The sequence below is a fragment of the Paenibacillus tianjinensis genome, from assembly GCF_017086365.1.
GTDB lineage: Bacteria > Bacillota > Bacilli > Paenibacillales > Paenibacillaceae > Paenibacillus_AQ > Paenibacillus_AQ tianjinensis.
The window spans coordinates 1,497,458-1,555,128 of sequence record NZ_CP070969.1 but is presented as its reverse complement, the minus strand read 5'-3'; the positions used below and the strand labels follow the sequence as shown (position 1 = coordinate 1,555,128).

Genomic DNA, 57,671 nt, shown 5'->3' with positions numbered 1-57,671 from the left:
CCTGCCCGTTTCATCATAAGCAGCCCCTTCTACGAATGGGTTAGATGTTCCTGTCATATTTATATTCGAGGAGCACGGGAAGCTCTTGGACCCGCTGATAAACGAAGGGGCAGGCCCAGGATAACTGGATACTTAGAACCAAAGAAGGCTTGAGTCTTTTTTCACTTGTTCCACAAACATCCATTATTTACAATATAAATAACAATGTTCCATACGAAAAAGAAAGAAGGCTGCTGTATGCGCATCAACAAATGGATACCGCGAATACTGTTCCCCGCCATGGTTATATCAGTGATGGCCGGATGCGGAAACAACGCCCCTAATCATGAGGCAGAAGGAATAAACGAACCCTCCCCCACTGCCGGCGCACATCAGGCGCACTGGTCTTATGAAGGTGACACATCTCCGGAGCACTGGGCTGAGCTGGATCAGCTGTTCACAACCTGCAGTACCGGTACCGCTCAATCCCCGGTAAATATCCTTCATGAGCAAGTAAAGGACGACAAGAGCCTCTCCCTGATCAAGGTGGAGTATTCGCCTTCCCCGGTAGCTATCATTAACAACGGCCATACGATCCAGGTGAACCTTAAGAATCAGGACAACCGGCTTGAGATTGAAGGAAAGACCTATACACTGCAGCAGTTCCATTTCCACCTGCCCAGCGAGCATGAGGTGGACGGCAAACATGCTGAAATGGAGCTGCATCTGGTTCATAAAAGTGAGGACGGGTCGCTTGCCGTGCTGAGTGTTCTGATTCATAAAGGCAGCGAAAATACCGGATTGAACCAGCTATGGTCCGTGCTTCCGCCCGAAGAGAGTGAACAGGAAACTCCGGTTGCGGGTGACTTCAATCTGGATGGGCTGCTGCCTACAGATCTTCATTCGTTCCGCTACCAGGGATCGCTCACCACACCGCCGTGTACCGAAGGGGTGCAGTGGATCATCCTGGAGAATCCGGTTCAATGGTCCGGCGAGCAGATCGGCAAATTTGCTGCTATTTTCCCGCATGACAACCGTCCGGTACAAACACTTGGAAACCGGGAAATTGACAGCGATGAATAGGCTGCTGACAAATACCGGATTTTGGGCGTAATCATCATTTAAGGGCTTCAATCTCCATAGCGGGATTGAAGCCCTTATTGTCATATTTCATTATTAGGTTACTCCTAATCACTGATTCCCCTGCACAGAGGGATGGACGGGAGCACCGTTGGCTGAAACGCCTACGCCATCTGTATACACCATTTTGCCGCCATAATAACCGGTTCCCAGCACAAGGCCGCAGGAGACAAGCGAAACGGCCAAGTACAGCACCAGTGGAACTTTTACAAAAGCTCGTTTCCCCTTCCAGTACATCAGCAATCTCCAGACAACGATCAGAGAAACTATCCAAGCGGTTAAGGTGGCGAGCATCTCGTGGGGCTCAATGAATGAAGTCACACCCCGGGCATCATCATCCGGTCCGGTCGCAATAGCGACCCAGGCTCCAACTGCAGCAAGCATCCACATCCATAACCCGCCGGCAGGATTCAAAGAGCGTTTTTTTAGGGCCAACACCAAATCATACCCGAATCCGATGATGATCAGAGCTATAGGGAAATGTACAACAATGGGATGAATATGGTTAAAGACTTCAGTAAACATCGTAAAACCTCCTTATATTTCTCGCAGAAACAGATACCGCCTTTTACCGAATGCGCAGGCCGTTTCTACTTGAATGGTTGCCTATAGGTTCATTTAGTTCCAGGAAGGATGACCATAAAAGTGCTTCCCTGATGGAGAGTGCTGGTTACGACGATCCGGCCATCGTGCCTGCTGACGATCTCATAGGCGATAGCCAGCCCCAATCCGGTGCCGCCATGTTCCCTTGTACGGGCTTGATCTACCCGGTAGAAACGTTCGAACAGATGGGGCAGATCCTCCTCGGGAATTCCGCAGCCCGTATCTTGAATAATTACATTCACAGTGCCGTTATCATTCCGGGTAATTCCCAGTGTCACTGTGCCTCCCTCTGCAGAGTATTTAATGGCATTATCCAAAAGGATATACAGGACTTGGTCTATCTGCTCGCTGTCGCCAATACAGGTTAGGCTCTCTTCCTCAATGCCTGTGTGGAGCTTTAGCTTCACATTTTTCTCCAGAGCCATTAGCTGCATTCTCACGGCTGCAAAAGAAAGTCTGTCCTGCAAGTCGAATGCCTCCCGCCTCATGCGCTGCAGAGGGGAATCATTTCTGGCGAGTGTAAGCAATTGCCCGGTTAAACGTGTCATACGCTCTATTTCTTCTTTCATATCCTGAAGCACCGTCTGATGGACAGGCGATAGCTTGTGCTGTTCCTCCTCCAGAATGTCCACCGACAGCTGAAGCACGCTCAGAGGTGTCCTTAGCTCATGGGAGGCGTAAGAGGTGAATTTTTGCTGCCGGATAAACGCTTGGTTGAGAGGGAGTATAGCCCGGCCGGCCAGTATATAACCTATGATCGTGGTCACCGCCAGGAGGAGAAGAGTGATCCCGAAGAGGAGCAGCCTCATCTCTTTTAACAGATGTTCCTGTTTGCTCACCTCTTCCCCGATCCAGAGAACAGGATGTGATTCGTCACCTGTCATTAATCGCAGAATTGCAAAATCTGCCTGGTTCTTACCCGGAAAATAGCTTAAATGAACGTAGCTTTTACTCCCTTGAGCATCCAGCTGCTGTTGGAAGGAAGGCTTAAGCAGCAGGTTATTTCTCTCTGGCGAATGAACAAAGACCGTCCATGATGAATCTGCTATGACAGCAAACTGGTCACTCTGCAGATACTCCCATTCCATTCTGCGGGCACCTGCCTGCCGCTGTTCACGGATCTCCTCTGCATCCTCTGCCAGCACGGGTTTATTTAACCATTCATCCAAAGCTTTCAGCCCGGCAGATTCCAAATTATGCCTTTCATCCCTGTGCATCACATCCGTCAGTACCCCGTAAAAGGAAACCGCCATGATGAGCAGAATTAATCCAATCATCGTGCTGTAAAAGATGGTTAATTGCCTGCGGGTATTAGGTATCATCATGGTCAACCCCATTATCTGCTAAACGATAGCCTCTTCCGTGTACACTCCGGATCAGCTTCACAGGGAAGGGATCATCAACTTTTTTCCGCAACAGCTTGATGACGGCATCGACAGCATTCAGAGTCACATTAGCTTCACTGCCCCATACAGAATTGAGAATACGCTCTCTGGAGAGCACGACATTCGGATGACGGGCAAAAAACTCCAGCAGCTGGAACTCACGTTTGGTCAATGTTAAGGGCACACCTTCACGTTCTGCCTCCTGTGTGTCCGGACTCAGCCGGAGGCCGCTGACCGCATACTTTAGGGTATATCCCCGGGTTTGCTTTCTGCGGTCCAGGGAGGTAATCCGGGCTAATAATTCTTCGAAAGCAAAGGGCTTGATCATATAATCGTCTGCCCCTGTAAGAAGTCCGCTGACGCGATCCTCAATCTCGCCGCGTGCAGTCAGCATCAGAATGGCCGTATTGTCATTCAGGACCCGCCGCTGCCGGCATAGCTCCAGACCGGTTTTGCCGGGAAGCATCCAGTCCAGAATATACAGATCAAATTCCGCAGTGGAAAAAAATTGTTCCGCCTCTTCCGAATTGCGGGCCCATTCCGTCCGATGTCCTGCCGATATGAGCTTATACTGAATCATATAGCCAAGCTTGGCGTCGTCTTCTACTACTAAAATGTGCATGACATCCTGCTTTCTAATTCCAAAAATGGTAGTTCATGTGGCGCTTGCCTCTGCCATCATTGAAGTCCGGCTTTATTAAAATCCTTAAGACATATTATAGCTATAAAAAATGAAAAAATAATGAAATACTAACTTATGCACTTCAGGCAAAAGAAAGAGACCTGCCGGCTTATAGGCCTGACAAGTCTCCGCTGAAACGGTTCCTTAGATATAACTATAACTTACTTATGAAATAAAGCATCTTGCACCACTATACCTTTAACCTCTTCCTTACTCTACTGCTTCTCCGCCTGCTTCCCGCGTTGTGTAGCTGTGGTTTGTGGTGGCTTCAACAATGTCATAGAAGGCCCAATAGCTATTGGACACATCCGACCAGCCGGAAGACTGGATGCCGAATAAAGGCCCGCGGTTCAATACTCTGTTGAAAATAGTTACCGCTTCTGCCCGGGTTAAGTACTTATCCGGCCCGAAGCTTCCGTCCGGCATTCCTTTCATATAACCGGCCTGTTGAACCAGTGCAATGTTGTGAACCGACCAGTGATCTGCAGTATCGGTGAACGACGACGCAGGTTCACCGCTCAGCTGCATCCAGCGTACGACAACCGCAGCCATTTCGGCTCTGGTTATATTCAGGTCCGGTCCAAAGTTGCCGTCTGGATAGCCTGTCATTAGTCCTCCGGAAGTCACTTTAAGAATATCGTCCGCAGCCCACTGGAAATCATTCTGATCTTTGTAAGCTGCCGGCTGGGCATTTGAAGCCGTAGGGGCTCCAATGCGGGACAGAACCGCCGCCAGCTCAGCTCTGGTCATGGCTTGCTCCGGTTTGAATGTCCCGTCAGGGTAGCCTTGCATATACGCTTCATGTGATTTCTTCTGGGATGCAGGCCAGTTATCCATGTCTAGCACAGTGAAGGTGCTGAACTTGTTCACACTGATTTTCAGCCCCAGCTTATCGGCAGAATATTGTACCACTTGAGGCTGAACCAGCACTTTCTCCCCGTCACTATGTTCAACATAGAACACCAGATGAGACAGGAAGGCCTCTCTCGCAGCTGCATCCGTTGGCAGCACATTACCTGGCAGCGGGAGGATCAGGTCTACCGGCTGATTTTTCACACCTGTCTCAATATTGACCGGACGGCCTACAACATGAACCTCACCTGAGCCCGCAGCTGCTTGAACGATCTGCTCCCGTTTCGCCCGTTCTTCCACAGCCTTGATTGCCTGTTCACTCTTAACCGGGGTGAATTTGAACTGATAATCCCCGTCCAGCTGAGCCAGAGTTTGCTGTGGCAGAATCAGTCTGGCATTCACTGTAGACATCTCCAGATTGACCTTGCCGGATGCTAATGTCTTCAGGGTATCCTTGGACAAGCCAATTTCCTGCTCAGCGACTTTATCTTCTGTATCCGGAAGGACTAACCGTACCGTATCAAGGCCGGCTGCAACAACCTTGTTTACAGCCTCAAGCGCTTTTGCAGCACTGTAGTCCACTTTGTCTTTCTTCGTTCCGTCCACCAGGGTCGTACGGTTAATGAACAGACTGCCGCCGTCTCCATTGACTGCAATGAACTCGGTCTGCGGCTGGGTTACTCCAGTAGACGGCTGGGTCACAGGCGTTTCTGTTCCTGGAGCCTCAGTACCTGGTGTCTCTGTTCCTGGTGTCTCCGTTCCCGGCGTTTCCGTTCCCGGCGTTTCCGTTCCCGGCGTTTCGGTTCCTGGTGTCTCCGTTCCCGGATCCGGCTCCTGCTCTCCGGTTCCCTTCACAAAGCTCAAATAGAAGTCGTCCAGCGTTCCCCATGCCCCGCCGTCTGCTTTAACGCGCGCACCAATTGTCAGCTTTCCGTCCGTTACGAGAATATTCTCGAGTTGCGGGTTATTCCACTGCGTCCACCCGTTCACTCCGGTGTCCGCTTTCACTTCTGCTCCGCCTGTTACCGCGAAGAGATTCATCTCCGGATTAACAGCGTCTCCGCCCTGGATAAACATGGACAGATTGTAGTAACCGGGTGTCAGCCCGTATACCGTCTGCGTTACACTAAAGTTAACTCCACTGGCAGAGTAGAAGTGTAACGAATAGTTTCCGCTTTTGGCATCCGTCACTTTATTCTGATAATCGGTATGCGGGCTGCTTCCTGCACCATAGGTGATCTCCCACATGCTCCGGTCGTTATTCTCAAAGCCTGCGTTCACGATAAAGTTCTGTTTTTTTATCTCCAGATAAGCTTTCACCGTCAAGCCGCCTTCAGCCGTTCCTCCGATCACATAGCTGCCGGCACCCTTGCTTACGGCTTGTTCAAATGCGGTCTGATCCCAGACAACAGGTATAGTCCCTGTACATCCATCGTTATAAGTAACACTTGTGACCGTCGGCAGCTGGATAGGTTCCCCTGCAATGGCCGTCACCGTGACATCCTTGATCTCATCGACGGCGAGTGGAGCAACCGCACCTGTATTCACATACTTGAACACATTCAGCGAAGCCAGCGGGTGCCCGCTGAAATCAAACAAGGCCTGGTTGTCAACAGCACTTCCGCCATACCATACCCCTGCATCCTTAGGGTCATATTCCTTCGCATAGCTGGAAGCCCAGCCTGAGCCATATTGCTCCCAGAGGAGCTTGTTCTGCTCGAGCTTATCCTTCGGACCTACCGGAAGCCACGCCGGCTCCCAGTAGAACACGCCAATCCCCGCAGCACCCACATTGGCGACCGCTTCGATTACGTTTCTGACCGAGTTGGCCTGCCCTTGAACGCTGATCGGGTAGTCCAGAACTTGCCCCGAGCTCTGAGGCGCAGTATTGCCATGCCCGTCCCCGTCCTCAGCGGTATACGTATAAGAGGTTTCGGCTACCATCACTTTTTTACCGTACGTGTCGGCAACCTGCTTCAGTACAGAGGTCAAATTGCTTAAAGTGCCGTGCCAGAACGGATAATAAGAGCTTGCAAATACATCATAGTCTACTTTATTATCCTGCAGGGTTTTGGCATAAGAAGCATATCTGCCCGCCGATTCCGGATTCGTAAAATGCAGTGCGATCTGAATGCCCGGGTCGATCTCCCGGATCGCTTTACTGCCTGCACTGAACAATGCACTCATCTTTGTCCAGTCGGATTCCCCGGCGAATTGTCCATTGGTTTCATTGCCTACCTGAACCATGCCGATGTCAATTTTTTGATCAAGCATAGCCTGCAGACTTTCTTTGGTATAGTTATAAAGTGCCGTCTTCTTCGCTTCAAAACTTAAATCGGCCCAGGCCTTAGGCGTATGCTGCTTGGCCGGATCCGCCCAAAAGTCGGAATAATGGAAGTCCACCAGCAGCTTCATGCCGTTTGCGGTCGCTCTTTTGCCGATTTCGATTGCGGTTGCCAGATCATTATTGCCCCCGCCGTAACCGTTTCCAGCTGAATCAAAAGGATCATTCCATACGCGTACCCGGATATAATTCACCCCGGCCTCATGTACGGTCTTAAAGATATCCTGTACCTCTCCAGCTTCGTTATAAAACTTGACTCCGCTGTTCTCTAACGAAATTATGCTGGAAATATCCACGCCCTTAATGAAGTCAGACGGAAGTCCCTCCACTTTCTTCACAAAAATATCCGCAGCCACCGGCGGAACCGCCTCGGTGCTTGTCTGCTTCAGCGCAAAGCTGTCCGCATATCCCCAAGCGCCAGGACCACCGCTGATGTTCGCTCCAAGTACAAGATTTGCGGTATCCTGCGTCAGAACAAATTTCAGGCTGACCGTTCCCCAGGCATTATAGCCGGTGGTTGCAGCAGCTGCCGACTTCTCGGTTCCGGCAAACAATTCAACATTCCCCGCCTGCTTATCAGCACCCCCCATAGACTTGACTGTGAGCTCGTAGCTTCCCGCAGGGAGTGAAGGGATGCTCTGCTTCACCGTAAATGCAGTGGTTCCAGCAGCCGTATCCTTGATCCAATATTTGAAGGCGTGTGCTCCTTCATCCGGTGTGAGCCATTTATCGGAAGTGTAAGCAAACTGCTGAATATCTACCTGATCCCAGGTTTCTGTTTCCACACTCCATGACTTATCGGCCCAAAAATCCGACTCAAATCCGCCGTTCACAATATACGGACTATTCCGCTCTGCAGCCGCAGCAGTCCCCATGCTGAAAGAAAATGAACTTATCAATAATAATACAGCCAAAAATACAGAGGTTACCTGTTGTCTAATCCTCAATTCTGATCACCCTTTCTATGTAAGCCCTTACAACTCAATATATCAAAAATTCGGAATCATTGAGAACGTAACAATTTTAATATTTTGTATGCTTTAGCAAGATGTTTGATTTTTCGTGCTTCGTTTGCGGAAACCAAAAAGCCACCGGGACAAATCCCGGTGGCTTACTAATGATTGAGTGTGGATTAGAAGGAAATTATTCCTGACGTATGGAGCAGCACCAGGAACACCAGCACCGGCGCAACGTACCGGAGCATGAACAGCCAGATGCGGAACCAGCGCGACGTAAGCCCGGCGGCTTCCGCTGCCCCTTTCCAGAAATATCCGGCAAAAACAGTAATCAGCAGACCGCCAAGCGGCAGCATAATATTAGAGGTAATGAAATCCATCCAGTCAAACAGGGCTTTGCCTCCGAACGTAAGCTCAGGGAACATTCCGAGCGACAACGCTGAAGGAATACCCAGCAGGAAGCAGACCAGTGACAGAATCCAGACCGAACGTTGACGGCTCCAGTTCCAGCGCTCCATCGCGAAGGATACTGGAACCTCAAGCAGGGATACTGCCGAAGTCAGGGCTGCAATCGCCAGCAGGATGAAGAACAAACCGCCGAAGAATCCGCCAAAAGGCATGGCCGAGAAAGCGGCCGGCAACGCGATAAAGATCAGCGAAGGCCCTTGATCGGGGGCAATACCAAACGAGAACGTTGTCGGGAAAATAATCAGTCCTGCGATTAATGCATAGAGTAAATCTCCTCCACCGATGGCAAACGCAGCCGTTCCCAATGACTGCCTTTTATCCACATAAGAACCGTAAGTTAGCAAAATCCCCATTCCGAGCGACAAAGAGAAAAAGGCATGTCCCAAAGCGACCAATGCCGATTCCGCAGTCAGAACTGAGAAGTCCGGTTTAAGGAAGAACGATACACCTTCGGAGGCGCCCGGCAAAGTAACCGCACGGATCATGAGCACAATAAGCAGAACGACCAGACCGGGAATCAGTACTTTGTTGAATTTCTCAATCCCGCCGGATACCCCGAGGATAACTACACCCGCCGTAATTAGCATGGCTACACCTTGCCAGACAATCGGCGCATATCCGGAAATAAAGGAGCCGAATTCACCTGCATAGTCACTGTTATTGAACAGCTGCCCATTGAAGGAAATCAGTGCGTAGTTCAGTGTCCAGCCGGCAACGATAATATAGAAAGAGAGAATTAGAAACGGAGCTAATACCTGCAGAATTCCGGCAGCCTTCCAGCCTTTACCGCCTCCGGCCCGGGTAAACGAAGTCGCTGCGCTTCCGCGTCCGCTGCGTCCGATGGCAAGCTCAGCGAGCAGCACCGGCAAGCCGACCAGCACCAGACAGACAATGAAGAGCAGGAAGAACGCTGCACCGCCATTTTCCCCTGTAATGTAAGGGAATTTCCACATATTCCCCAGACCCACTGAGCTGCCGATGGCTGCAAAAATAAAGCCGCTGGAAGAAAAACGCTCCTTCTTCTCTGAGAGCAGACTTTGTTCACCTTTAATCTTATTCATGTATCGACGCCCCATTTTCTTTTTTAGACCTCATTATAGCTTATCTAACGAAGTGTGTCATATACAATTTATAACTTTCTCTTAACAACTTAACCGCTTGGGATTCCCCAATCGAGTAGGAGGGGGCGGCGAGCCCCCGTCCTCTCACACCACCGTACATGCGGGTCCGCATACGGCGGTTCCAAAAGGTTAACAAAGCTCCAAATAACGTGAAAGCAAACTTTTCAGCCCTTTCCCTTCCCAGTAGGAAGTGGGAAGGGCATTATTTGTGTTCCGGGACATTTCCCATGCGCCTCGCCGTGAGTTTGCCATCGTGAAACAGGCCCACTCAGGCACCCCAAGCGCCCGGAGTTCGCGGATCCGTGTGCGCACTCGTTTCCATTGTTTCCACAGGCACATTCGCAGCCTTCTCCGAATCCACTGGTCCAGCGTTTGGAGGTGTTTCTTCGCCGACGCCAGATGGAAATAGCCAAGCCATCCCATCACATACCGGTTCACTTGGCGAATTCGCTCTTCCATGGAAATAGACCACGTTCGATTCGTTAGTTCACGTATTCTTTCCTTGAATCGCGAGATTGTTTTTGGAGCTAATCGAATCGTCGCCTGTTTCTGGCTCAGGAAACTGAATCCTAAGAACTTTCGGTGCCACGGCCTTGCTACCGCACTTTTATCCCGGTTCACTTTCAGTTTCAGCTTTCCTTCTACAAATCGGCTAACCGATTCCATGACCCGTTCGCCCGCTCGTTTGCTCGCCACAAAGATATTACAGTCGTCTGCATAGCGTACAAAACGCAGCCCGCGTCCGGTCAATTCCTTATCCAGATCATCCAGTAGAATGTTTGCCAAAAGCGGACTGAGCGGACCGCCTTGGGGCGTTCCTTCCCGGCTACGTTCCAGCTTTCCGTTCACCATAACTCCGGCGTTCAGATATGCACGAATCAGGATCAGTACTCTTTTGTCTGTCACTTTCCGCGCCACTCTTGCCATCAGCATGTCGTGGTTTATCCGGTCAAAGAATTTCTCCAGATCGAGGTCTATGACCCACCGGAGGCCACTTTGGATATATCTTTGCGCTTGTTTCACGGCGTCATGTGCACTTTTCCCCGGTCGAAAGCCATAGCTATACCAGGAGAACTCTGCGTCAAAGATCGGGTTCATGACTTGTAGAAGCGCCTGCTGGAGAAAACGGTCCATAACGGTTGGGATGCCTAGTAGCCTTACACCGCCTCCGGGTTTGGGGATTTCCACCCGTTTGACTGACGCAGGTCTGTAAGCCCCCGCTAGAAGTTCGGCTTTCACCGATTCCCAATGTGTTTTCAAATAAGCTTGTAGATTCGCTACCGTTACATTGTCCACACCGGGCGCTCCTCCGTTTTGTACCACTCGTTTATACGCGAGCCGAAGGTTGTCTCCTTCGAGCATTCGCTCCAGCAAGTTGCTCTCTGCTTCGCGAGAGGAAGGGGCGATTTGTGCCGACGAAGAACTCGGCGCTCCGGCATACCCTGGCGGCTTCACCGCTTCTCTTTGCCGTAAGCTCTCTTGCGAGATATTCTGCTGTCTTTGCACTTCATGCGAACGCATCGGTTTCCTCTCTCCTTTCGGTTCAGCCCTTCCGTAAACGCTGCAGCAGTTTACGTACTATGGCCTCTGCTGACTCCTGCCGGTTCAGCGCAGCCTCTCGGCTACGGTTACAAGTTTTTTTTTTCCTTGCCCCTCCGGCAGGCCTCCCCAGATAAGAACGTCATCTTTCCGCCCGCACCTGCCCAAGTTTACGGCTGCAGCCCTTGGCAGCTCTGGATTTTGTCATGTATAGGTGACTCATCCGGCTGCAACCGCCTCAAATTGGATTCGTGTACCTCAGGTCGTGCTTTTGCCTCCGGCTTCCTTCAGATTCCGCCTCACGGTGGACACCCTTGCCCTTGGCTAACGGTAGGCGCTTGCCAGCCCCCGCTCGGGACTTTCACCCTAGAGATGACGCCCATGCTGGGCGTACTATGAAAAAAGCGGCTTATCCGCAGATAAGCCGCTTTCTCCATTCATTCAGCACCCTGATCATGAAGGGGCAGATAAGATACCGCCACTGTGTATAAAAAGTTGTACTGCATGACCGACTCCAGATTCATAGTTGCACACATCCTTCAGAATCTTCTTATCCAATGACATCCATGATGTGGAGGTCATTCGTTTTACTAAGATCAATGAATTCGTTATCCTCTACAGCAATAAGAGGTTTTGTGGGATAATTCACGTTTGTAAGCAGAATCTTCCCCGTACGTCCGTCTGATAAATGAACCTCGCATCCGACTTGATTCGCAAGCAGCGAATCCAGAAATGTCATGCCTATCGTAGAGTCAAACCGGTTATGTATAATTCCTTTATGAATTTCATTAATGACTTCGAAAAATGTAAACGCGGGTCTGTGCGGCCGGTCTGAGATCATCGCCATATATATATCTGCCAAGGTAACAATTTTACTCAGCCGGTCGATTTGATCGCCTTTTATTCCATGCGGGTACCCGCTGCCGTCTTCCCTTTCATGGTGCTGTAAGGCGACCAAGGCCACACGCGGATCCACTTCCGAGCCTGTCAGCAGTTCGTAACCAAGTAAAGTATGCTGCTTCATGATTTCCTGTTCGTGCTTTTCAAACCTTCCCGGTTTATTCATTAAGGAGGACGGCAGCTTAACCGTGCCAATATCATACACACAGGCCGCTATGGTCAGAAGACTCAGTTCCTCTTCATCCAGCTTGAGCCACTTGCCAAGCGATGTGGCAATGACAGCAACTCCGATGCTTTGCTTGTAGCGGTAATCACCCTGGTCTTTAAGTTCGGAGAATACCTGGAATAAGTTATATCTCTTCGCAGTGTCTTTAATAAAGGGGAGTATTTTTTCTTCAACCTCCTCCATAGGCACGGTGCCGTTGTTTCGTACAAGCTTGTCTATTTCTTGCAGATGCATTTCAGTCCGTTTCACTTTGGCGCGGGATTCCGCGGCGGCTGCAGAACGAGCCGATACGGGAACTTCAGGCCGGGCCGCTTCTTCCTCTACATAGCCTTCGACGGCTGCCTCTACACTGCCCAGCTGAATTTTGAAATTTGCCAACTTTTCGATGTGACTCTTTCGAAGAATCGTGTCCTTGGAAATTAACAATATTCCATTGTCCGCATAAATATGGGTTCCCAAACGTTTTCCAATAAAATTGTCGTATTCAATGATCGACATAATGGAGCCAACTCCTCTATCATCCCTTGGTTACAAAGTCCTTCTCGTTCGAGATAGTTATCCTTCTATGGAGAATATTCTATAGAGTATTTCGGCAGATTGGAAGAATTTATTATTTTTGCATTCTGAAAATGAATCTATAGTAACGGTCCTGTTAGCCGAAGGCTGGATTTACTTGGGCCATTCGATTTAGGGTTTCGTTCTTTGGCGGGAGAATTTTTTTGAATCTATTCTATGAAAAAAGCTTCCGCTTTTAAATAAAATGCTATATTATATTAATTCAAATGCATAATAAAAATATTTAATGTATATTAATTCGTTACACGGGATGTGAATATGACATGTTCATGGCAACATTACCATACGAACCTGAATGGAGGGATGCATAAACTTGCAGACGCTGTTGTCCGTAGTACCAACAAATCTATAAATAGAGAGAAACACTGGGAGGTAAATGATGTCCAAGAAATTATTATCCTTATTAATCGCATTAACTCTGACGTTCTCCGGAATCCTTCCGGCAGCCTATGCGGGTGAAGCTGTCACTGAAGTTCAGACTCAGGTTCTGACTGCACCGGCATCAACCGGTTCCGGCGCTTCGGCTACAGTCACCTCAGAAGTCTATCAAACGCCTGCATCTACCGTATCGGCAGATGTCTATCAGGCCTCAATGACTGAACCCAGAACTCTGCCGGTTACGCTAACCCTTCCCGAAGGTATCACAGCAAACCAGCTTACCTGGAAGTTCGGCAGAACAGCGGAAGAGATGAAGCCGCTGGCAGAGTGGAAAAAATGGAATAACGCTTCTAACGTTAGAGCATATACGGGAGAACCGTTCGTAAAAGTAACCTATGAGCCTGCCTCACCTACAACGGTGACCGCTCTGGTATACTTCGATATGCCTTTCGGCTCCAATCTGTCCCTAAGCGGCATCCGGGCCGAATATGTCAAGCTTGCCGGAGTATACAACCTGACAGCGACCGCTCCTGCCGGCGAGGTGCTGGCACAGCAGCAGGTGAAGCTGAACCCGTATGATACCTATCATACATATGATGAAATCAAACCGGCGATCGATAGAATTACGGCTGACAGCAACAATAAATACGGCCGTTATGTAGAATATCAGCAGATCGGTACGTCCACGCAGGGACGGGCGATCCACTTCTCTATCGTCGCTAAGGACAAGGCATCCGTCGACCAATATTTGACTGAAACACTGCCGCTGATGAACAATGACCCTGCTGCATTGCAGGAGATGATTAGAAACGGCCAGTTGAAGGATTATAAAGTGCCGATTTGGCTGAACAATATCCATGCGGATGAAGCCAATGGCGTAGATGTCATTATTAAGTTTTTGGATACCCTGATGACCCAGAAAATCGTCAACTATGATACGACTGATGCGAGCGGTAATGTGGTTCCGGTAGCACTGGACATCGATAAGGCGCTGGACAATGTGATTTTCCTGCTCGATTATGTGGAGAATCCGGATGGGCGCGCTTTGAATACACGTGCGACTTCAACGCTGCTGGACCCGAACCGCGACAACTCCTACCAGACACAGCCGGAGACACAGGCTGTCACAGCACAAATTGCCAAGTGGACACCACTGAGCTTCCTGGATATGCACGGTTTCGTGAGCGGCTTCCTGATCGAGCCTTGTACACCGCCGCATGATCCGAACATCGAATACGATCTGGTTATGGACAATATGCTTGAACAGGCTACAGCCATGGGTAATGCGGGGATCGCCAATACCAAATATGATGCTTACCACATTCCTTATCTGGAAGCCGAGAAATTAAAGAATGACCCGGCTTATGCTAACCCTTACGGCAATGCCACCGGATGGGATGATGCTTCCCCGGCTTACACCGCAGTCTATGCGATGCACCAGGGTGCCCTTGGACATACCATTGAGGTGCCTGAGCTGAATGAAGATTCCCTCGATGCCTTCTATTATGCAGCACTGGCTGCCACCAGCTATGTGCAGGACAATAAAAAAGAGCTCTTCCTGAACCAGCTCGAAATCTTTAAACGCGGCATCAATAATGAAGACCACAAAGAGGTTGATCCGTATTTGGTAAATGCCAAATATGAATCCATCGGCCGTGAGCGTGAGACGGCGGATACGAACTTCTTCCCTGAGTATTATGTACTTCCGGTAGCCAAAGATCTGCAAAAGAACAAGCTGGAAACGTACAAAATGGTGCAATACCTGCTTCGTAACGGAGTCAAGGTAGAGCAGACAACCACACCGGTAAGCGTGGATGGAGTCACCTATCAGGCCGGCACCTATGTGGTGAACATGCATCAGGCCAAACGCGGCTATGCCAACCTGGTTCTGTATGACGGCCTGAATGTTTCTGACTTTGATGCGATGTATTCCGACACCGTACAGAATTTTGCGGATATGCGCGGATTCGACCGCTACATCAGCCGGAGCGCCGGTGCCTTCACCGGCAAGACCCAGCAGGTTAGCAGCGTCGCCATTCCGGCAACTAACCTTGATCAGTATTCTTTTGCGCAAAATTACGTCATCCGCAACAGCAACAACGATGCAATCAAAGCAGTTAACGAATTGCTTGCGAACCACAAAGCGGTAACCCTGCTCTCCAATGATGGAGCCGGATATGAAAAAGGCAGCTTCCTGGTCTCCAGATCCAATCTGAGAACAGTAGCCTCCAAATACTTGCTTGACCTTGTGCCTTTCAGCACTGCGGGAGACAAGACCGGCAAGCTGCTCAAGCCGGCGAATGTAGGTATTGCCGGAGCATCTTCCTTCATCTTAGCGGATCTTGGATTCAAAGTGACTACCGATACGGTTGCCGCAGACGTGCTGGTCAATGCAGGCACGAGCCTGATTGCCAGCGGTAAACCCTTCATCGGATATGGACGCACAATGCTGGGCAGTATCAAATCTCTGAATATTTTACCGGGCCTGGACTATGCCAATCCGGTCAACCAAGCGAAAAAGGCTGCAGCACATGAAGGCTTGTTCCAAGCGAACGTCTCACAGGACAGCGTAATCACCGCTCCTTATGCAGACAATGAATACCTGTATACTGTTTCTGCTGCTTACATCACGGCTGTTCCGCAAGGCGCTGAAATACTGGCGGAATACGGAACAGGCGAGGATTTCTTCAAAGCCGGCTGGTGGCCGAATAGCGATGCTGCTAAAGGACAGGTACTGGCCCTGAATTATCAGACGAATAACATCCATGTGACCTTGTTCGCTAACGATCTGCTCAACAAATATCACCCGCAGAACCAGTTCCGGTTACTGGCCAATGCAATCTATGCCTCCGCTCCGGCAGCTACGGAAGCAGACGGCATGGATAACGGTGTGCTTGAGCCGGAACCGGCTGTTCCGGGTACAAGTATCCCTCTACCAACCGCAACACCGGCACCAACGGCAACACCTGCTCCGGCTGCACCTCAGCCGTCAGCTACGCCAGCTCCAGCGGTAAGCTTCACCGATCTTGGTAATGTAGCATGGGCCGCATCGGCTATTAAAGAACTAACCGCTAAAGGCATCCTTCAGGGTGTGGGCGGCAACTCGTTCGCACCACTTAAAGAAGTAACCCGTGCCGAATTCATCACCATGATCGTCCGTGCCTTTAACCTGCCGCTAGAGAATGCAGAGGCTAACTTCAGTGATGTGACAACCACTGACTGGGCCTACAGCTATGTTGCTGCCGGTGTCCAGAATGGTCTGGTGGGTGGTGTAGGCGGCGGCAAGTTCGAGCCCGGCCGCTCTATCACACGGGAAGAAATGGCGATTATCGCCGCGAATGCCCTGACGAAGTTCAAAGGCAAATCGGTTACCGATACGGATGCGATACTGGCGAACTTCAAGGACAAATCCAGCATTGCCTCCTACGGAAAAAACGCGGTAGCGCTGCTTACGCAGGAAGGAATTGTGAAAGGCATGACGAATGACACGTTTGCGCCAAAAGGAATTGCGAACCGTGCCCAAGCCGCTGTCATTATCAGTAACATCATCAGCTTGCCATAAACCGAAGGCATAATTGCAAGTAAATATGAACAGGGATGTCTCCAGCCACCAGCGGCTGAGGACATCCCTGTTTTTTTTATTTATTGCATACCCAGGGCAAAGTAACACTTACAGTGGTTCCCACCTGCACTTCTGAATCCACCTTAATTTGCCCTCCATACATTTCGATTAACTGTTTACAGATCGATAAGCCAATCCCTGTCCCTTTTGGCTTGGTAGTATAGAAAGGATCGAATATCCGCTTTAGTTTCTCGGGCAGAATCCCTTCCCCGTTATCTTTAAAGAGCAGGATAATTTCGTTTGTCTCAGCCGCGGTCGTAACCGTAATATTGATTCTCCCTTTGCATGCTGTGAAGGAATCTATACTATTTTTCAAGATATTCAGGAATACCTGCTCCAGTTGAGAAGCACTACCAAACGTTAGTACCCTTTCTGCGGAATAATCCACTGAAAGAACAATATCGTCACTAAGAATGAGTTGATTCACAATGTTATTGACTCTATGTATAACCTCTATAACATTAAAAACCACGCCACTATCCCTCTTACTATCCCCTTTTCGGGACAATAGCAGAAAGTCCGTTACTAGCCCGTTCAGCGTATCAATCTCTTTAATCGTTATGTCCATATATGTACGCAATTCATTGGCTTTGATCTCAGGTTCAGCCAGTCTGTTATTAACAAGCTGGGCAAATCCTTTAATTGAAGCCAGCGGATTACGTATTTCATGTGCCATGCCGGCTGCCATTTGCCCCATTACAGCAATTTTCTGTTCATGTAAACTGTCAATCAGTTGTTTCTTATTGGACAGATATCCCAGGGTAAAGCCACTAAAGCGGGTCCAATTGCTTTCCATTAAGCGATTATAGAAAAACAACCGGTTTGCGGAATCATCCACAGCCTCATCAATGATCGTAAACATAATATTCTGGGTAGTTAAGATTAAATCCTGGCTCATCTCAAGCAAGACATCATAATGATCACCGAATATTTCTGCCGTGTAATTCCCTTGTTCAACCCCCTCCTTTCTCTGTGTATCCAGGTACTGGCAATAATCCAAAGGGCCCAGGAACATTGCGTCGATCATACAGATTAAGGTCTTACTGAATGTTGAGTTTAACAGGTCCTTATTCGTTTCTACAAACCAGGCAAATTGCATGTTTTTCAGAGTAACAGAATGATAATGCCTGTCCAAAATGGTTGAAACAGCCAGGATTAATGACTTACGCAATTCCTTTTCACTATAGGCCATTGTTATCCTCCCTCTTTATTGTTTATATTCAATAAATGTGTATACTTTCCTCCTTCAGCTAAACCAACAAAACGCTATGTTTTATCCAACAATATTTTAGTTCAAATTTTAAATACAGACTCTAAATTAATGCAAGCAAGCACTTCTCCAAGAATGGTAGAAGTGCTGCTTTTTGGTGCAAAGTATAGGGTTACTTGTCCAGCCAAGTCCGCATCATGGATAACAGCTGCGTACTGTTGACCGGTTTGGTAATGTAATCCGAGCAACCGGCTTCTAGGCACAGCTCCCGGTCTCCCTTCATGGCTTTGGCCGTAAGTGCAAGAATAGGAAGGTTCTTGAACTCTGCCTTCTCCCGGATGGCCCGGGTCGTTTCGTAGCCATCCATTCCCGGCATCATGATATCCATTAGCACGATTTCGATGTCCGGTGTCTGTTTCAGGAGATCAATGGCATCCTGGCCGTTCTCGGCAGGAATGACCTTCATATGATGACGCTCCAAAATCGAGGTAAGCGCAAAGATGTTGCGGATATCATCATCCACTACAAGCACTTTCTTAGATTCGATCATTTCATCCGAACTATATAATTTGACCAGCTTATCCCTTAAGTCGGATGGCAGGTCCTCTGCTTTCAGGTGCAGGAAGAGGGTTGTCTCGTCAATCAATTGAGTATTCGACTTCACCTCTTTGATAACCGCCATCTTGACCAAATCATCCCACTCGTTCTCCTCAGCGGTTGTCAGTTTCTTGCTCAGGCGGGCTACGACGGGAACTTTTTTGTTTTTGGCATTCTTATGCATATCCCGGACAAACCGGATGAGATTCATATCGGGCAAGTTATTGTCCAGAACCACACAATCGAAATCTTTATTATTGATCTGATTTAAAGCCTTGCGGCCGGTGTCGACTACCGTGAGCTTGATGTCCTGGTTGCTCAGCTGGTCGATGATTTGCTTGCGCTCTTGTTCCTCATGAACAGCAATCAGGAGACTGCGGCCCTTCTTGTCGGTGAATTGATTCAAACGGTCAAGTGCATTCTCGAGCTCTTCGTTCGTCACCGGTTTCCGGAAGTAATCGTGAACCCCCTTCTGCAGCAGGAGCACCTCTTCCTCGTCCACGGTCATGACACAAATAGGAATATGCCGCACATAGATATCGCTCTTCAGCTGCTCCAGTACCATCCAGCCGTTGGTATCCCCGCCAAGATGCAGATCCAGCGTTATAGCAATTGGCTTATACTTATGAACGAGCTCCAGTGCATCATAGCCGCTGGACGAAATGACAGCTTTGATTCCTCTTTTGTGAAGAAGATCGAGAATGATTTCGTTGAACTTCTGGTCATCCTCAACAATCAGGAATACGCGGTCTCCCGGCTCAAGGTTATCCCGGTCGTCAAGCAAAGCTTCCTCCGCCGGTTTGACCAGACTGCTTCTGCGTTTAGGCGGAGTGATATCAATCACTTCCGGAACATGCACTTTTTTGATTTCCGGCTCTGTGAATTCAGCTTCAGTAGGAAGATACAGATTAAATACGCTTCCCTTGTTCACTTCACTGTACAGGATGATTTCTCCGCCCAGCATTTCAGCAATCTCACGGGAGATGGCAAGCCCCAAGCCTGTTCCGCCATATTCCCGGTTCGTGCTGCCGTCCGCTTGCTGGAAGGCTTCGAAAATAATCTGCTGTTTTTCATGCGGAATGCCGATCCCCGTGTCGCTTACGGAGAAGCAAATAACCGTTTTGGCCCGGTTCAGCGATTCATTCTCCGGATGCCAGCCCTCGCTCGCCTTCCGGATCTGGAGCATGATCTGTCCCTGTTCCGTGAACTTAAAGGCGTTTGAAAGCAGGTTTTTCAGAATCTGCTGAAGCCGCTTGAAGTCCGTTATTATCTTAGCCGGTAAGCCGGGATCAACTTTAATCCGGTACTCGAGCTTCTTAGCATCCACCATATGGCGGAAGGTACGGTCCAGCCCGTCGGTCAGCTCCGCCAAGGATACCTCGCTGTAATCCGGCGTAATCGTGCCCGATTCGATTTTTGACAGGTCAAGAATATCATTAATAAGGTTTAGCAATTCGAGTCCAGAGTCCTGAATGGTCTTTGCGAACTTCACCTGAATCTCATGAAGATTGTCATCCGGGTTCTCGGCCAGCTGTTCTGCCAGGAGCAGTAGAGAATTCAGCGGGGTACGTAGTTCGTGCGACATGTTGGCCAAAAACTCGGATTTGTACTTGGAGGTGAGGGCAAGCTGTTCCGCTTTTTCCTCCAGATATCGTTTGGCCACCTCGACCTCATGGTTCTTGCTCTCCACTTCAGCTTTCTGTAGGACGAGCAGCTTCGCCTTATCCTCGAGTTCGTCATTTGTATTCCGCAGCTCCATCTGCTGCTTTTGGAGCTCTTCGGTAAGGGACTGCGACTGGATCAGCAGCTCCTCTGTACGCTGGTTCGCCTGCATCGTGTTAATCACAATTCCGATCGATTCCGTAAGCTGATCCAGGAATGCAATATCGATATCGCTGTACGGGCGGAAGGTTGCAAGTTCCAGAATCGCAAGCACCTGATCCTCGAAAATAATCGGCAGCAAAATGATGTTGAGAGGTGTAGCTTCGCCCAAGGCGGACGAGATCACCACATAGTCACCCGGTACGTTGGTAAGCAGGATCCGCTGCTTCTCGATCAGGCACTGGCCGACCAGGCCTTGCCCGGCCCGGAATTCGTTCGCCAGATGTTTGCGGCTCTGGTAAGCATAGCTGGCAAACAACTTCAGCACCGGTTCACCGCCGGACGGTTCATTGATATAGAAGACACCGTGTTGCATCGACACGAGCGGTGCCAGCTCGGACAGGATCATGCGGCTGACCGCATACAAATCTCTTTGCCCTTGCAGCAGCCGTGAGAATTTGGCGAGATTGGTTTTGAGCCAGTCCTGCTCCGTATTAATACGGGTCGTTTCCTTCAGGTTACGGATCATTTCGTTGATGTTGTCTTTGAGCGTTGCGACTTCTCCGGATGCAGATACGTCGATAGCCCGTGACAGATCGCCATTCGTTACCGCAGTAGCTACGTTAGTGATGGCGCGTACCTGAGTGGTCAGCGTACTCGCCATGTAGTTAACGTTGTCGGTGAGGTCGCGCCAAGTACCGGCTGCGCCCGGAACGTTCGCTTGTCCGCCAAGCTTCCCTTCGGCGCCTACCTCCCGCGCCACGGTGGTTACCTGGTCCGCGAAGGTAGCCAGCGTCTCAATCATATTGTTGATGGTGTCCGTCAGCTCGGCGATTTCGCCTTTGGCTTCCACCGTCAGTTTTTGCTTCAGGTTACCGTTCGCTACCGCCGTCACGACCTTGGCGATACCGCGCACCTGATCCGTCAGATTGGTCGCCATAATATTAACGTTATCGGTAAGGTCTTTCCAGATCCCTCCGACGCCGCGTACCTGGGCTTGACCGCCCAGCTTACCGTCTGTACCGACCTCCCGGGCCACACGCGTAACCTCAGAGGCGAACGAATTCAGCTGATCCACCATGGTATTGATCGTGTTCTTCAGTTCCAATAATTCGCCTTTAACGTCAACAGTAATTTTCTTGGACAGGTCCCCGTTCGCTACCGCAGTTGTAACACCGGCAATGTTACGCATTTGAATGGTCAGGTTGCTGGCCATGTAGTTAACCGTATCGGTCAAATCTTTCCACGTACCGGAGACATCCTTTACTTCCGCTTGCGCGCCGAGTTTTCCATCCGTACCTACTTCGCGCGCTACGCGTGTAACCTCGGAGGCGAAGGTCGAGAGCTGATCCACCATCGTATTGATCGTATTCTTCAGTTCAAGGATTTCGCCTTTTACGTCAACGGTGATTTTCTTGGACAGGTCGCCCTTTGCTACCGCCGTCGTAACGTCTGCGATGTTCCGCACCTGGTCCGTAAGATTCCGGGCCATGTTATTAACGCCTTCGGTCAAGTCTTTCCAGGTTCCGCCGACCCCTTTAACCTGAGCCTGGCCGCCCAGTTTTCCTTCCGTACCGACCTCTCGCGCCACACGCGTAACCTCGGAGGAGAACATGGAGAGCTGGTCCACCATCGTGTTGATCGTATTTTTGAGCTCGAGGATTTCCCCTTGTACATCCGCCGTGATTTTCTTGGACAGATCCCCGTTCGCTACGGCCGTCGTTACAACGGCGATGTTACGCACTTGGTTGGTTAAGTTAGACGCCATGTAGTTTACGCTCTCGGTCAAATCGCGCCAGGTACCCGCAACGCCTTTAACTTGGGCTTGTCCGCCCAGCATCCCCTCCGTACCTACCTCCCGCGCTACACGCGTTACCTCGGAAGCGAAGGTCGAGAGCTGCTCTACCATCGTATTAATGGTATTCTTAAGCTCCAGAATTTCTCCTTTCGCATTCACCGTAATCTGCTTGGACAGATCGCCTTTCGCAACCGCAGTGGTTACCTCGGCGATGTTACGCACCTGATCGGTCAGTGTACCGGCCATAAAGTTAACGCTATCCGTCAAATCCTTCCATGTACCCGATACGCCTTTAACGTCAGCCTGACCGCCCAGAATCCCTTCCGTTGAAACCTCCCGCGCCACACGCGTAACCTCGGAAGCGAAGTTACTGAGCTGATCCACCATGATATTGATCGTGCTTTTCAGCTGGAGGATCTCGCCTTTGGCATCAACCGTAATCGTCTTCGACAGATCACCCTTAGCCACGGCGGTTGTCACTTCCGCAATGTTGCGCACCTGGTTGGTTAAGTTAGACGCCATGTAGTTTACGCTCTCGGTCAAATCACGCCATGTGCCGGAGACGCCTTTTACATCCGCCTGTCCGCCGAGTATCCCTTCCGTCCCGACCTCTCGCGCCATACGGGTAACCTCGGAAGCAAAGGTCGACAACTGATCCACCATCGTGTTAATCGTATTCTTAAGCTCCAGGATTTCACCCTGTACATCAGCTGTAATCTTCTTCGAAAGATCGCCGTTTGCCACCGCAGTGGTCACAACCGCAATGTTACGCACCTGGTTGGTCAGGTTGGAGGCCATGTAGTTTACACTTTCCGTTAAATCCCGCCAAGTACCGGATACATCTTTAACATCCGCCTGACCGCCAAGCTTACCTTCCGTGCCGACCTCACGTGCCACACGCGTGACCTCGGACGAGAACATGGAGAGCTGTTCCACCATGGTGTTGATCGTATTTTTGAGTTCAAGGATTTCTCCCCGGGCATTGACCGTGATTTGCTTCGACAGATCCCCGTTTGCTACAGCTGTTGTTACCGCCGCGATGTTACGCACTTGATCCGTGAGGTTCGTAGCCATATAATTCACGCTATCCGTCAGGTCTTTCCAGGTACCTGATACACCTTTGACGTCTGCCTGACCGCCCAGAATCCCTTCCGTACCGACCTCGCGCGCTACCCGGGTAACCTCGGAGGCAAAGGTGCTGAGCTGATTCACCATCATGTTAATATTGCTTGCCGTTCTCTGGAATTCTCCAGTAAGCGGTCTGCCTTCGATTTCCAGCTCCACCTTCTGGGACAGGTCCCCTTTAGCTACGGCGTTAATTACCCGCACCATTTCGCTCGTAGGTTGAATCAGGTCAATGACCAGACCATTCAATGAATCCGTGATGGTTTCCCATGATCCGCCCAAATTTTTCTGCACAAATCTTTTCGAAAGGTTGCCCTCTTTTCCGACAACCTTGGCTACAGTCTGGACTTCATGGACCAGACCTTCCTGAATATCCATAATTTCATTAAATGTGTCTGCTACCTTGCCGGCTACACCTGTGCGGTCATAAGGCATTCTGTAGGAGAAGTTGCCTTTCTTCATGGCCATTAAGGCGTTGAGCAGTTCGCCAGCATCAATTTGATCATCGTTTTTCTCGTTAGTTTGGTTTTGATCCTTCATCCTCAACCCTGCCCCTTTTGCATCAAATATTTGGAATGCTCTGATTGGTCATCTCTAACCGAATCGTTTGGCCGTAAACCTTGCCAAGAACCAGTCACATAAGAATCAGAGCCTAGTATCGTTGTTGATCGTAATATCCGTTCTCACGGGCTTCAGAGCCGGCTCGTCCGGAGTCTGAGTGAAGGAGTCCGGGCTCAAGTACGGTTTGGCATCAACCGTAAAAATGAACGTTGCACCGGGTTCATCCGACGGTTCTACCCTTATCGTGCCTCCCATTAATTCGATCAGGGATTTACTGATCGATAATCCAAGCCCCGTGCCTCCAAACTTACGGGTAGTTGAGGCATCAAGCTGGGAGAAGGGCTGAAATAGTTCAGGTATCTTATCCGGAGGGATACCGATTCCGGTATCCTTTATAATAAATTCAAGCGTAAGCGAATCCGACGTCTCGGCGAGCTTGTTAACCATTATGTATACACTGCCCTCAGGTGTAAACTTCACAGCGTTGCCCACAAGATTATTCAAAACCTGACGGAGGCGATTCATATCTCCAATTATCCTGGATGGCAATAAGGGATCGACCATTAATACCATTTCCAGGTTCCGTTCCCTGGTTTGGGCGGTAAACAAATCAATCGTTTCATTCAGGCAGTGCTGTAGAGAGAACGGCGCTTCTTCCAGTTCGATCTTTCCGGATTCGATTTTGGAAAAATCCAGGATGTGATTGATCACAGAGAGCAGTGCATTGCCGCTCTTGTGAATAATCCCCGCCATTTCAGCATATTCCTCAGGTAAATCGCAGGCCAGAAGCAAATCCGACATGCCGATAATTCCATTTAACGGTGTGCGGATTTCATGGCTCATCATGGCCAGAAACTCTGACTTTACACGAGAGGCAATTTCCGCCGCTTCCTTGGCCTTGCTGAGCGCCTGGTTCGTTTTCTCCATCTGCTTCGTTTGTTCTTTTAACATTTCGCTTTGGATCTGAAGGGTTTTGTTAGCTTCATACATGCTGACGTAACCCTCAATTTTGGATTTGAAAATTTGCGGAACGAGAGGTTTCGTCATGTAATCCACTGCACCAACCGAATAACCGGCAAAGATATTCTCCTGGGTATTCCTGGTTGCCGTCATGAAGATGATTGGCACGTATTTATTTTTCTCCCGGGTCCGGATGATACCGGCTGTCTCGAACCCGTCCATTTCCGGCATTTGCACGTCCATGACAATGACAGCAAACTCCTCTTCCAATAAACACCGCAAAGCTTCCATCCCGGAATAAGCACGAACCAGTCGATAGGGTTCTCCGCTCAGAATCGCTTCAATGGCAACCAGGTTTTCCGGGTGATCGTCTACGAGCAGGATGTTAACTGGAAAATTCATGACGTCCCTCACCTTCCAACTTATGGCTTGCTGGCTGTACGTTTATTATTTCAAAAACAAAGGTTATATACCCACTTCTGTAAACGCTGAAACTCATAATTCACATCTAACTGAATGAACTGGCAGATGCAAATTTAACCATTTGTCATAATTCTACATATCGAAGGCCGCAAGTGAATTTTTGTAAATTTTGCTACTCAAGTCTCAAGACCTATTCAACAAATCAATTTAAAATTGAATAGATATTTTTTCCTGATCACCATTGGAACGCACGTAAATTACTCAGTCGGAGGAATCACTATTTTGAGAACACTAAAATTCGTTATTGCAGTTATCCTGTTAGGTGTAATGTTGTCCGCCTGTTCTGCCACCTCATCCACCGTAAATCAAGGTCCTGCAGGCGTTACGTCCGGTGAGAGAAAAGAAATCGAAAAATACAATGCGTATGTAATGCTGAATAACCTGATGACCGGTCGAATCAATGAGGTTCTGGTTCATTATTTCGAAAAGTTCGGAGTGGATACACAGCCTGTAATCGAAAAAAACCTCAGCTTCATCATGCTTGACGTTGCTGAAACGGAGCGGGAGGTTATTGATAAAGCTAATAGCTATACCTCAAACCAGCCTGCTTTTGCAAACGCTGACCCCTTAGTGACCAAATTGACACCCGTCATCAAAGATTTGTTGTCCGTCCTCGACGATATGAAAGCCTACTATGATTCAAAAGGCTACGTGGATGATGATTTCGCAAAAGGAAAACAGCTGCATACCAGGCTGGTAAATGCCAATCTCGCTTACGAGACTATCGCCACCCAATACTTCACGGCTCTGCAAAAATTGGGTAACGAGCAGCGTCAGGCTGAACTGCAAAAACTGAAGGATGCAGACCAGCAGATCCGGTATAATGCCTTGAAGTTCATGATCGATGCCGAGGCTACGGCTATTGAAATGGATGAACAGAGAATCACCGCAGGCAATGTGCTGCAGCTTGATATGACGAAGTTTAAAGCGAAATACGACGTGATGACCGCAGACTTGAATGCGCTCATGACCATCTCCAAAGACAAGGAACGAATTCAAAAAGAAGGGGTTAACAGTTTCAGTATCGGGAATTACGTGGATGCAGCCACTGAGGCAAAAGCGGCCGCTTCCAAAATTATTGAACGTATCAATAAAAAGGAACCTGTATCTGATTCTGACCTGAACGGCCAGTTCCTGCACACTACGGACGGTACACCTGAGAATTTCAATTATCTGCTAAGCAAGGCTATCGAACGGTATAATGAAATGAATTAAATGGATTGTTCACACCAGAACTTCGGCGGCCGCCAAGATGGTCGGATGCCTTTTGGTTAAGCAAAGCGGCAGAAGAGTTTAGTGTAGGAACGGCAATCAGCCTATAAGGTTCGATTGCCGTTTCTTTGTGTTGCATTATTAAGTTAGACTGTATACAATACAACTATACAGTTCAACGATATATAGTTAGGCGGTATAAACGTTATTACCAGGGGGTAAGCATGGGAAGAGATAAAAATTTGCCGTTAACCGAAACCGTTTATTACATTCTGCTGGCTGTGATTGAACCGGCGCATGGTTATCTAATTATGCAAAAGGTGGAGGAGCTTAGCGCCGGGCAAGTTCGAATGGCTGCGGGTACCCTGTATGGCGCACTTGAGAATCTAGTGAAACTAAAGTTCATTCAGCCTGTGGCCAGTGAAGACAGCCGCCGCAAGGTTTATGCTATTACCCAAAAAGGAATGGATATTCTGCGCCTTGACTTTGAGCGAATGAAGCACATGGTTTCCGTGACGACAGATCGATTGCAATGAGAATGGAGGAATGGCGAATGAATAAATTCAAGTTTTTCACTAACTTCGAAGAAGAAGAAAACTGGTTGAATGACATGGCGATGCAGGGTTACCGATTCATAAAAAAGACGCCTTTCGGTTATAAATTCGAACCTGAGGGGTCTAAGAATGTAACGATAAAGATGGATTACCGCACCTTTAAGAAGCGGGAGGATTTCGAAGACTATTGCGCTTTATTTGAAGACAGCGGATGGGAACATATCTCGGGAACCAAAAGCTCCGGATATCAATATTTTAAGAAAGTTGGCCATCAGGGAAACGAAGAGATCTTTTCGGATGTCGATTCCAATATCAGCCGCTATAAGCGGTTGTCGGATATGTGGGCTACCTTAGCTATTTCCTTCATTCCGATACTGGCGGCACTCATTTCAACAGATGCGATCGATCCGGGAGTATTGCTTGATCCGAAATCGCTATATTTCACTCCAGGACTATGGGATTTAAATGGCTTGAAATTCTGGAGGGCCTTTTTCTTCGAAACCCCATTCGCCCTGTTTAGAGGCTTAACATGGATTATATTCCCTGCCCTGATCATGCTATATCTGTATTTTGCATATAAGGCAAATAAACAATACAAGAAAATTTAATTAAACCTTACACGACATTTATGGTGCCATGAAGCCGGCCTCTGCGCATAGTTCTCTAAGATGAAACGCACACTATCAGGGTAAAGCAGCCGAGATTATATACTTATGCCCTTTGGCAAAATCATTCGAGAATAAGATGAGGAGGCACAAGTAATGTCCAATAAAAAAAGTTACTATGCATTTGAGGAGCCGCTTGGCACCATCATTGAATTTCAAGCCACAAGCTTACAACAGGCTATGGTAATTAAAAAGAAGAAGGCTCAAGAAATGGGAATTCCTAAAGAGGCTTTTGAACTTACCAGCATACGCAAAAAACCAACCCAGAGTGCATGAACCTAATTCGAGTGGCTTCCTCATACACTGCATAAAGCCATTACGGTTTCATCGTAAATGCTATACTGCCGGGTATATCGGCATCTTCTGGGTAACGGTAAGCTCGGATTTCTTTTGTCCAAGCTTACCGCTGGTTTATCCGGCCAATCGATTGAAGGATGGATTGTCCGATTAATGATCACCGCTTAGATAGACACGGATTACAATGTCCTGGTCGTGATTGCCGAATCCGGAACCATACAGTGTTAATCCCCCTGCGTTCACTGCATGCTCATCAACCGCGAAGCGCAGCGTCCAGAAAGACTCCCCTAGCCTGATATCCGCGAGGGTTACCTCCGACATCCGCTCTTCATCCATAAATGTACCTGATGAGTCAATACGAATCGTCTTTAATAATCCGTATTGATTCACATTACGATGCCACCATTCGGGGGTCAGCTTCCCCCGTGCAGCTCTTCCGAAATCCGCCGGACTTGTCCAGGTGCCTAGAGAGAGCCCGTTGAAGACAAACTCAATATCCGATGGCCAATAGTCTCTTAATCCGGGAGCCTCCGAAGCGATCTCCACCGAAATTTCGATGGCCTCCGCCCTCTGATCGGCAAGCAGATAGTTAGGCATTTTGTATTCGATATAGCCCCATCCAAACCACAGAATTGCAGCATGAACCCGCTCGGGATCAAGAAAATAACGCGGGTCGTCCCAAACCCCGATCTCCTTCTCCCGTGTACCAAGCCCGCAGGTGGGGTGGACTTCAAAAGCGGTATAATGACCAACTGAAATACTTTGCTCCCTGCGCTTGGCGGATTGGCCAGCAGACGGCAGTTCAATCTCGACGGCTTTCTTTTTTAGAAAGCACATTTTGTGTGTCCCCCCGTACAGCCTTACCCTGTGACTTCCTACGAGTCCGGCCTGTTCGAGTTTCCGGATGTGCATAGTGACGATCGAAGGGCTGAGTTTTAGGCGGTCCGCAATATCCTTTACATTCATCTCATTATCAGCAATAAGACTCATGATCTCCCATCTGACTTCACTTGCCAGCGCTTCATATAACGGCATAAACTTCTGTTCACTGTTCGCTTTGATGATCATCAGAATCCCCCGGCTACATTATATTGAAATCACATATATATGAATTTAAAAGAATCAAGCTGAAGCTTCAAGTCTAATCCATTGCAAGAATTTAGACAATGGTGTTTAATTTCTTTAGCTGTTGATCCCTTTAGATTTATATAGGTGTGAATTTAGGAAGAGGTGGATAGATGAAATACAACAACCCGGTCATCAAAGGATTTTATCCTGACCCCAGTGTATGCAAGGTTGGAGAACGCTATTATCTGGTTTGCAGTTCTTTTCAGTACTTTCCCGGCGTTCCGGTTTTCGAGAGTAAAGACCTGATTAACTGGAAGCAAATTGGTCATTGTCTGACCAGGGAGAGTCAGATTCAGCTCGGCAATGTAAGCAGTTCAGGTGGTGTATTCGCCCCAACGATCCGGCACAACAACGGAAGATTCTACATGACCACAACCAACGAAACCGGGCATCAAAATTTTTATGTATGGACCGACGATATTTACGGTGAATGGTCTGAAGCAATCTTTGTGGATCAGGGCGGAATCGATCCCGATTTGTATTTTGAAGACGGAAAGGCCTTTTTTATGAGCAACGGGACAGATGATAACGGTATCGGCGGTATTGTCCAGTGTGAAATTGACATTGAAACCGGCGCCAAGCTGTCGCCAAGCCGTTCCATTTGGCAAGGGGCCGGCGGACGATATCTGGAAAGCCCTCATATGTATAAAATTGATGGCCTGTATTACCTGATGGCGGCTGAAGGCGGAACGGAATACGGCCATATGGTTATTTATGCGCGCGGAGAGTCAGTCTCCGGCCCGTTCGAAGCCTATCCGGGCAATCCCGTACTGACCAACCGCAATTTGGGCGGTTATGAGCTTCAGGGGGTTGGCCATGGCGATTTAATTCAAGATAATGATGGAAACTGGTGGATGCTGCATTTGGGCTTCCGGCAAACCGGCCGCTGGCTTACCTACCATCATCTTGGACGCGAAGTGTTCCTTACACCGGTTACATTTGGTGGGGACGGCTGGTTCACAGCGGGACATAACGGCACTACACTTACGAGCTTTGAGACCGACCGGATCTCCAGCCAGGTTATTCAGCAGGAAAAAACGTCTTTCACTTTCGAGAACACCGATTGGAAGCTGGACTGGTGTTATCTTCGTCATCCTGTGACCGGCAATTATCTGCTGGAACCGCATAAGGTGACATTAAAGGGAACCGCAGTGTCACTGGATATTCCGGAAACACCGACCTTTATCGGCCTTCGCCAAAGAGATTTTAACGCCGACATTTCATGCGAAGTCAGCCTTACCGACGGTGAAGCCGGCATCACGCTCTATATGGATGAGAATCATCATTACGATTTGGCTGTACGTAAAACTGCAACCGGTTATGAAGCTATCGAGCGGCTGAATATTGGTGATATTAAATCTGTTGAAGCGGAAGCAAGTCTCGGAGGCGATAACCATGCTACTCTGATAATCCGGGCAACTCCTGAGCGCTATAGCTTCCTTATTCACGAAAGCGGCAGAGAGACCCTCTTAGGTACGGCACAAACCCGGTACCTTTCCTCTGAAGTCGCAGGCGGATTTACAGGCGTGCTCATCGGCTTATATGCCTATGGGGAAGACGCAACCGCCGAGTTCACAAATTTCAAGTGCGAGTATCTATAAGATATCATTGAAAAAGACACAGGCGGTACGAAGCACAGGATTCTCCTGCTTCGTACCGCCTGTGTATGAATATCGCCGCTTATCCCAATTCTATTACTCACTAAATATGTATATGATTACTTAAAGCACTGGCAACGTAATCTCTACAATCGTTCCCGTCGGTGTGTTCGCCTTGAATAGAAGGGTACCCTTGTGATTGTGGATAATTTTCCTGCTGATCATTACCCCAAGCCCGTTGCCCTCTGATTTGGTCGTGAAGAAAGGAAGGCCAATCCGGTTCAGAATCTCGTTCGGTATGCCCGGCCCTGTATCGGCGATTCGAATAACTCCAGTATCCTCCTCACGGTACAGCTCTACGGTGATTTCCGCACCCCGCGGACTGGCTTCAATCGCATTTTTAAGAATATTAATGAAAACCTGCTTCAGCTTGTTATTCGCACACCTAAGCGGCAGATGGTCGAGTTCCGTACGCATGACAATTTCATTGTCGGTCATATGTGCCTGGGCATTCAACAATACGACTACTTGTCTTACCAGCTGGACCAAATTGCAGTCTGCCTGATCAGATGGGATTTCCTTGCCCAGCAGCAGCAGCTCGCCGATAATTGAATTGATTCGATCCACCTCCGACAAAATAATCTCATGGAACTCCCTGCCCATCTTAGACTGGGCAAACAGCAGCTGGACGAACCCCTTGATGCTGGTAAGCGGATTGCGGATTTCATGGGCGATGCCTGCGATAGCTCACCAATCATGGAAATATTTTCGCTGTACCGGAGATACTCTTCCGTTTTCTTTCGTTCAGTCATGTCTCGGGCAATGGAAATCACCAGTGTCCGGCCATTTAGCTTAAATGGCTTCGCGCTGATCTCCACCGGAATTTGTTTCCCGTCCTTCGCAACCTGAATCCATTCGACGAATATCCCATCTCCTCTAAGTATATTCTCGAATATATTGTCGATCTCGTCCACCAGCGATCCCGCTGATATTGAATACGGAGTTTTGTCCAGCATTTCCTGACGCGTATAACCCAGCATCCGGCATGCCGCTTCGTTCACGTCCAGAAATTTTGATGGCTTACCTTCCTTATCCTGCTCATAAATGAAGATGGGATCGTTCGCTTCATTAAATAATTTATAGTATTTCAGCTCTGAGAATTTCATCTCCGTTACATCTCTCAGAACACCTATGTAAGCCATAGTACATCCTTCCGGATCTTTAACAGGAGAAATGGTTATTTTGACGCTGATCAGCTCTCCATTTCGTTTCATTCGGAAGGTATCGAGGGCAAACAGACGCTGCCCCTGATCAATAAAAACAAACATTTGCGTAAGTTCTTCCCTTAATTCCGGAGGAACATGCGGAAAATCATTTTCGTTCAGCTCTTCCGTGGTCCAGCCGAATAGATCAACAAACACCGAATTGGCGTACATCACTTTTTTATCGGTGCCCAGAATGTAAATCGGATCCGGACTGTGCTCAGCAAAAGAATACAGCGAGTAATGCATCATGTGGTGAACAGAGAAACCGCTCATATAACCGCTCCCGCGACCAGTGTACTTCCCATCAATGGTAGCATTTTGCACGAAACAAATCTGTGATATAAAATAGGAAAAATGTCAAGAAGAAACTATTATTCACAGCCGCTGAGCTTGAAAATCTCCAGCCCTCGTGCCTTATCTCAACTACTTAGTGATACCGGCGATATTAAAATACATTGATTCTCAAAAGCGCTCTAATCTGATCAGTCAGTTGCTTGGCGGCTTTCCGGTGTGTGGCCTGGGACGGGTGGAAATCGGCGGCATAGCCGTCAGCTTCCAGCTGCACGTCAAACTTCATTGCGGAAATATTGCTGTCACCAGTTTCCCGGGTATAGTCCTTAACAGCTTGTTCAACATAAGGATACAATCGATCTCCCATAATTCCCAGCGTACACAGAATGGGGGTCTTCGGATTGTTACTTCTGACCATTTTAAGAAATTCAACATACGCCTTAGCATATTCCGCTTGTTTACCGGTATCCTCTTTCGTGTAGGAATCATCGTTTGTTCCGAGGTTAATGACGATCAGGTCAGGTATGAACTTGTTGAAATCCCAAGGAAGTTCCTGGGGCAGCAGCGTATCATCAAATCTCCCCTCAGACTTGCCTACTTTTTCATAGTAATCCGGAAGTAGATGGGTGGTTAGCTTTTGATCATTTTCCGTGTAGCCTGTAATAATGCCGTATCCGCTGTACGAAACCATGCTGTAGTCGGCCTGAAGCTGCTGGGCTGCCAAAAACGCATAGGTTTTGGTGACATCTTCTGTGGCTGTGGAAAAAGAATGCAGCTCATGCTCATCATCAACGCCATAGCCGCACGTAATCGAATCGCCGATGAATTCAACCGTATGTAATTTGGGCGGGGTTGGCTTAATCCCATCTGCTGCATCAACCGCGATTTCTTGAATCCCAACCGTTGACATCGCCGCCTCTGATAATTTAATAACCGTTACCGTGATTTCCTGCTCCGTATCGCTTTCGAATACCGTATACGATTTCAAAGGCTGATCCATTTGATCGTCAATGACCCGTTTTCCGTTTACACTAATGCCAATACGGGCCAGGTTATTCCCGGTTAAGGCAATAGCATCACCTTTTAAGGTAATCTCCGCTTTCTTTCCATAGAATGAAAATTCCACTCCGCCGCCTGAAAGCGCCAGCCACAGTACATCCTTATAATAGTGGGTCCGCCCGATGATTTTGACATGATCCTCTGTTGCTTTAAACACCCTGGTTGTTTCCGGCATCTTTAAACCTACCTTCCTATTCGACCTCTGTAGTTATTAAGCATTAATAGCAATGTACTCCCAAATCCGGCTAATTGGCAAGCTTAGGCAACAATAAATTCCTGTACCGGTCTTAAACGCTTGTCACCCCTAAGACTTCCATTAATCAAACTTCTTTGATTCAAAGGTGATAAATTTTGAAAAATAATTGTTGACTGATCGATCCGGAATTGGTATGATGAATTCATCAAGAACAGGAGGTGCTGAGTGGTCAAAAGGAACGATTATTTTTTTGATTATTTCAGACCGTTTGGTCAAATAAACTATTATTCAAATTGGAGGAAACAATGATGACAAACCAAACCGTAACGCAAGAAGCAGTACGTGAACGAGCACAAGAGGCCTTCCGCAATCATCTAAAGCATCTGTCCGGCGGCGACATTAAGGCATGGGTTGACCTGTGGGAAGAGAACGGCCTGCTTGAGTTCCCCTACGGACCCGCAGGGTTCCCGGATCAAAAGCAAGGCAAGGCCGAGCTGTATGACTACATGCAGAACTTCCCGAAACATTTTGAGGTTCAGTTCACTGATCTTGTCTTCCATCTGACACTTGATCCAGAGCTTGTTATTGCAGAGTTCAAGTCTACCGGAAAGCATCGGGAAACAGGCAATCCTTACAACCAGACATACATCAGTGTCGTGGAGACCAAAAACGGCCTAATCACACGTTATCGTGACTTCTGGAATCCGCTAGTGGCGATTGAGTCGGTTGGCAGTGTTAATGATGCTGTGCGCTTCTCGGAATAAATCGCGGTAGTGTGTCAGACCTTCTCTCCTACTGCCCTTTACTTCCTCATCTTGACTGAATATTCTAATATCGTTAGCATGGTAGAGGAGAAAGGGGTTTATCCATTTGGCAAGAAACAAAGAATTCGATACGAATCTCGTGCTGCATAAAGCGATGGAGGTGTTCGGGCATTATGGTTATGAAGGAACCTCCATGCAGCTTCTACTCGACGGCCTCGGCATTGCCCGTCAAAGTCTTTATGATACGTATGGCACGAAACGGGACCTTTTCCTAAGAGCGGTCAGCCATTACGTGAATGAAAAATCCTCTGCGGCTGTCGCCTATTTGGCGGAGACGGTGTCTGTAAAGAAAGCAATTACGGATATATTCGAGGTTATTGGTGAGACGCTCAGAGACGAGCTGCGCCGCAAGGAATGCTTCATTCTCTATAGCGCAATTGACCAGGTTCCGCATGACCCCGAAATCGCCATGCTGTTCAATGAGGATAAAAAACGGCTGGAGCAGGCACTTTACGATGCTTTGGTCCGGGGAGTGCAGCAGGGCGAGTTTAGCGCCAACCGGGATCTGCAGGCGCTGGCCCGTTACTTGTACCATGCTAGATACGGGCTGACGCAAGCGGCCAAATTGACGGATGATCCGCTCGTCATCGAGCAAATTACCAAGGTTACGTTATCTGTGCTAGACCAAGAATGAAGCGTCGTAAGGGGCTTCATTCCTTTTTACCCATTTCAGACCGAATGGTCAAATAAAAATTATTGCAGGCACTTTGGTCTGCGCGCGAAGGGGAATCGAACATGAACGGAACAAAATACAAAGGGTTGGCGCTGTTTATATTGGCGGTCTCGCAGCTGGTCATGGCACTGGATTATACAATTATTTTCGTGGCAATGCCGTCTTTGGGAAGTGAACTCGGATTTTCAGCGAATCATCTCCAGTGGGTGGTCAGTGCTTATTCCCTTGCTTTTGGGGGTTTCCTGCTCATCGGAGGGCGTTTATCTGATTTGATGGGGAGAAGACGCATGTTCATAATCGCGATGGCACTCTTCGGACTCGGCTCGCTCTTGGGCGGATTAGCGGAATCCCAGCTTATGTTAATAGCGGCTAGAGGACTGCAAGGACTAGGCGGGGCGCTGCTGTCGCCGGCCACCTTATCGCTTATTATGTCGAACTTCAACGAGGGGCCGGAACGTAACCGTGCGATGGGCATCTGGGCGTCAATGGGCGGGGTTGGCATGTCACTTGGCCTGCTGCTTGGAGGGGCTCTAACGAGCTACGTCGGATGGGAAGCGACCTTTCTGGTGAATGTGCCGATTGCACTTACAGCCGTTATTCTCGCGCCGTTTGTACTGACTGAAAGCAAGGTACCGTCAGGCGCCAAGCATTATGATGCGGCTGGAACAATATCGGTAACTGCAGGTCTGCTATCCGTTGTCTATTATCTGATTCAAGCACCGGTCGAAGGCTGGGTCAGCGCATCGGCACTTCCTTTCGCGTTGACCGGCATGCTGCTGCTGCTTGCTTTCATAGCCATTGAGATAAGAACAAAGGAGCCGCTGATATCCTTCCGCTTGTTCCGAGGCCGCAATCTTACGGGTGCTGCACTGACAGCATTTTTGTTCTCAGCTTCATTCGGCTCGCTGTATTACTTCCTGACGCTGTATACGCAAGACGTACTGCACTATTCGGCTATTCAATCGGGCTTTAGCTTCCTGCCGCTGACGCTTAGTGCCTTCGCCGGCGCCAAACTCATCAACAAAATGCTCGCAAAGGTCGGCGTGGCAGGTACGATCGCGTCAGGCATGGGGCTCGGAGCCGCCGGGTTCCTGATGCTGACGGGATTATCTGCGAGCGGATCAGCTTGGAGTATCATTCCCGGTACGGTGATCATCGGCATCGGTCAGGCTCTCGTCTTCACGACAATGTTCATTGCGGGCAGCGCTGGAATTGAGCCGAAAGAGCAGGGCGTCGCCTCCGCGCTGATCTCGACCGGTCAGCAAATCGGCGGAGCTATCGGCTTGGCGGTGATTATGGCAATTATTTCGGCAAGCCTGGGAACGGGTTCTACTCTCGAACACCTGCAGCCGGCAGATCTCAACTCCGCGATCCATACCGCGTTCCTGATCTCCGCTGTGACCACGCTGCTCGGTATTCTGGTAGCCTTTCTGGCCCTGAAGCAGCCAAAGCCGTCGAAGTTCGATGATATCAAGGTTACGGCAGCTCATTAAGGATATTATTGTAAAAGGCCCGGAAATTATTAAAGCAGCAAAGACCTTGAGTTCTCACCCTAAGTCTTTGCTGCTTTAATGGCTAATCAAAGAGATCAAAAGCGGCGCTTTGCTTAAGAAGCGTGCAGCCGCTGCTTATTTTTCAAGAAAACCGGTTGATGGATTCGTGATGAAGAAGCCCTCTTGCGGCACATAAAAATATTGTATCCAAACGCCATCCAGAAGCGGCTCACGCGTATCCAGCAATACCTCGATCCCCTTGTCTGTAGCGACAACTTCATCATGCTCGGTGGGCGTATCTAGGGTTACATCATAGTGGCCGTGATCCCCGTGATTCTGTGTAATGACTACACGAATCTTTTTCCCTTCCGCTTCCTGACTGCTCAGCATATCCTTCAAAACTTTAGCTGCATTGCGATTGATTTTACATTTCATCCTCTAGCGACCTCTATTCTTCTTAAGATACAGTAAGAAGTTCATTATAACATATAATAAGGTACTATATATAATTCAGTCCGCAGGAAAATCATCGAAGTTGAATCATTAACCTGCTGTTGGACCCCTCTTTGCCAGAAGCTTCTTCGTAAAATTCACATCAAAGAATTGAATAATGGGTCCCAGACCGAATACAGTCGCCAGCGTTCCCAGACCGATGATGCCTCCTGCCAGGAAGCAAACCAAAGCACATAGAGCATCTGTAAACATGCGATGCCAAAAATATGAGATTTTCGGGAATCTTTTATTCATAATGAGGGACAGGCTGTCATAGGGAGCTACTCCCACCTGTGAGGTCTGATACAAGGATATCCCAAAGCTGCAGACCACCACGCCAATCGCCACTGTGACCACCTGCTGCCAGAACATCTGAGGTTCGCCTAGCAGATCTATCCAGATATTATAAAAGAAAGTGGCTATGTAACCCAGAAAAATTGCATTTACGAAGGTTCCGGCTCCAATTAGCTTTCGTCCCCAGATACCTTGTATTACAAACAGTACCAGATTCAGTAAAATTAGAAAATTGGCATATACGATACCGCTGGAGTCTGCAAGCGCCATCACCATGCCGCTGAAGGGATCATTCCCCAGGCCAGACAGCTTAAAGATACTGATTCCCATGCCCAGAAATACATTGCCGATAATCATAATGATCAAACGTGTTATATCTACCTTAATCAAATACCTCTTCATATGGCCCGTCCTATGTTCATAGTATAGTTCTGCTTTTCACAAACAACGAGGTCATTATATCATAATTTCGCTGGCAGGGCGGTACCTTCTTCAAGGCTAAACACCTTTTTCTATAATGATGAATGCAATAAGAGATACCAATGAAAAACCTGCCAATCCTAAGGTTACAGGTGATGTCCAACCGCCTTGCTCGATCTGGGAGAGCGCTGCAACAAGGGTTACGATTCCTGCTGTAACCGTAATGGCACCCGGCATATCCAAGCTTGCGCGTTCCCCCCGCAGTATCTTTGGAAACCAGAAATGGAATAGTGGCTATGACGATAAGCCCGATAGGCACGTTTACGTAAAATACTGCAGGCCAGCCAAACGATGAAGTTAATACCCCGCCTAACAGGACGCCAGCAGCGCTGCCTATTCCAGCGACAGTTAAGTGCCCACCAGCGAAGCGGAAATACATGTAGAACAGCCGGACTTTGATTAACGGTACTCATAAGGCAACTCTCCTTTAAGGATTTTATTTTATATTTCGAATTTGTGAGTAATCAATCAATAACTACACCCTGTCTTGTAATGCCAAAACCGTCGAAGAAATGCCCTCCTGGAACGGTGTTACGGTGACAGGTCCGATTAACCGTTTGTATTTGTCTCCGCTAAGTGTCAGAGGATCCTCAGTTAAATACAGCATCTCAACCACTTCCTTCATGACGGGTACAAACATGCCCAGCAAGGATAAACCTAACTTTTTCATTGGAATGACCGGTTTCACCTTGCCGCTTGCCGCTTGGGCAATCCGTACGATCTCCCGGCCCGATATGAGCCCGGCTCCCGGGATATTCCAGTTCTGCCCGTAAGCGAAGTCTTTGCCTGCTAGGTTGGTAATCATCGCCGCCGCATCTGGTAAATAGACGAATTCACGGGGAACCTTCATGTTCCCCACGAAAAAGGCCATCTTCCCGGCAGCGATTGCTTCCAGAGTAGAACCTAAATACGAAGCTTCATTAGCCGTAGGTCCATAATAATCGGGCAAGCGGACAATCATGACTTTCGCCTTACTCCACCGCATGCTGAACAACATCCGTTCATAGTCCAGGCGGATTTTTCCTTTTTTCGTATGAGGCTGCTTGGGATGTTCTTCTGTGACAAGATCCATCTGTTTTCTCCCGTATGGATAGATCCCGTCAATCGCTACAACTTTGATCGCCAGTCGTTCCGCCGCCTCCATCACGGATTCACCCAGCGGGATCAGCTTGCTTACCATTTCGTGATAAGGTACGTTCGCGCAATGGAATAATACATCTGCGTCACCTGCTTGAGCTACAATGTCATCAGGGTTCATGGCGTCTCCAACAGCAAGCGTCAAATGCGCAGGATTTCCAAGTGTTGCCGCGAACCGTTCCAACTTCTGACTTGATCGCCCAAAAGCAATGGTACTTATCCCCCGTTTCACCAGTTCTTCCGTGATCGCTGCTCCCGTTCCGCCCGTTGCTCCAATTACAATCGCTTTTTTCATTTTCGTTACCCTCATTTCGTTTTATGTTATTGACCAATCACTAACCTGATCAAATCATACCAGCACGTTAGTGATTAGTCAATAACTAAATTTAAATTTTTTAGTAACCAGATTTTCATGATATTCCGAAGAGTACAGCGGGCAGATAGGTGAATGTACAGCTGCCGGAGGCTGGAGCTATACACGGCATTGCCGGTAGGTTGCGTAAACTACATCAGGACGGCTTCTCCTAATATTTACGGTACTCCACTTCTTTAGCGGCCAGTTCCTGTGTAAAAATATCCTCAGGTGTGACCATCCTTTTGGGCAGGGTTCTCCCGGCCATGATTTCTTTGACAGCCTGCATCAGCAGCGGGCCCAGCAGCGGATTGCATTCCACAACGGCATTAATATTCCCGTCAACCATCTGCTCGAATGCACGCCGGGTGCCGTCTACAGAGATGATGATGATATCGCTGCCCGGCTTTAAACCAGCCTCTTTGATCGCATCTACTGCACCTATTGCCATATCATCATTGTGGGCGAACAGCACCTGGGGCAATTTATCTTTAGGCTGCTTTAAAAACTCCCTCATGACCTTCCGTCCGCCGCTCCGGGTGAAGTCTGCCGGTTTCGTCTGTGTAATTTGGAAGTTTTTTTTGCCCTCAAGTATCTTCCGGAAACCTAATCCACGATCGATAGACGGGGTTGATCCCACCGTTCCCTGCAGCTCAGCAATACGAATAATACCGGAGTGATGGCGCATCCGGTCAATCATATATTTGGCTGCTTTCACACCTTCGTCATAAAAGTCAGATCCGATAAAGGTGATATAGAGTGAGCCATCCTCCACGTTCACTGACCGGTCCAAAATAATGACAGGTATACCAGCCTCCCTGGTTTCCTCAAGAATGCCCTCCCAGCCTGTCTGTACTACAGGCGCAATAGCGATCATATCCACATCCCTGCGGATGAAAGAGCGGATCGCTTCAAACTGTTTGTTCTGATCCTGTTCCGCATTCGTGAGGAGCAGCGTTATTCCAGCTTCCTTGGCTGCCTCCTTGATGGAGGCCGTATTCGCCTCCCGCCAGGTACTCTCTGAGCCAAGCTGGGAGAATCCCAGGATAATAGGCTTGATGGGGTTCGGCTCGCCAGGAGGCTCGAAATCAGTAATCAAAGGGGAAACGGCCAGAGGAGCTGCAGGCTGAGAAGGTTCCCCACTGCCATTGAAGCAGCCTGACATGAGCAGCAACCCCAAAATCAGACACCATTTTAACAGTTTCATTTGATTCCCCTCCTTTGTGGCAGCGATTTCATTTAATATAACAAAACATTGGGAAACCGATGAAACCGTCTCCCAATGCAGATATTCCTTATTATTGTTTCAGTGACGAACGATTCGCGCTTAATACACGCTGCAGCAGGATAAACACGAACAGCAGCAGGCCGATGAAGATTTTGGTCCACCAGGAACTCAAAGTACCTTCAAAACTGATAATCGTTTGAATTACACCTTGAATGAGTACCCCGAAAAAGGTTCCAAGTACATATCCTACACCGCCGGTGAGCAGCGTGCCTCCAATGACTACAGCGGCAATCGTATCGAGCTCAAAGCCAACAGCATGAAGCCCATATCCCGACAGCATATAGAAAGTAAAAACAATGCCAGCAAGTGCAGAGCATAATCCGCTTAAAGTATAAACTAAAACTTTAGTGCGTGCTACAGGAAGTCCCATCAGCAGCGAGGATTGCTCACTGCCTCCCAGCGCATATACATTGCGTCCAAAACGGGTATAATGAGCGACGAAAACAGCTGCCGCTGCAACGAGCAAGGCAATAATGGCGCTGATTGAGATGAAGCTGCCGCCCGGCAAGGCAATTTTGGTCTGTGCTACGGAGGTATAGAACGGGTCATCAATCGTTATTGTATCAATACTAATAACATAACATAGCCCTCTGGCCATAAACATCCCTGCCAGTGTCACAATGAATGGCTGAATTTTGAAATAATGAATGATGGAGCCCATCCCGCATCCGAAGGCAGCCCCCATCAGCAGCACCAGCGGAATAACAACAGCGGGCGGCCACCCATGCTGCTGCACTAGACTGGCAGAAACCATGGTGGAGAGTGCGATCATAGACCCGACCGACAGATCAATCCCACCCGATAGAATGACGAACGACATTCCTACTGCTGTGATCAGCAGAAAAGCATTGTCTATAAGCAGGTTCATGAGCACCTGCAGCGAGAAGAAACCGGTATACCGGAAGGAGCCGGCGGTGAACATCAGAAGGAACAACAGAATCGTTACAACAATAGGAATATATTTGCGGTTAAGAGACATGACGGACACTCTCCTTTTCTCCGGGGTAATGCCGAGTCTTCCACCGGTAGAAAATGGCGGCCCGGAAACTGTCGGACTGAATTAGGCAGACAGCAAGAACAACAAACGACTTCACAACAAGCGTGATTTCAGGGGGTACACCGATCATATAGATAGTAGTGGTTAACGTCTGGATAATCAGCGCACCAATTACCGTTCCTGTAAGATAGAACCGTCCGCCATTCAGCGAGGTTCCTCCAATGACAACGGCCAGGATAGCATCGAGCTCATACCAAAGCCCTGCATTGTTGCCATCGGCACTGGAGACATTGGAGCTGAGGATCAGTCCGGCGATCCCGGCGCACACCCCGCAGAATACATAGACCGATAGAATGATCCAATTTGCCCGGATACCCGCCATAAGGCTTGCCGTCGGATTACATCCGACCGACTCAATGAACAAGCCCAGTGATGTTTTGCGGGTCAGCAGCAAGGCGACTAGCAGGACAAGGATTACTACAAAAATGGAAAACGGCAGTGTAGCCAGAGCTCCCGAACCAATGTAGGAGTATTTACTGCTGCTCACCGTTATAATCTGCCCTCCAGTCACTAACTGGGCAATTCCCCGTCCGGCAACCATTAGAATCAATGTTGCGATAATCGGCTGAATCCCGGCTACCGAGACCAGCAGTCCGTTCCATGCCCCGAGGAAAAGCGACAATCCGACAGCAAGCAGAATAGATATTACAACAAGACCCAGTGCATTCTGATCCGTGCCTTTACTAATGGTCAGACAGGCAAGTGCACCAGAGATAGCGACGATAGAACCTACCGACAGGTCGATGCCTTTGGTAGCAACGACAAGCGTCATGCCGATGGCCACCAGTATCAGCGGGGCACCGAAATTCAGAATATCAATCAAACTGCCGTATAGATGTCCATCATGCATTGTAATTGAAAAGAAATCCGGCGAATAGAGCAGATTGAACAGCAGCAGTGCAGCCAGAATACAAAGCGGCCAGAATAGATGATGCTTGTATATTTTTCCCATTATCGTTTCAGCCCCCCGCAATTGCCTGCATAATTTGATGCTGGTTCATATCCTTGCCCGAGATTTCCTTAACCTTACGGCGGTCACGCAATATGGCGATCCGGTCGCTTACGCGCAGCACCTCCTCCAGTTCGGAGGAGATGAACAGAAACGACATGCCTTGCCGAGACAGCGACAGCACCAGCTTCTGGATCTCCGCTTTGGCTCCAATATCAATTCCCCGGGTAGGCTCATCAAGGATGAACAGCTGTGGTGAAGTCAGCAGCCATCTGGCCAGCAGCACCTTTTGCTGATTCCCCCCGCTCAGGTTCTTAATCAGATGGTCGGGACTCGGAGGATTAATGTTCAACATACGGATATATTCGTCCGCGTATTCTTCCTGCTGTTTGCGGGAGATGGTGCGGAATACCCCTTGTTTGGCCTGAAGGGCCAGGATAATATTCTCCCTGACAGTCAGATCACCGATAATCCCTTCCGTCTTCCGGTTCTCTGAGCAGAATGCAAGCCGGCGGGCGATTGCCTCACGCGGAGTATGGACACCACTGCTACCTCCAGAGAACTTCAGTTTACCGGAGTCCGGCTTGTCGGCTCCGAAGAACAGGCGGGCCGCTTCCGTCCGGCCCGATCCGAGCAGACCCGCAAGTCCCACCACTTCTCCTTTATGGATGGACAGATCGAAGGGTTCAATTCCGCCTTTGCGTCCAAGTCCTTCCGCCTTGACCATTTCTTCACCGAGAGAATCCTTATAATCTTCAGCCAGACTAGGCAATTCCTCCAATAAGTTAAGCTCCTTGCCGATCATTTTCAATACCAGATCCAGCCGCGGCAAATCCTTGGCCATATATTCCCCGACAAACTCCCCATTCCGCAGAATGGTTACGCGGTCAGAGATTTCATACATCTGATCCAAAAAATGGGTTACAAATAATATCGCCAGCCCGTCCTGTTTCAGCTTCTCCATGATCAGGAAGAGCTGCTGCACCTCATTCTTGTCAAGACTTGAAGTCGGTTCGTCAAGAATCAGTACCTTGGCCGAGATATTGAGCGCTCTGGCAATGGCCACCAGCTGCTGCACCGCAACTGAATACACATACAGCGGCTCCGTGACATCAATCTGCAAATTCAGGCGTTCGCTGAGTATTTCCTGAGCACGCTTGTTCATTTCCTTCCATAGAATCCTCCCGAATTTTCTCGGTTCTCTTCCAATAAAAATGTTTTCTGCAACTGTCAGATTAGGGCATAGGTTCACCTCCTGATACACGGTGCTGATTCCCGCAGCCTGCGATTCCAGCGGACTCTGCACCGAAATAGGAGCCCCTTCCATTTCCACGCTGCCCTCATCTATCGAATACACACCGGTCAGCACCTTGATCAGCGTCGACTTGCCAGCGCCATTCTCACCCATCAATGCATGAACCTCACCCGGAAACAGACGGAGACTCACATTACTTAGTGCTTTGACACCAGGAAACCGCTTGTGAATCTGCTTCATCTGCAGTATGGGCTTCTGAGTGCTCATTTCGTCATCCACTCCTCTTTATTCATAGAAACCACTCCGTCAGCTGCTTGATAAGCCGGCGGAGTGGCACCATATAAATCTATTTGCCCGATTAATAGGCCCGGCTTGGCAAAGCTTCTTTTGCCTGCTCTGAAGTGAACGTTGATTCCTCAGTCACAATTCTCGGCTCTACCGACTTACCGTCTACCACATTCCGTACAATTTCCATCAACTGCGGTCCGAGCATGGGATTGCACTCCACGATAAAGTTGATTTTACCTTCACTTGCCGCCTGCATTCCGTCCTTGACTGCATCGACGGAGATAATCGTAATATCCTGGCCCGGTTTCAGCCCTGCTGCTTCAATCGCCTGAATCGCGCCGAGTGCCATATCATCGTTATGGGCATATAGAACATCAATGTCCTTATTGGCTTTTAAGAATGCCTGCATAACCTCTTTGCCCTTAGCCCGCGTGAAATCACCGGTCTGTGAAGCAATTACCTTGAGATGCGGATTGCTGGCAATCACTTCAGCAAATCCAGCCATCCGGTCATTAGCCGGAGCAGAGCCTGTAGTTCCCTGCAATTCAACAATGTTAATATCCTCTGTAGTATCCTTATACTTTTCAGACAGCCACTGACCCGCCTTGCGTCCTTCTTCTACGAAGTCAGAACCGAGGAAAGTGACGTACAGGGAAGTATCCTTGGAATCTACTGCACGGTCAGTCAGGACTACCGGAATTCCTGCATCCTTCGCTTCCTTAAGTACGGTATCCCAGCCGGATTCAACAACCGGTGAAAATGCGATTACATCTACCTTTTGCTGTATGAAAGAGCGGATCGCCTTAATCTGGTTTTCCTGCTTCTGCTGCGCATCCGAGAATTTGAGGGTATAACCCGCTTCTTTGGCAGAATCCTGAATGGACTTGGTGTTTGCGCTGCGCCAGCCGCTCTCCGCTCCGACCTGTGAGAATCCGAGTGTGATATCTTTGGCTTCCTTCGTTTTGCCGGTATCTGCCGCAGGAGCTTTAGTTGCCTGATTACCAGTATTGGCCTGATTTCCTCCATTGTTATTGCCGCATGCTCCGAGCATTACCATAGATAAGGTAAGCGCAAGAACCGCTCCCATTCTTCCGAATCTCTTCATGTAATTGATTTCCTCCCCTTTGTCATTCACCATCATTCGGTGTTGGCCCCAGTATAAACCGCTTTCAAAATAGCAGGATACAGGTCCGCTTTGCCATTTGTTTTCTTTTTTTATGTTTTTATGGATTCATATTAAATTTGGTGTATATTTTTGTTTGGAACGTGTAGATTTTGATTGCGCTTTCTTTAACACTCCCAAGCGGAAGGTATTTGTTATACACTAAGGTTTGAAACGAAGTGAATCTTACACTGAGGGGATATTACCGATGAGGATGATACGTTTGATCTCCTCCAGTTTGAGGGCAAAATTGCTGGTCTTGTTTATCATACTGACCACCATTCCGCTGATTGCCGTTGGGCTTGTCGCCTATCAGAAATCCTACGAATCGATTTCCCGCCATAGTAAAGCGACAACGATGCTGCAGGCCGATACGCTCGGACGAAATATTGATAATCTGTTTACGGACACGGAGCGGCTGCTGGAACTGAGCAAGAACCCGCAGGTCATCCACTTCCTGTTCTCGCAATCGGAAACCTATCAGGAAGCCAAGGAGATTCTGCAGACTTTTGCACTTTACAGGGACACCTACAAATATGGGGATGTAATGAATATCAGCTTTATTAACCTGTATGGCAAAGGCATAAGTGAACGCAAGGGCGTTTTCCAGTCCAATATTAATCCGCTGCGCAATCCGCATTTCCAGATCCTAACCCAGTATCCTGATTCGGTACTTAGGGTCCCACCTGCCATGACCTCCGGTTTTGACCGCGTTGATGGCTTTACTTACCCGGATCAGGGTGTTATTTCTATAATAGCGGCCGTGAAGCAGCGGATTACCCATGAAGTCATCGGCTTCATCATTATAGACTTAGACGATTCCTTCTTTAAGGAATTTGGCGAAAACGTCAATATCGGCAAGACGGGGTTCTTCTGCATCCTTGATCAGGAGAATAATCCTATATATGTACCGACTGCCGGGAGGCAGGATTTAGATATTCTTACCTCCACCAACTTTTCCGCTCCAGAATGGTCTACCCAAGGCAGCTTTGTATTGAATACAAAGGGACAGCCATGGTTTGTTGTCTACACCCCTTCGCTCACTACCGGGTGGAAAGTAGTTGGCCTTGCACCGCTTCAGGAAATTGTCTCTGAGGCTAACCGGATCCGGCAGCTGATCATTGTCAGCGTGGTGCTCAGCATTGTATTCGTCATCATCATTCATTTCTTTTTGACCCGCAAGCTCACCCAGCCTATCCAGCTGCTTCAGCATAAGATGAGACTGACCGCAAGCGGCTATCTGGAGGCAAAAGTCAAACCTTCGGGCAATGATGAAATTGCCGATCTCGGTCAAAGCTTCAATATCATGGTCGAAAAAATCAAGGGGCTGCTGGAGCAAAGCATTAAGGAGCAGCAGCTGCTGCAAAAGGCGGAGCTGCGTACGCTTCAGGCGCAAATCAATCCCCATTTTCTGTACAATACGCTGGATTCCATCGTCTGGCTGGCTGAAGCGGGCAAGAATGATAGTGTCATCCATCTGGTAAAAGCGCTGTCTCAATTCTTTCGGCTCAGTCTGAACAAAGGGCGGGATTGGGTCATGATCCGTACAGAGCTGGCGCATGCTCAGAGCTATCTGATCATCCAGCAGATGAGGTACCGGGATATTCTCGAGTATCAGATTCAAGTGGAACCAGAGCTTGAGGAGTATCCGATTCTCAATATGACACTGCAGCCGCTGATTGAGAATGCAATTTATCATGGAATCAAGAATAAACGAGGCAAAGGATTGATTACGGTCAGCGGTTATGCGGAAGGTCATTCATCGGTCGTACTCACCGTCACGGATAACGGCATCGGCATCTCCCCCGAGCGGCTGGCTCTTCTTAGGAGCCAATTGAATCAGCCCGCCCAGGCAGAAGAGAGCGATCTTACGGAAGGCGGTTTCGGGCTGCTGAATGTGCATCAGCGTCTGCGCCTATATTTCGGTGAAGAATATGGATTGCAGCTGGACAGCTCAGACGGGGAATGGACAACAATCTCTGTCCGCATACCCAAGAACAAGGGGGCTTGACATGAAGAAGGTAATGCTGGTCGATGATGAAATTCTGATTCGTGAAAGTATACGGGAGTGTGTCGATTGGGAGAAGGAGGGGTTCATTTATTGTGGAGATGCACCTGACGGCGAATTGGCCCTGCCGCTGATTGAACAGCAGATTCCTGACATTCTCATTACCGATATCAAAATGCCCTTTATGGACGGGCTCGAGCTTAGTTCCGTCGTCCGCCAGCGGCTCCCGCAGATCAAGATTATCATCCTGAGCGGACACAACGATTTCCAGTATGCACAGACCGCGCTGCGGCTCGGCGTGGAAGATTATTGCCTGAAGCCGTTCAGCTCTGCGGACCTTATCCAGCTGCTACATGCGGTAAGTGCCCGAATTGATGAAGAACAGCGCTTGAAAAGACGATATGCCTACACTCCTGAAAAGCTGTTTGCGGATCTGTGCGGCGGACTTATCGGCACCGCAGCCGCCATTGAAGCAGCGGATCAGCTGGAATTGCAGCTTACCACTCCCTATTATGCGGTCGCCATTCTAGCCTTGTCCCCTTCCGATCCGCAGGAAACAGAAATCGATCATGCAGCATGCCAGTCCGCCCAACAACTGATAGACGAACGGCTGAGTGAACTGCAGGACATTTTCATGTATAAAAGAAGCCGTACAGAAACTGTAGTCATTCTGAAGGGAAGCCGGAAAGAAGAGCTTTCCAGCAAGATGAAAGCCTTTACAGATAGCTTGAACATGAAGCTGAAGGCCTCATTTAACTGTGTTCTGTCCCTATCACTCGGCAATGTACAGGACCGGTTGCAGGGAATCCATATTTCCTATCTGGAAGCTGAGGAAGAGAAAACCTGGAAGAAGATCTCTAAGCAAAATAAAGCTGCTTTGTGGGCGGCCTCCTTTGATTCTCCAGCAAACAGAGTGCTTTTGGACCGGAACCGGCTGGTTGATTTCCTAAAGCTCGGCTCTTCAAAAGAAGCACCGGCCTTTATCCGGCAGTTTACCGCAGAGATGAGCAGCATAAGCTGGGATTCCATGTACGCGTATTATTTAATCAACGATCTTACGCTTGAAATGGTTCTCACGGCCAAGAAAAGCTTTCACACAGGCAGAAATACGGAGGACATGATGAAAGATCTGCAGCAGCAGATCCGCAATATCGCAAGTTTCGAGGAGTGTCAGTATTACCTGCTTACACTGCTGGAGCAATTATGGAAATGGCGGCTGGAAGGTTCGGATAAATACGGAGAGCTGATAGACAAAGTAAAGCTGCACATCCGTCAGCACTATGATGATGACCAGCTCTCCCTCTTCGATATTTCCAGACAGATTGGCGTCAGCTCCAGCCACCTTAGTAAGATCTTCAGCCAGGAAACCGGGCAGACCATGACGGAATATTTAACTTTTACCCGGATCAGCAAGGCGAAGGAGCTGCTAAAGACCACCCGGTCCAAGACATTTGAGATCGCTTTCCAGGTAGGCTACAACGACCAGCATTACTTCTCCAATTTGTTTAAGAAAGTCACTGGCATGACCCCTACAGAATACCGGAAGCATGGCTTTGCAGAGGACCAAGGCGGAAGGGTCAGGGAAGGCGGGAGCAATCTATGAAATTAGGCTCAGGAAAGGCAAAACGTTTCTTGCTGCCGCTGCTGGCAGTTTTGCTTCTCTTAAGCGGATGCGAAGGCAATAACACAAGAAACGACAGGCGCGAATTAATGGATATAACGCCTTCGCCTCCGGCTGAATTTGACAAACCTCCTCTTGTCTTTGGCATTATCTACCCGATGGTAAATCCAACATACGAGACCATTACGGAGAATTCGGAAAGAGCCGCCACAGGCCACAACATCAAGCTGCTGGTTCAAGCACCGGATGAAGCCAACCTGGAACAGCAGATCCGGATCATGGAGATGATGATCAAACAGGAAGTAGATGGAATTGCCATAGATCCTGTCGACTCGCAAGCCTTAATCCCGGTGATCAACAAAGCCGTACTCAAAGGCATCCCTGTGGTCTGCTTCGAATCCGATTCTCCCGCCAGCAGGCGGGTTGCCTTTATTGGTGCAGACAATTACGAGACTGGAGCCATTATAGGTCAGGCGGTTAATAAACTTCTGAACGGCAAAGGGATGATTCTTGTCCAATCCGGCATGCCTCATATGTTCGGGCTCAGCCAGCGGCTCGCGGGGCTCCAGGACTATCTGAAGAACCAGTCAGAAATAGATATACTGGACATTCGCAACAACGATGGCACAGAAGAAGGCGCGATGCGGCAGCAGGAGCAAATGATCAGCGCCCACCCGCATTTCAGTGCATTGATTAACCTCGATCTCGTTTCCAGTTCCAGTTCCATTCTCGTTTGGAAGGCCAAAGGTCTGAAGCGGTACAATATCGCACTCGGCCTGACTCCGGCTGTAAAGGAATCGCAGATAAACGGCCAGATTACCCGGATCATTTCCCAGAATGAACAGCACTGGGGGGAAGCCATTATCAGCACACTGCTCTCGATAGCCAAAGGACAAGAAGTGCCGGAATTCGTCAATACAGAAATTGTGGAGATCCATGAGTAGCAGGCTCGCTAAGCTTACTAATCCCTTTGATAAAACCGGATATAATCAACCCTGAACTCACTCGGGTAGACAGGCGCTGGCATGTCCCCGCTCTCCGGACGCGGAATCTCATAAATATTCAGCATCAGCTGCATGGGGTAGTCCGGCGACTGCTTCGAGTGATGGATAAGCTCGTTATCGATGTAAAATCGGACGCCATCCGCTGTCCAGTCTACCGCGTAAATGTGAAACCGGCTGGCGTCGATAGGAAACTCCCGCTCGAAGAACTCCTCTTCAATGGCCGGATCTCCAAAAGGATGCAGGCCGAAGCCAATGGTTGACCGCTCCGCGTTTCCGTTATTCCAGCCCTTCAGCTCAAAAGGACAGATCTCCGCCGATCGCTCCGGATGGTCCTCAAATCCGATCATCCAAAGGGCACACAAATTATGGGGAGTATGAAGCCCCTTCGCCCGCAATTCCAGATAGCCGTAATGAGGCGTAAACAATCTCTCCTCCGCCTGTTCTTCGCGGACACGGCAGCTGCTGGAAAAACGGTGCTGGCCATACTCGCTCCCGAGTGGTCCGGAATATACCCCGGTCTGAAGATTGCTGACCTTTATGCCCCCATTGAATTCGGGACTCCAGGGCTCCTGATCTTCCGTAATTTGCAGGATCAGCTGGCTATCCTCGAACCGGTAATTCGCCTTGGTCTTTGCGCGGCTGCTCCATTGTGGCAGATAATAGGGAAGCCATTTGCTGTGGTCCAGATCTCCTGAATCAAAGTCGTCCTCATAGACCAGCGTATACCCCGGCTTCTTCGTTTCATTTCTCGGAAAATCATATCCCGACATCGCTCAGCATCTCCTTTGCTTAATCTCTTCGGCCCGGAAAAGGCACAAAGCACCTTTTTACCAAGCATAATCCCAGTTTCCTCGTGTACAATTATTTCCTCTTAAAGTTCACCTTTACGTTTAGACAGAAAAAAGGAACCTAAAGAGCTTCTATCCCCCTTCAGATTCCTCGTTTATTCCATATTCAGTTGTTTTAGTTAGGATGTAAATTCGCTTTAATACCCGCCATATTCAAACCAATCAAAATCTGCTGTATTGTCAGAGGCCGTCCCGTTACTTGTGCCGTACATTCCAATGCAGCAGCCTACAAATCCGCCTGCTACCTCGGTACTCAAACTGCTTGTATCCACATGTTCAGCAGCCAGATGGTATTGATCTCCGTCGGGACTGTAATAGAAGCTCAGCTCCTGTCCTCTCGCAGCCATTTTTAAATACAGCCTTGGACCATCGACTTCTGCTTGAGCCACAGTCGTCTCCAGGCCATTAATACAGGTCACAACACGTACGGCTTGCCTGTCATCTTGCAGCACGCGTTCGAACCGGATATGGAACTTCTCATTTTGAATGACCGCCAAACCTGCCGATTCATGAATGCTCCGCGCCTCAAACTCCATCACAGCTGCAGCCGCATAGTCAAAATGCTGTTGCCGCAGACAGATAAAGCTGAGATTATCCTGATCCTTGAACGTTTGAGGTTTAAGCTTTAGCCGTAAATATCCTTTACGTTCTGTCAATGAATATAAATCCGCCTGCGGATTCCTTAAGAACATCCATTTAAGTGCCAGCTTGTCACTGTCAAAATGGTCACAGCGCAACTGCGGCTCCACGGGAACCGGTGTTAGTCCAATGACCCCCTGCTCCTCCAGAATTCCCCGTCCCTCATTGACCACAGGCCATCCATCTTCCCAGATCACTGAAGCAAGGAATGTTTCCCGCCCCAAATTACTATAGCTGCCTCCATAAGGACGTGAAGCTAGCATCACCATAAACCATTGACCGTCTTCAGCCTGAACCAAATCGGCATGCCCTACATTAACTACCGGATAATGCTTGCCCAGATGACGATGCGTAATGATCGGGTTGTTCGGATTGCCGGTATAGCCTTCTGTCAGCTTCCGGCTGCGGGCTACGGTCACGGCGTGATTCGGCCCCGTTCCTCCCTCTGCAATCATTAAATAATAGAAGCCGTCTTTCTTGTACAGATGCGGCCCTTCCGGCCAAATTACATCTGTCATGGCACCTCTCCAAAGTACATAACTCTCCCCTGCAAGCTCCATGGTCTCCAAGTTCAGCTCCTGGATCCATACCTCCCAGTTGCCGTCATAACGTACTCCGGTCGAGTTAGGTCTTGTACCCAAATAATAGGCTTTCCCGTCATCAAAGAAAATCGTAGGGTCAATCCCTATGGCTCCTTGAATAAAATAGGGTTCCGACCATGGCCCGGCAGGATTGGTTGCTGTAACAACGAAATTCCCGCCATGGGTTACATTGGTCGTGATCATATAGAATTTGCCCTCATGATAACGGATCGTTGGGGCAAAAATCCCTCCTGAGTGCCCGGCTCCCTGTAAGTTCACTTGTGAGGGGCGGTCAAGCACATTGCCGATCTGCTTCCAATTCACAAGATCACGGCTATGAAAAATCGGCACACCCGGAAAATAGGCAAATGTCGATGTCACCAAATAATAGTCTTCCCCTACCCGGCATACTGAAGGGTCCGGATAAAACCCAGGCATTATCGGATTAGTATAGGTAATAGAATGGTGATTCTGTTTATTAGCAGTTGTCATTCTTTTACTCCTTTACGGATTTATGGTTTCGTGTATAAGTTAAGTATAGCGTTTACAAATAACCACGGACAACCCGTCAATTTGCAGTTATTTCTCACTGTTCAGTTCGGTTATCTGGTAGGATAATAGATATGAACAAGATGCAAAGGATATAGGTGCAGCCTATGAAGTCAATGTATTCCGGTTTCAGAGAGAGTTCAATTTGTAAAGGAAACGGATATAAACCTCCAAATTTACACAAATGGGGACCGGGTGTCCGCGATGTTTTTGCCTTGCACTATATTGTAAGCGGTAAGGGCTACTTACAAACAGGCCATGCCACTTACTCCTTAACGGCGGGCCAAAGCTTCATCATTTTCCCTAATATGGAAATCTACTATTATCCCGATCCGCAGGATCCGTGGGAGTATTATTGGATTGAATTTAACGGGCTGGAGGCCTCACGCCTTGTGTCGATGATTCAGATTACACCTGATCATCCGGTCTTGGAGGCCTCGCCGCAAGATTTCAAGCCACTGTATCAAATGGTCAGAACTGCCGGAATGGAGCCGTTCGAACGGGAGCGTTCAGATGCAGGGCTGCATCTTTTGATGTCCTATTACATGGAACACTACCCTAGTGATCAAGCTTTTCTCAAAAAGGATTATGCTTTATCCGCAAGGGAATTCATTGAAAGCAACTTCTGGAAGCCTTCATTATCGGTTCTGGACGTAGTCGAATTTGTGAATATTGAGCGCAGCTATTTATTCCGTCTGTTCAAGGAAGAGAACGGCATATCCATATCCGGTTATCTGACCACCTTCAGGATTCGGCGAGCCTGCGAATTGTTGAAGAATGCACAGTTGTCCATCCAGTCATTAGCCTATTCGGTGGGCTATCAGGACCCGTTATATTTTTCAAAGGTATTCAAAAAAGCAACCTCATACACTCCGTCGCAATATAGAAAGCTCATCATGGAGCATCCTGCGTCAGCCAGTCCTGATATTTTGATCTAAATCTATCAAAAATCCAGCTTAGCGAAACAGCACACAATTCCCGGATTCCCGGAAATATTTTATCAATTTCTCAATGGGGCTGCGGCCGCATTTCAGGTGCTCGCCAAGACAGTCTATACACAGGAAATCTTGGGCATTTCGCGTAACCAGCTTCAGGTAGATCGCTACATCATCGGTCATTAAGGGAACTCCGCAGGTTCTGCATGTCCTATTCATGTTCATGAGATCCTTTATACCAGTTTCGCCCGCACAATCAGACAATCATGAGCCGAAACTACGGGAGCATATCTTTCTTTAAATATGCCGATTTCTTTATGCTCCCAGCAGTCATAGAGCGACAGTGATTTACCGGAAGCATAGGGCAGCCCGATATCCCAGAATTGCAGCGACATTTCCCTTTGACCATCACTTAAGTTGAAGAAGCCTATGGCAACATCTCCGTCTGTTAACACTTTCACCAGCATAAACACATCATCGGCATGAAACCATTGCGGTTCCGGCTTGATGCGGTAAGCACCGCGGCCTTCCACATCCTGATTAATGGCAATCAAATCCCCGTTCAACAGAATATCCCTGGTGGCCTGGTTGGCCTTGCGGATGTCACTGCCAATCATCAGCGGAGATCCCATCATGCTCCATAATGAAAAATGGGTCTTGTACTCCACATCACTGCAACCGCCGATCTGGCTTCCGATAAAGTCGCTGTTGCTGCCTCCGTACATGCCGACAACCAGCATATCCATATCATTATGACAATATGCGCCTGTATAACAGGCTTTATCAAGCTGTGACAAAGCCAGACCCTTGATAGAATCCCAGCTATCCTGAATATCCCCTGTGGACCGGTACATATGGGCGCCTGATTCACGAATCCAGTGATATACATTGTCCTCGCCCCAGTTGCATGCCGAGAACAGAATGTCTCTTCCGCAGTTTTTAAGCGCGAGACTCATTCGTTTATACAGCAGTTCCCCTGAGATATGTCTTGGCTTGAAGCAGTAATCATACTTTAAGAAATCTACGCCCCATTCAGCCAGTAATTCGGCATCCTGAAATTCATGCTCAAAGCTCCCGGGATATCCTGCGCATGTATGTGTTCCTACACAAGAGTACATCCCAAACTTTAATCCCTTAGAATGGATATAGTCTGCAAGCGCCTTCATTCCGTTCGGGAATTTGACCGGGTCGGCAACCAGCTTGCCATCCTTGTCCCTCTCTTTCAGGCTCCAGCAATCATCAATTACAATGTACTCGTATCCCGCCTCTTTATACCCTTCTGCAACCAGTGTATCTGCAGCCTCCCGGATAAGCTGTTCGTTAATGTCCCAGGTAAACGTGTTCCAGGAATTCCACCCCATGGGTGGCGTCAGGCCGAGTTGTTGTTTGTTCGTCAAAGTATTCATCCTTTCGTGTAACCGGAATGTTTAGTGTAAGATCAGTGGCTATATTCTTTATGTATTTAATCATAGACGACTCTTGCGATCTATAGCTTGACGTTGCTTTCACATGTACATTTGTTGCTTTTCTCCTGAAAAGCTTCCTTCAGCTTCCCTTCGGTCCTTAAAGGGACAACGCAGCTGTTTTATATAAATAATTTTAAATTATTCAATATTATGTAAAATTTAGCTTGTGACTGTTATCCTATACCGGTTTTATCTAATGATAGATCAATAAGTCGTGAGGATAGGTCATTGTTTGAAAGAAAATGATAATTTATTATAGTTGCATAGTTATGTAAGCGCTAACATCGAGGAAGGATATTAGCAACATAACGTTCAGATTAGGTAATTACTAACGGAAGGAGGACAGCATACCGGCCAGCAGGTTTAGGGTATAGCCACCCTGTTGAAAGCTCCAATTATTATACAAAGGGGGAGTGAACCGATGCGTAGTCACAGCATGAGAAGCAATTCTATACGAAAGTTTCTTTATATTTCGCCTTTTATGGCATTACTTGCTGTCTTTTCCTACTACCCCCTCTATGGATGGGTATATGCATTCTTTGACTATATGCCGCCGATACCGCTGTCAAAAGCACCATTTGTCGGTTTCAAATGGTTTCATTCCTTGGTAGAAAATCAGGTGAAAGTTGACCAGCTGGTGCAGGTCATCAAAAACACCTTCGGCATTAGCGGGCTGAGTATACTTTTCTCTTGGCTCCCCATGATCTTTGCCATTTTCCTGACAGAGATCAAAGCCGTCCGTTTCCGCAAATTTATCCAGACTGTAACCACTCTTCCAAACTTTATCAGTTGGGTACTGGTCTATTCCCTGGCTTTTTCCATGTTTTCAAGTGAAGGTGTCGTCAACGGCTTTTTGACCCAGATGGGGCTGATCGACTCCCCTGTACTCTTCCTTCAGAGCTCGGACCATGTCTGGATTTCGATGTGGTTCTGGATTACATGGAAATCACTAGGCTGGTCAGCCATACTGTATATCGCTGCCATTATGGGGATTGATGAATCTCTTTATGAAGCGGCTTATGTAGATGGTGCGACGAGAATGCAGGTCATCCGGCATGTGGTTTTGCCAAGTATGCTGCCGACTTATTTTGTGCTATTGATGCTCCAGATTGCCAGCTTCCTGAACAATGGGCTGGAGCAATATTTCGTTTTCCAGAATGCCTTCAATAAAGACACCATTCAGGTATTGGATTTATACGTGTACAACTTGGCTATGGGTGGCGGCAGCTATTCCGTTTCCGTTGCGATCAGTATGTTGAAAAGCCTGATTAGTGTTGCGCTTCTCTTTTCCGTAAACGGGCTGTCCAAATTATTAAGAGGAGAGGGCATCGTATGAGTGACAACCCGACAGGAATAACACCGGTTGCCAAAAAAAATAACAGCCGCCCCTCCAAAAAAATAAAAATGCAGGTCGGTCCAACCGACAAGGTGATTTCCGCTGTAATCTATGTCCTGTTTTCTCTCTTTGCATTTATATGTGTATACCCGTTCTACTCCATCATTATCAATACCATAAGCGCCAACGATCTCAGCGCCAAAGGTGAAATTGCGTTTTGGCCGAGGGGGATTCATTTCCAGAACTATGTTGACGTGTTTAAAATACCGGGACTGTGGAATGCATTTGTCATTTCTTTGGGGAGAACAGTAATAGGCACCCTTTTGACGGTCGGAGCCTCTGCCTTTTTGGGATTTATGTTTGCCCAGGAGGATATGTGGGGGAAAAAATTCTGGTACCGGTTTACCATTATTACGATGTTTTTTAATGCCGGTATTATCCCGTGGTACCTGACCATGAGATCCTTGCACCTCACCGACAATTTCCTGGCATACATTCTGCCGTCTATCGTAGCTCCATTTTTCATCATTCTTGTGAAGACATTTGTAGAATCCACGCCGAAGGAATTGCAGCAGGCGGCCAGCATTGACGGTGCCGGGATTATAACGATCTTTTATAAGGTTATCCTGCCTATCAGCAAACCTATATTGGCTACCGTCGCCATATTCTCGGCTGTGAACCAGTGGAATTCCTTTCAGGATACCCTGCTGCTGGTTACGGACAGCAAATTGTACAGCCTGCAATTCATCCTGTATAACTACATCAATCAGGCCAGTTCCTTATCCACCATGGTCAATCTGCAAAATGCCGGGTCCACAGCAATGGCAAGTCTGGCCACCAAGCAAACCACCACATCCATTCGGATGACCGTTACCATCATCGTTGTTGCACCTATTTTGCTCGTTTATCCGATTTTCCAAAGGTTTTTTGTAAAAGGAATTATCATTGGTGCAGTTAAAGGTTAATATGCACGATGATGATGATAAATTAATCATTTGGGGGGCTGTACATGAACAGAAACAATAAGCTGGCAAGAAAATCCTCAATGCTGCTTGGCACCACCTTGCTTCTGGTAACAACAGCATTGAGCGGATGTAGCGGTAATTCTAACAATGCGAGTACAGCAACGGGATCACCCGATCCGGGTACTGCAACCGAGTCATCCAGTCCAGGTACAGGGATCGACCACAGCAAACCGCTGACCATTACCGTATTTGACAACGCGGCAAATTACCAGGGGGAGCAGACCGGATGGTACGGAAAGCTGATCAAGGATAAGTTCAATATCACCTTAAATATTCTGTCTCCACAGGTTGCCGGCGATCAGCTATACAAGACTAGATCGGCAT

At 48.4% G+C, this 57,671-nt stretch carries 44 protein-coding genes and 3 pseudogenes (2 of these 47 running past the window's edge); 17 read left to right on the top strand and 30 right to left on the bottom strand.

Annotation, left to right across the window (positions count from 1 at the left end; genetic code table 11):
* Nucleotides 1-17: the beginning of a metallophosphoesterase gene (locus JRJ22_RS06795; RefSeq protein ID WP_206103791.1), read on the bottom strand. It extends 814 nt beyond the left edge of the window; 17 of the gene's 831 nt are visible here — the first part of the coding sequence; the start codon lies at nucleotides 15-17; its stop codon lies beyond the left edge, outside the window.
* 220 nt (nucleotides 18-237) lie between these two features.
* Between JRJ22_RS06795 and JRJ22_RS06790 the strand changes: the two genes are divergently transcribed.
* The gene (locus tag JRJ22_RS06790) at nucleotides 238-1,062 is read left to right on the top strand and encodes a carbonic anhydrase (protein ID WP_206103790.1); all 825 of its coding nucleotides are present in this window, start codon (nucleotides 238-240) and stop codon (nucleotides 1,060-1,062) included.
* 108 nt (nucleotides 1,063-1,170) lie between these two features.
* On the opposite strand, the gene JRJ22_RS06785 is transcribed toward JRJ22_RS06790, so the two are convergent.
* The 7 genes from JRJ22_RS06785 to JRJ22_RS06755 form a co-directional block, all read right to left on the bottom strand.
* On the bottom strand, nucleotides 1,171-1,644 hold the full coding sequence (locus JRJ22_RS06785; protein WP_206103789.1) for a DUF2231 domain-containing protein: 474 nt from the start codon (nucleotides 1,642-1,644) through the stop codon (nucleotides 1,171-1,173).
* Between the two features lie 89 nt (nucleotides 1,645-1,733).
* Complete coding sequence (locus JRJ22_RS06780; RefSeq protein WP_206103788.1) at nucleotides 1,734-3,047, bottom strand: sensor histidine kinase; 1,314 nt, start codon at nucleotides 3,045-3,047, stop codon at nucleotides 1,734-1,736.
* The gene (locus JRJ22_RS06775) at nucleotides 3,034-3,729 is read right to left on the bottom strand and encodes a response regulator transcription factor (protein ID WP_206103787.1); all 696 of its coding nucleotides are present in this window, start codon (nucleotides 3,727-3,729) and stop codon (nucleotides 3,034-3,036) included. The genes JRJ22_RS06780 and JRJ22_RS06775 overlap by 14 nt, the downstream gene beginning before the upstream one ends.
* A 270-nt stretch (nucleotides 3,730-3,999) precedes the next feature.
* Entirely contained in the window at nucleotides 4,000-7,860 is a 3,861-nt protein-coding gene (locus JRJ22_RS06770) for a glycosyl hydrolase 53 family protein (protein ID WP_206105008.1), read from the bottom strand.
* A gap of 257 nt (nucleotides 7,861-8,117) precedes the next feature.
* Nucleotides 8,118-9,470, bottom strand: a complete 1,353-nt coding sequence (locus JRJ22_RS06765) for a sodium-dependent transporter (protein WP_206103786.1) — start codon at nucleotides 9,468-9,470, stop codon at nucleotides 8,118-8,120.
* A 189-nt stretch (nucleotides 9,471-9,659) separates the two neighbouring features.
* Complete coding sequence (ltrA, locus tag JRJ22_RS06760) at nucleotides 9,660-11,051, bottom strand: group II intron reverse transcriptase/maturase (RefSeq protein WP_206102623.1); 1,392 nt, start codon at nucleotides 11,049-11,051, stop codon at nucleotides 9,660-9,662.
* A 568-nt stretch (nucleotides 11,052-11,619) separates the two neighbouring features.
* Nucleotides 11,620-12,693, bottom strand: coding sequence for an HD-GYP domain-containing protein (locus JRJ22_RS06755; RefSeq protein ID WP_232381052.1), 1,074 nt, complete (start codon nucleotides 12,691-12,693; stop codon nucleotides 11,620-11,622).
* A gap of 457 nt (nucleotides 12,694-13,150) precedes the next feature.
* Between JRJ22_RS06755 and JRJ22_RS06750 the strand changes: the two genes are divergently transcribed.
* Nucleotides 13,151-16,711 carry a M14 family metallopeptidase gene (locus JRJ22_RS06750; RefSeq protein ID WP_206103785.1) on the top strand — a complete coding sequence of 1,187 codons (3,561 nt, stop codon included), beginning with the start codon at nucleotides 13,151-13,153 and terminating at the stop codon, nucleotides 16,709-16,711.
* A 76-nt stretch (nucleotides 16,712-16,787) separates the two neighbouring features.
* Here the strand turns inward: JRJ22_RS06750 and JRJ22_RS06745 are convergent, their stop codons facing one another.
* The 3 genes from JRJ22_RS06745 to JRJ22_RS06735 all read right to left on the bottom strand — a co-directional run bounded on the left by JRJ22_RS06745 (nucleotide 16,788) and on the right by JRJ22_RS06735 (nucleotide 25,245).
* On the bottom strand, nucleotides 16,788-17,963 hold the full coding sequence (locus JRJ22_RS06745; RefSeq protein ID WP_206103784.1) for a sensor histidine kinase: 1,176 nt from the start codon (nucleotides 17,961-17,963) through the stop codon (nucleotides 16,788-16,790).
* Between the two features lie 190 nt (nucleotides 17,964-18,153).
* The gene (locus JRJ22_RS06740; protein WP_206103783.1) at nucleotides 18,154-23,862 is read right to left on the bottom strand and encodes a HAMP domain-containing protein; all 5,709 of its coding nucleotides are present in this window, start codon (nucleotides 23,860-23,862) and stop codon (nucleotides 18,154-18,156) included.
* Between the two features lie 105 nt (nucleotides 23,863-23,967).
* Nucleotides 23,968-25,245, bottom strand: coding sequence for an ATP-binding protein (locus JRJ22_RS06735; protein ID WP_206103782.1), 1,278 nt, complete (start codon nucleotides 25,243-25,245; stop codon nucleotides 23,968-23,970).
* Between the two features lie 303 nt (nucleotides 25,246-25,548).
* Between JRJ22_RS06735 and JRJ22_RS06730 the strand changes: the two genes are divergently transcribed.
* From JRJ22_RS06730 to JRJ22_RS06715, 4 genes are all read left to right on the top strand, one after another.
* Nucleotides 25,549-26,541 carry a YiiG family protein gene (locus JRJ22_RS06730; RefSeq protein WP_206103781.1) on the top strand — a complete coding sequence of 331 codons (993 nt, stop codon included), beginning with the start codon at nucleotides 25,549-25,551 and terminating at the stop codon, nucleotides 26,539-26,541.
* A 221-nt stretch (nucleotides 26,542-26,762) separates the two neighbouring features.
* Nucleotides 26,763-27,074, top strand: coding sequence for a PadR family transcriptional regulator (locus JRJ22_RS06725; protein WP_206103780.1), 312 nt, complete (start codon nucleotides 26,763-26,765; stop codon nucleotides 27,072-27,074).
* A 17-nt stretch (nucleotides 27,075-27,091) separates the two neighbouring features.
* Nucleotides 27,092-27,700 carry a DUF2812 domain-containing protein gene (locus tag JRJ22_RS06720; RefSeq protein WP_206103779.1) on the top strand — a complete coding sequence of 203 codons (609 nt, stop codon included), beginning with the start codon at nucleotides 27,092-27,094 and terminating at the stop codon, nucleotides 27,698-27,700.
* Nucleotides 27,701-27,853: 153 nt separating this feature from the next.
* Nucleotides 27,854-28,033: a hypothetical protein gene (locus JRJ22_RS06715; RefSeq protein WP_206103778.1), complete on the top strand. Its 180-nt coding sequence runs from the start codon at nucleotides 27,854-27,856 to the stop codon at nucleotides 28,031-28,033.
* A 171-nt stretch (nucleotides 28,034-28,204) separates the two neighbouring features.
* On the opposite strand, the gene JRJ22_RS06710 is transcribed toward JRJ22_RS06715, so the two are convergent.
* A complete protein-coding gene (locus JRJ22_RS06710) occupies nucleotides 28,205-29,119 on the bottom strand; it encodes an ArsR/SmtB family transcription factor (RefSeq protein ID WP_206105006.1) in 915 nt (304 codons plus the stop codon).
* A 173-nt stretch (nucleotides 29,120-29,292) separates the two neighbouring features.
* On the opposite strand from JRJ22_RS06710, the gene JRJ22_RS06705 reads away from it, so the two are divergent.
* The gene (locus JRJ22_RS06705) at nucleotides 29,293-30,783 is read left to right on the top strand and encodes a glycoside hydrolase family 43 protein (RefSeq protein ID WP_206103777.1); all 1,491 of its coding nucleotides are present in this window, start codon (nucleotides 29,293-29,295) and stop codon (nucleotides 30,781-30,783) included.
* Between the two features lie 120 nt (nucleotides 30,784-30,903).
* On the opposite strand, the gene JRJ22_RS06700 is transcribed toward JRJ22_RS06705, so the two are convergent.
* The 4 genes and pseudogenes from JRJ22_RS06700 to JRJ22_RS06690 all read right to left on the bottom strand — a co-directional run bounded on the left by JRJ22_RS06700 (nucleotide 30,904) and on the right by JRJ22_RS06690 (nucleotide 33,552).
* Nucleotides 30,904-31,407 (bottom strand): ATP-binding protein, encoded by a 504-nt coding sequence (locus tag JRJ22_RS06700; protein ID WP_206103776.1) that lies wholly within the window; start codon nucleotides 31,405-31,407, stop codon nucleotides 30,904-30,906.
* Nucleotides 31,408-31,419: 12 nt separating this feature from the next.
* Nucleotides 31,420-31,464, bottom strand: a pseudogene (locus tag JRJ22_RS29675) (hypothetical protein); the annotation flags it as partial.
* A gap of 110 nt (nucleotides 31,465-31,574) precedes the next feature.
* Nucleotides 31,575-32,291, bottom strand: a pseudogene (locus JRJ22_RS06695) (PAS domain-containing protein); the annotation flags it as partial.
* Nucleotides 32,292-32,490: 199 nt separating this feature from the next.
* Nucleotides 32,491-33,552 (bottom strand): SGNH/GDSL hydrolase family protein, encoded by a 1,062-nt coding sequence (locus JRJ22_RS06690; RefSeq protein WP_232381051.1) that lies wholly within the window; start codon nucleotides 33,550-33,552, stop codon nucleotides 32,491-32,493.
* A gap of 344 nt (nucleotides 33,553-33,896) precedes the next feature.
* Here JRJ22_RS06690 and JRJ22_RS06685 point away from each other — a divergent pair, with 344 nt between their 5' ends.
* The 3 genes from JRJ22_RS06685 to JRJ22_RS06675 all read left to right on the top strand — a co-directional run bounded on the left by JRJ22_RS06685 (nucleotide 33,897) and on the right by JRJ22_RS06675 (nucleotide 36,581).
* On the top strand, nucleotides 33,897-34,355 hold the full coding sequence (locus tag JRJ22_RS06685; RefSeq protein WP_232381050.1) for a nuclear transport factor 2 family protein: 459 nt from the start codon (nucleotides 33,897-33,899) through the stop codon (nucleotides 34,353-34,355).
* Between the two features lie 106 nt (nucleotides 34,356-34,461).
* A complete protein-coding gene (locus JRJ22_RS06680) occupies nucleotides 34,462-35,049 on the top strand; it encodes a TetR/AcrR family transcriptional regulator (protein WP_206103773.1) in 588 nt (195 codons plus the stop codon).
* A gap of 101 nt (nucleotides 35,050-35,150) precedes the next feature.
* Entirely contained in the window at nucleotides 35,151-36,581 is a 1,431-nt protein-coding gene (locus JRJ22_RS06675; protein ID WP_206103772.1) for an MFS transporter, read from the top strand.
* A gap of 135 nt (nucleotides 36,582-36,716) precedes the next feature.
* Here the strand turns inward: JRJ22_RS06675 and JRJ22_RS06670 are convergent, their stop codons facing one another.
* The 10 genes and pseudogenes from JRJ22_RS06670 to JRJ22_RS06630 form a co-directional block, all read right to left on the bottom strand.
* Nucleotides 36,717-37,016 (bottom strand): iron-sulfur cluster assembly accessory protein, encoded by a 300-nt coding sequence (locus JRJ22_RS06670; RefSeq protein ID WP_206103771.1) that lies wholly within the window; start codon nucleotides 37,014-37,016, stop codon nucleotides 36,717-36,719.
* Between the two features lie 108 nt (nucleotides 37,017-37,124).
* Nucleotides 37,125-37,769: a YczE/YyaS/YitT family protein gene (locus JRJ22_RS06665; protein WP_206103770.1), complete on the bottom strand. Its 645-nt coding sequence runs from the start codon at nucleotides 37,767-37,769 to the stop codon at nucleotides 37,125-37,127.
* A 96-nt stretch (nucleotides 37,770-37,865) separates the two neighbouring features.
* Nucleotides 37,866-38,030: a hypothetical protein gene (locus JRJ22_RS29170; protein ID WP_232381233.1), complete on the bottom strand. Its 165-nt coding sequence runs from the start codon at nucleotides 38,028-38,030 to the stop codon at nucleotides 37,866-37,868.
* A 28-nt stretch (nucleotides 38,031-38,058) separates the two neighbouring features.
* A pseudogene (locus tag JRJ22_RS29530) lies at nucleotides 38,059-38,226 on the bottom strand (MFS transporter); the annotation flags it as partial.
* 96 nt (nucleotides 38,227-38,322) lie between these two features.
* Entirely contained in the window at nucleotides 38,323-39,279 is a 957-nt protein-coding gene (locus tag JRJ22_RS06655; RefSeq protein WP_206103768.1) for an SDR family NAD(P)-dependent oxidoreductase, read from the bottom strand.
* Between the two features lie 229 nt (nucleotides 39,280-39,508).
* Nucleotides 39,509-40,543 carry an ABC transporter substrate-binding protein gene (locus tag JRJ22_RS06650; protein ID WP_206103767.1) on the bottom strand — a complete coding sequence of 345 codons (1,035 nt, stop codon included), beginning with the start codon at nucleotides 40,541-40,543 and terminating at the stop codon, nucleotides 39,509-39,511.
* Nucleotides 40,544-40,634: 91 nt separating this feature from the next.
* Complete coding sequence (gene yjfF / locus JRJ22_RS06645) at nucleotides 40,635-41,603, bottom strand: galactofuranose ABC transporter, permease protein YjfF (RefSeq protein WP_206103766.1); 969 nt, start codon at nucleotides 41,601-41,603, stop codon at nucleotides 40,635-40,637.
* Nucleotides 41,593-42,633, bottom strand: a complete 1,041-nt coding sequence (locus JRJ22_RS06640; protein ID WP_206103765.1) for an ABC transporter permease — start codon at nucleotides 42,631-42,633, stop codon at nucleotides 41,593-41,595. The genes yjfF and JRJ22_RS06640 overlap by 11 nt, the downstream gene beginning before the upstream one ends.
* Nucleotides 42,634-42,640: 7 nt before the next feature.
* Nucleotides 42,641-44,152: a sugar ABC transporter ATP-binding protein gene (locus JRJ22_RS06635; RefSeq protein WP_206103764.1), complete on the bottom strand. Its 1,512-nt coding sequence runs from the start codon at nucleotides 44,150-44,152 to the stop codon at nucleotides 42,641-42,643.
* A 91-nt stretch (nucleotides 44,153-44,243) separates the two neighbouring features.
* Complete coding sequence (locus JRJ22_RS06630; protein ID WP_206103763.1) at nucleotides 44,244-45,278, bottom strand: ABC transporter substrate-binding protein; 1,035 nt, start codon at nucleotides 45,276-45,278, stop codon at nucleotides 44,244-44,246.
* A gap of 265 nt (nucleotides 45,279-45,543) precedes the next feature.
* Here JRJ22_RS06630 and JRJ22_RS06625 point away from each other — a divergent pair, with 265 nt between their 5' ends.
* Genes JRJ22_RS06625 through JRJ22_RS06615 form a run of 3 tightly spaced genes read left to right on the top strand, consistent with a single transcriptional unit; the run spans nucleotide 45,544 to nucleotide 49,908 of the window.
* The gene (locus JRJ22_RS06625; RefSeq protein WP_206103762.1) at nucleotides 45,544-47,346 is read left to right on the top strand and encodes a sensor histidine kinase; all 1,803 of its coding nucleotides are present in this window, start codon (nucleotides 45,544-45,546) and stop codon (nucleotides 47,344-47,346) included.
* Between the two features lies 1 nt (nucleotide 47,347).
* A complete protein-coding gene (locus JRJ22_RS06620) occupies nucleotides 47,348-48,946 on the top strand; it encodes a response regulator (protein ID WP_206103761.1) in 1,599 nt (532 codons plus the stop codon).
* Nucleotides 48,943-49,908 carry a sugar ABC transporter substrate-binding protein gene (locus tag JRJ22_RS06615; RefSeq protein WP_206103760.1) on the top strand — a complete coding sequence of 322 codons (966 nt, stop codon included), beginning with the start codon at nucleotides 48,943-48,945 and terminating at the stop codon, nucleotides 49,906-49,908. Before JRJ22_RS06620 ends, JRJ22_RS06615 begins: the two co-directional genes overlap by 4 nt.
* Before the next feature lie 17 nt (nucleotides 49,909-49,925).
* Here JRJ22_RS06615 and JRJ22_RS06610 read toward each other — a convergent pair whose 3' ends face one another.
* Together JRJ22_RS06610 and JRJ22_RS06605 are read right to left on the bottom strand one after the other, a co-directional pair.
* The gene (locus JRJ22_RS06610; protein WP_206103759.1) at nucleotides 49,926-50,738 is read right to left on the bottom strand and encodes a glycoside hydrolase family 16 protein; all 813 of its coding nucleotides are present in this window, start codon (nucleotides 50,736-50,738) and stop codon (nucleotides 49,926-49,928) included.
* A 215-nt stretch (nucleotides 50,739-50,953) separates the two neighbouring features.
* Nucleotides 50,954-52,528 (bottom strand): glycoside hydrolase family 43 protein, encoded by a 1,575-nt coding sequence (locus tag JRJ22_RS06605; protein ID WP_206103758.1) that lies wholly within the window; start codon nucleotides 52,526-52,528, stop codon nucleotides 50,954-50,956.
* A 164-nt stretch (nucleotides 52,529-52,692) separates the two neighbouring features.
* On the opposite strand from JRJ22_RS06605, the gene JRJ22_RS06600 reads away from it, so the two are divergent.
* Nucleotides 52,693-53,523 carry an AraC family transcriptional regulator gene (locus JRJ22_RS06600; RefSeq protein WP_206103757.1) on the top strand — a complete coding sequence of 277 codons (831 nt, stop codon included), beginning with the start codon at nucleotides 52,693-52,695 and terminating at the stop codon, nucleotides 53,521-53,523.
* A gap of 18 nt (nucleotides 53,524-53,541) precedes the next feature.
* On the opposite strand, the gene JRJ22_RS06595 is transcribed toward JRJ22_RS06600, so the two are convergent.
* Both JRJ22_RS06595 and JRJ22_RS06590 read right to left on the bottom strand, forming a co-directional pair.
* Nucleotides 53,542-53,703, bottom strand: a complete 162-nt coding sequence (locus JRJ22_RS06595) for a hypothetical protein (protein ID WP_206103756.1) — start codon at nucleotides 53,701-53,703, stop codon at nucleotides 53,542-53,544.
* A 50-nt stretch (nucleotides 53,704-53,753) separates the two neighbouring features.
* Nucleotides 53,754-54,917, bottom strand: a complete 1,164-nt coding sequence (locus tag JRJ22_RS06590; RefSeq protein ID WP_232381049.1) for a glycoside hydrolase family 27 protein — start codon at nucleotides 54,915-54,917, stop codon at nucleotides 53,754-53,756.
* A 490-nt stretch (nucleotides 54,918-55,407) separates the two neighbouring features.
* Here JRJ22_RS06590 and JRJ22_RS06585 point away from each other — a divergent pair, with 490 nt between their 5' ends.
* The 3 genes in view from JRJ22_RS06585 to JRJ22_RS06575 are tightly spaced (at most 44 nt apart) and all read left to right on the top strand, a layout consistent with a single transcriptional unit that may run on beyond the window.
* Complete coding sequence (locus JRJ22_RS06585; protein ID WP_206103754.1) at nucleotides 55,408-56,322, top strand: ABC transporter permease subunit; 915 nt, start codon at nucleotides 55,408-55,410, stop codon at nucleotides 56,320-56,322.
* Nucleotides 56,319-57,287, top strand: a complete 969-nt coding sequence (locus JRJ22_RS06580) for a carbohydrate ABC transporter permease (RefSeq protein WP_206103753.1) — start codon at nucleotides 56,319-56,321, stop codon at nucleotides 57,285-57,287. Before JRJ22_RS06585 ends, JRJ22_RS06580 begins: the two co-directional genes overlap by 4 nt.
* A 44-nt stretch (nucleotides 57,288-57,331) precedes the next feature.
* Nucleotides 57,332-57,671 carry the start of a type 2 periplasmic-binding domain-containing protein gene (locus tag JRJ22_RS06575; RefSeq protein ID WP_206103752.1) on the top strand. The gene runs 1,451 nt beyond the window's last position, so 340 of the gene's 1,791 nt are visible here — the first part of the coding sequence; its start codon is at nucleotides 57,332-57,334; its stop codon lies beyond the right edge, outside the window.

Bases quoted from the DNA above. Each gene is read 5' to 3' on its own strand.
- JRJ22_RS06615 (WP_206103760.1), top strand. From the start codon at position 48,943: ATGAAATTAGGCTCAGGAAAGGCAAAACGTTTCTTGCTGCCGCTGCTG.
- JRJ22_RS06715 (WP_206103778.1), top strand. From the start codon at position 27,854: ATGTCCAATAAAAAAAGTTACTATGCATTTGAGGAGCCGCTTGGCACC.
- JRJ22_RS06745 (WP_206103784.1), bottom strand. From the start codon at position 17,963: ATGGCCTATAGTGAAAAGGAATTGCGTAAGTCATTAATCCTGGCTGTT.
- JRJ22_RS06750 (WP_206103785.1), top strand. From the start codon at position 13,151: ATGTCCAAGAAATTATTATCCTTATTAATCGCATTAACTCTGACGTTC.
- JRJ22_RS06735 (WP_206103782.1), bottom strand. From the start codon at position 25,245: ATGAATTTTCCAGTTAACATCCTGCTCGTAGACGATCACCCGGAAAAC.
- JRJ22_RS06720 (WP_206103779.1), top strand. From the start codon at position 27,092: ATGAATAAATTCAAGTTTTTCACTAACTTCGAAGAAGAAGAAAACTGG.
- JRJ22_RS06790 (WP_206103790.1), top strand. From the start codon at position 238: ATGCGCATCAACAAATGGATACCGCGAATACTGTTCCCCGCCATGGTT.
- JRJ22_RS06780 (WP_206103788.1), bottom strand. From the start codon at position 3,047: ATGATGATACCTAATACCCGCAGGCAATTAACCATCTTTTACAGCACG.
- yjfF (WP_206103766.1), bottom strand. From the start codon at position 41,603: ATGTCTCTTAACCGCAAATATATTCCTATTGTTGTAACGATTCTGTTG.
- JRJ22_RS06785 (WP_206103789.1), bottom strand. From the start codon at position 1,644: ATGTTTACTGAAGTCTTTAACCATATTCATCCCATTGTTGTACATTTC.
- JRJ22_RS06655 (WP_206103768.1), bottom strand. From the start codon at position 39,279: ATGAAAAAAGCGATTGTAATTGGAGCAACGGGCGGAACGGGAGCAGCG.
- JRJ22_RS06725 (WP_206103780.1), top strand. From the start codon at position 26,763: ATGGGAAGAGATAAAAATTTGCCGTTAACCGAAACCGTTTATTACATT.
- JRJ22_RS06610 (WP_206103759.1), bottom strand. From the start codon at position 50,738: ATGTCGGGATATGATTTTCCGAGAAATGAAACGAAGAAGCCGGGGTAT.
- JRJ22_RS06595 (WP_206103756.1), bottom strand. From the start codon at position 53,703: ATGACCGATGATGTAGCGATCTACCTGAAGCTGGTTACGCGAAATGCC.
- JRJ22_RS06640 (WP_206103765.1), bottom strand. From the start codon at position 42,633: ATGGGAAAAATATACAAGCATCATCTATTCTGGCCGCTTTGTATTCTG.
- JRJ22_RS06605 (WP_206103758.1), bottom strand. From the start codon at position 52,528: ATGACAACTGCTAATAAACAGAATCACCATTCTATTACCTATACTAAT.
- JRJ22_RS06765 (WP_206103786.1), bottom strand. From the start codon at position 9,470: ATGAATAAGATTAAAGGTGAACAAAGTCTGCTCTCAGAGAAGAAGGAG.
- JRJ22_RS06635 (WP_206103764.1), bottom strand. From the start codon at position 44,152: ATGAGCACTCAGAAGCCCATACTGCAGATGAAGCAGATTCACAAGCGG.
- JRJ22_RS06580 (WP_206103753.1), top strand. From the start codon at position 56,319: ATGAGTGACAACCCGACAGGAATAACACCGGTTGCCAAAAAAAATAAC.
- JRJ22_RS06585 (WP_206103754.1), top strand. From the start codon at position 55,408: ATGCGTAGTCACAGCATGAGAAGCAATTCTATACGAAAGTTTCTTTAT.
- ltrA (WP_206102623.1), bottom strand. From the start codon at position 11,051: ATGCGTTCGCATGAAGTGCAAAGACAGCAGAATATCTCGCAAGAGAGC.
- JRJ22_RS06755 (WP_232381052.1), bottom strand. From the start codon at position 12,693: ATGTCGATCATTGAATACGACAATTTTATTGGAAAACGTTTGGGAACC.
- JRJ22_RS06770 (WP_206105008.1), bottom strand. From the start codon at position 7,860: ATGGGGACTGCTGCGGCTGCAGAGCGGAATAGTCCGTATATTGTGAAC.
- JRJ22_RS06665 (WP_206103770.1), bottom strand. From the start codon at position 37,769: ATGAAGAGGTATTTGATTAAGGTAGATATAACACGTTTGATCATTATG.
- JRJ22_RS06630 (WP_206103763.1), bottom strand. From the start codon at position 45,278: ATGAAGAGATTCGGAAGAATGGGAGCGGTTCTTGCGCTTACCTTATCT.
- JRJ22_RS06670 (WP_206103771.1), bottom strand. From the start codon at position 37,016: ATGAAATGTAAAATCAATCGCAATGCAGCTAAAGTTTTGAAGGATATG.
- JRJ22_RS06685 (WP_232381050.1), top strand. From the start codon at position 33,897: ATGATGACAAACCAAACCGTAACGCAAGAAGCAGTACGTGAACGAGCA.
- JRJ22_RS06705 (WP_206103777.1), top strand. From the start codon at position 29,293: ATGAAATACAACAACCCGGTCATCAAAGGATTTTATCCTGACCCCAGT.
- JRJ22_RS06775 (WP_206103787.1), bottom strand. From the start codon at position 3,729: ATGCACATTTTAGTAGTAGAAGACGACGCCAAGCTTGGCTATATGATT.
- JRJ22_RS06650 (WP_206103767.1), bottom strand. From the start codon at position 40,543: ATGAAACTGTTAAAATGGTGTCTGATTTTGGGGTTGCTGCTCATGTCA.
- JRJ22_RS06625 (WP_206103762.1), top strand. From the start codon at position 45,544: ATGAGGATGATACGTTTGATCTCCTCCAGTTTGAGGGCAAAATTGCTG.
- JRJ22_RS06620 (WP_206103761.1), top strand. From the start codon at position 47,348: ATGAAGAAGGTAATGCTGGTCGATGATGAAATTCTGATTCGTGAAAGT.
- JRJ22_RS06740 (WP_206103783.1), bottom strand. From the start codon at position 23,862: ATGAAGGATCAAAACCAAACTAACGAGAAAAACGATGATCAAATTGAT.
- JRJ22_RS06600 (WP_206103757.1), top strand. From the start codon at position 52,693: ATGAAGTCAATGTATTCCGGTTTCAGAGAGAGTTCAATTTGTAAAGGA.
- JRJ22_RS06675 (WP_206103772.1), top strand. From the start codon at position 35,151: ATGAACGGAACAAAATACAAAGGGTTGGCGCTGTTTATATTGGCGGTC.